This is a genomic window from Bacillus sp. FSL R5-0447 (assembly GCF_038606125.1).
In the GTDB taxonomy this organism is placed as follows: domain Bacteria; phylum Bacillota; class Bacilli; order Bacillales; family Bacillaceae; genus Bacillus; species Bacillus velezensis.
The window spans coordinates 1,625,039-1,682,709 of record NZ_CP152012.1; the positions used below are offsets into that span (position 1 = coordinate 1,625,039).

54 protein-coding genes and 1 riboswitch (2 of these 55 running past the window's edge) are annotated in these 57,671 nt (G+C 47.0%); of the genes, 51 read left to right on the top strand and 3 right to left on the bottom strand.

Annotation, left to right across the window (positions count from 1 at the left end; genetic code table 11):
* From NYE68_RS08310 to coaD, 7 genes are all read left to right on the top strand, one after another.
* Positions 1-643, top strand: the 3' portion of a protein-coding gene (locus tag NYE68_RS08310; protein ID WP_007409690.1) for a CAP domain-containing protein. 398 nt of this gene lie to the left of the window's left edge; only the last 643 of its 1,041 coding nucleotides appear in the window; its start codon lies off the left edge, out of view; it ends in the stop codon at positions 641-643.
* Positions 644-807: 164 nt separating this feature from the next.
* Complete coding sequence (locus tag NYE68_RS08315) at positions 808-1,218, top strand: YlbD family protein (protein WP_007409691.1); 411 nt, start codon at positions 808-810, stop codon at positions 1,216-1,218.
* A 15-nt stretch (positions 1,219-1,233) separates the two neighbouring features.
* The gene (locus NYE68_RS08320) at positions 1,234-1,473 is read left to right on the top strand and encodes a YlbE-like family protein (protein WP_003154475.1); all 240 of its coding nucleotides are present in this window, start codon (positions 1,234-1,236) and stop codon (positions 1,471-1,473) included.
* A gap of 70 nt (positions 1,474-1,543) precedes the next feature.
* Positions 1,544-1,993 carry a YlbF family regulator gene (locus tag NYE68_RS08325; RefSeq protein WP_003154472.1) on the top strand — a complete coding sequence of 150 codons (450 nt, stop codon included), beginning with the start codon at positions 1,544-1,546 and terminating at the stop codon, positions 1,991-1,993.
* Between the two features lie 58 nt (positions 1,994-2,051).
* Positions 2,052-2,324: a YlbG family protein gene (locus tag NYE68_RS08330; RefSeq protein ID WP_003154470.1), complete on the top strand. Its 273-nt coding sequence runs from the start codon at positions 2,052-2,054 to the stop codon at positions 2,322-2,324.
* A 298-nt stretch (positions 2,325-2,622) separates the two neighbouring features.
* Positions 2,623-3,177: a 16S rRNA (guanine(966)-N(2))-methyltransferase RsmD gene (gene rsmD / locus NYE68_RS08335; protein WP_007409693.1), complete on the top strand. Its 555-nt coding sequence runs from the start codon at positions 2,623-2,625 to the stop codon at positions 3,175-3,177.
* 4 nt (positions 3,178-3,181) lie between these two features.
* Positions 3,182-3,664, top strand: a complete 483-nt coding sequence (gene coaD, locus NYE68_RS08340; RefSeq protein ID WP_007409694.1) for a pantetheine-phosphate adenylyltransferase — start codon at positions 3,182-3,184, stop codon at positions 3,662-3,664.
* 18 nt (positions 3,665-3,682) lie between these two features.
* Here the strand turns inward: coaD and ylbJ are convergent, their stop codons facing one another.
* Positions 3,683-4,909 (bottom strand): sporulation integral membrane protein YlbJ, encoded by a 1,227-nt coding sequence (ylbJ, locus tag NYE68_RS08345; RefSeq protein WP_015417416.1) that lies wholly within the window; start codon positions 4,907-4,909, stop codon positions 3,683-3,685.
* A 179-nt stretch (positions 4,910-5,088) separates the two neighbouring features.
* Here ylbJ and NYE68_RS08350 point away from each other — a divergent pair, with 179 nt between their 5' ends.
* A complete protein-coding gene (locus tag NYE68_RS08350; RefSeq protein WP_007409696.1) occupies positions 5,089-5,868 on the top strand; it encodes a patatin family protein in 780 nt (259 codons plus the stop codon).
* A gap of 5 nt (positions 5,869-5,873) precedes the next feature.
* The gene (locus NYE68_RS08355) at positions 5,874-6,896 is read left to right on the top strand and encodes a SepM family pheromone-processing serine protease (RefSeq protein WP_007409697.1); all 1,023 of its coding nucleotides are present in this window, start codon (positions 5,874-5,876) and stop codon (positions 6,894-6,896) included.
* A gap of 18 nt (positions 6,897-6,914) precedes the next feature.
* On the opposite strand, the gene NYE68_RS08360 is transcribed toward NYE68_RS08355, so the two are convergent.
* A complete protein-coding gene (locus NYE68_RS08360) occupies positions 6,915-8,162 on the bottom strand; it encodes a nucleotidyltransferase (RefSeq protein ID WP_064107857.1) in 1,248 nt (415 codons plus the stop codon).
* Between the two features lie 208 nt (positions 8,163-8,370).
* Between NYE68_RS08360 and NYE68_RS08365 the strand changes: the two genes are divergently transcribed.
* The 3 genes from NYE68_RS08365 (at position 8,371) to gerR (ending at position 9,823) form a co-directional block, all read left to right on the top strand.
* Positions 8,371-8,889 (top strand): DUF177 domain-containing protein, encoded by a 519-nt coding sequence (locus tag NYE68_RS08365; RefSeq protein WP_007409699.1) that lies wholly within the window; start codon positions 8,371-8,373, stop codon positions 8,887-8,889.
* 21 nt (positions 8,890-8,910) lie between these two features.
* Positions 8,911-9,090 (top strand): 50S ribosomal protein L32, encoded by a 180-nt coding sequence (rpmF, locus tag NYE68_RS08370; protein WP_003154457.1) that lies wholly within the window; start codon positions 8,911-8,913, stop codon positions 9,088-9,090.
* A 157-nt stretch (positions 9,091-9,247) separates the two neighbouring features.
* Positions 9,248-9,823, top strand: coding sequence for a sporulation-specific transcriptional regulator GerR (gene gerR, locus NYE68_RS08375; protein ID WP_003154450.1), 576 nt, complete (start codon positions 9,248-9,250; stop codon positions 9,821-9,823).
* Positions 9,824-9,863: 40 nt separating this feature from the next.
* On the opposite strand, the gene NYE68_RS08380 is transcribed toward gerR, so the two are convergent.
* The gene (locus NYE68_RS08380; protein ID WP_007611262.1) at positions 9,864-10,346 is read right to left on the bottom strand and encodes an N-acetyltransferase; all 483 of its coding nucleotides are present in this window, start codon (positions 10,344-10,346) and stop codon (positions 9,864-9,866) included.
* A gap of 162 nt (positions 10,347-10,508) precedes the next feature.
* Here NYE68_RS08380 and NYE68_RS08385 point away from each other — a divergent pair, with 162 nt between their 5' ends.
* The 39 genes from NYE68_RS08385 to carB all read left to right on the top strand — a co-directional run.
* Positions 10,509-11,390, top strand: a complete 882-nt coding sequence (locus NYE68_RS08385; RefSeq protein ID WP_324635866.1) for a 2-dehydropantoate 2-reductase — start codon at positions 10,509-10,511, stop codon at positions 11,388-11,390.
* Positions 11,391-11,476: 86 nt separating this feature from the next.
* A complete protein-coding gene (gene bshC, locus NYE68_RS08390; RefSeq protein ID WP_324635865.1) occupies positions 11,477-13,096 on the top strand; it encodes a bacillithiol biosynthesis cysteine-adding enzyme BshC in 1,620 nt (539 codons plus the stop codon).
* Between the two features lie 125 nt (positions 13,097-13,221).
* Positions 13,222-13,653 carry a division/cell wall cluster transcriptional repressor MraZ gene (mraZ, locus tag NYE68_RS08395; RefSeq protein WP_007409703.1) on the top strand — a complete coding sequence of 144 codons (432 nt, stop codon included), beginning with the start codon at positions 13,222-13,224 and terminating at the stop codon, positions 13,651-13,653.
* Positions 13,654-13,722: 69 nt separating this feature from the next.
* Positions 13,723-14,658, top strand: a complete 936-nt coding sequence (gene rsmH / locus NYE68_RS08400; protein WP_007409704.1) for a 16S rRNA (cytosine(1402)-N(4))-methyltransferase RsmH — start codon at positions 13,723-13,725, stop codon at positions 14,656-14,658.
* A gap of 39 nt (positions 14,659-14,697) precedes the next feature.
* Positions 14,698-15,051 carry a cell division protein FtsL gene (ftsL, locus tag NYE68_RS08405; RefSeq protein WP_003154442.1) on the top strand — a complete coding sequence of 118 codons (354 nt, stop codon included), beginning with the start codon at positions 14,698-14,700 and terminating at the stop codon, positions 15,049-15,051.
* A 6-nt stretch (positions 15,052-15,057) separates the two neighbouring features.
* Positions 15,058-17,202 carry a penicillin-binding protein 2B gene (gene pbpB / locus NYE68_RS08410; RefSeq protein WP_039251564.1) on the top strand — a complete coding sequence of 715 codons (2,145 nt, stop codon included), beginning with the start codon at positions 15,058-15,060 and terminating at the stop codon, positions 17,200-17,202.
* 113 nt (positions 17,203-17,315) lie between these two features.
* Positions 17,316-19,235, top strand: a complete 1,920-nt coding sequence (locus NYE68_RS08415) for a stage V sporulation protein D (protein ID WP_003154438.1) — start codon at positions 17,316-17,318, stop codon at positions 19,233-19,235.
* A 195-nt stretch (positions 19,236-19,430) separates the two neighbouring features.
* Positions 19,431-20,903 (top strand): UDP-N-acetylmuramoyl-L-alanyl-D-glutamate--2,6-diaminopimelate ligase, encoded by a 1,473-nt coding sequence (locus tag NYE68_RS08420; RefSeq protein ID WP_324635864.1) that lies wholly within the window; start codon positions 19,431-19,433, stop codon positions 20,901-20,903.
* Between the two features lie 107 nt (positions 20,904-21,010).
* On the top strand, positions 21,011-21,985 hold the full coding sequence (gene mraY / locus NYE68_RS08425; RefSeq protein ID WP_007409707.1) for a phospho-N-acetylmuramoyl-pentapeptide-transferase: 975 nt from the start codon (positions 21,011-21,013) through the stop codon (positions 21,983-21,985).
* Positions 21,986-23,341 (top strand): UDP-N-acetylmuramoyl-L-alanine--D-glutamate ligase, encoded by a 1,356-nt coding sequence (murD, locus tag NYE68_RS08430; protein ID WP_015417422.1) that lies wholly within the window; start codon positions 21,986-21,988, stop codon positions 23,339-23,341. It begins immediately after the preceding gene.
* Between the two features lie 58 nt (positions 23,342-23,399).
* On the top strand, positions 23,400-24,500 hold the full coding sequence (gene spoVE / locus NYE68_RS08435) for a stage V sporulation protein E (protein WP_033574593.1): 1,101 nt from the start codon (positions 23,400-23,402) through the stop codon (positions 24,498-24,500).
* A gap of 116 nt (positions 24,501-24,616) precedes the next feature.
* Positions 24,617-25,708 carry an undecaprenyldiphospho-muramoylpentapeptide beta-N-acetylglucosaminyltransferase gene (gene murG, locus NYE68_RS08440; RefSeq protein WP_015417423.1) on the top strand — a complete coding sequence of 364 codons (1,092 nt, stop codon included), beginning with the start codon at positions 24,617-24,619 and terminating at the stop codon, positions 25,706-25,708.
* A gap of 25 nt (positions 25,709-25,733) precedes the next feature.
* Complete coding sequence (gene murB, locus NYE68_RS08445; RefSeq protein WP_007409709.1) at positions 25,734-26,645, top strand: UDP-N-acetylmuramate dehydrogenase; 912 nt, start codon at positions 25,734-25,736, stop codon at positions 26,643-26,645.
* 128 nt (positions 26,646-26,773) lie between these two features.
* Positions 26,774-27,562 carry a cell division protein FtsQ/DivIB gene (locus NYE68_RS08450; RefSeq protein ID WP_020955788.1) on the top strand — a complete coding sequence of 263 codons (789 nt, stop codon included), beginning with the start codon at positions 26,774-26,776 and terminating at the stop codon, positions 27,560-27,562.
* Between the two features lie 549 nt (positions 27,563-28,111).
* Positions 28,112-29,425 (top strand): cell division protein FtsA, encoded by a 1,314-nt coding sequence (gene ftsA / locus NYE68_RS08455; protein WP_003154425.1) that lies wholly within the window; start codon positions 28,112-28,114, stop codon positions 29,423-29,425.
* Positions 29,426-29,460: 35 nt separating this feature from the next.
* Positions 29,461-30,609 carry a cell division protein FtsZ gene (ftsZ, locus tag NYE68_RS08460; protein WP_003154424.1) on the top strand — a complete coding sequence of 383 codons (1,149 nt, stop codon included), beginning with the start codon at positions 29,461-29,463 and terminating at the stop codon, positions 30,607-30,609.
* Between the two features lie 270 nt (positions 30,610-30,879).
* Positions 30,880-35,175 (top strand): S8 family serine peptidase, encoded by a 4,296-nt coding sequence (locus tag NYE68_RS08465; RefSeq protein WP_324635863.1) that lies wholly within the window; start codon positions 30,880-30,882, stop codon positions 35,173-35,175.
* 215 nt (positions 35,176-35,390) lie between these two features.
* Positions 35,391-36,320 (top strand): sigma-E processing peptidase SpoIIGA, encoded by a 930-nt coding sequence (gene spoIIGA, locus NYE68_RS08470; protein WP_015417426.1) that lies wholly within the window; start codon positions 35,391-35,393, stop codon positions 36,318-36,320.
* Between the two features lie 57 nt (positions 36,321-36,377).
* Positions 36,378-37,097 (top strand): RNA polymerase sporulation sigma factor SigE, encoded by a 720-nt coding sequence (sigE, locus tag NYE68_RS08475; RefSeq protein WP_007409714.1) that lies wholly within the window; start codon positions 36,378-36,380, stop codon positions 37,095-37,097.
* Between the two features lie 140 nt (positions 37,098-37,237).
* Positions 37,238-38,020: an RNA polymerase sporulation sigma factor SigG gene (gene sigG, locus NYE68_RS08480; protein ID WP_003154420.1), complete on the top strand. Its 783-nt coding sequence runs from the start codon at positions 37,238-37,240 to the stop codon at positions 38,018-38,020.
* A 128-nt stretch (positions 38,021-38,148) separates the two neighbouring features.
* Positions 38,149-38,946: an ABC transporter ATP-binding protein gene (locus NYE68_RS08485; protein WP_033574591.1), complete on the top strand. Its 798-nt coding sequence runs from the start codon at positions 38,149-38,151 to the stop codon at positions 38,944-38,946.
* A gap of 4 nt (positions 38,947-38,950) precedes the next feature.
* Positions 38,951-39,055: riboswitch (TPP riboswitch) on the top strand.
* Positions 39,056-39,131: 76 nt separating this feature from the next.
* The gene (locus NYE68_RS08490) at positions 39,132-40,412 is read left to right on the top strand and encodes an acetylornithine deacetylase (RefSeq protein WP_077392203.1); all 1,281 of its coding nucleotides are present in this window, start codon (positions 39,132-39,134) and stop codon (positions 40,410-40,412) included.
* Positions 40,413-40,472: 60 nt separating this feature from the next.
* Positions 40,473-40,724, top strand: a complete 252-nt coding sequence (locus NYE68_RS08495) for a YlmC/YmxH family sporulation protein (RefSeq protein WP_003154415.1) — start codon at positions 40,473-40,475, stop codon at positions 40,722-40,724.
* 154 nt (positions 40,725-40,878) lie between these two features.
* Positions 40,879-41,715 carry a peptidoglycan editing factor PgeF gene (gene pgeF / locus NYE68_RS08500; protein ID WP_014304972.1) on the top strand — a complete coding sequence of 279 codons (837 nt, stop codon included), beginning with the start codon at positions 40,879-40,881 and terminating at the stop codon, positions 41,713-41,715.
* A 4-nt stretch (positions 41,716-41,719) separates the two neighbouring features.
* Positions 41,720-42,412, top strand: coding sequence for a YggS family pyridoxal phosphate-dependent enzyme (locus tag NYE68_RS08505; protein ID WP_007409718.1), 693 nt, complete (start codon positions 41,720-41,722; stop codon positions 42,410-42,412).
* Positions 42,409-42,867 (top strand): cell division protein SepF, encoded by a 459-nt coding sequence (gene sepF / locus NYE68_RS08510; protein ID WP_007409719.1) that lies wholly within the window; start codon positions 42,409-42,411, stop codon positions 42,865-42,867. Before NYE68_RS08505 ends, sepF begins: the two co-directional genes overlap by 4 nt.
* A 6-nt stretch (positions 42,868-42,873) precedes the next feature.
* Positions 42,874-43,152 (top strand): YggT family protein, encoded by a 279-nt coding sequence (locus NYE68_RS08515; RefSeq protein WP_003154408.1) that lies wholly within the window; start codon positions 42,874-42,876, stop codon positions 43,150-43,152.
* A gap of 61 nt (positions 43,153-43,213) precedes the next feature.
* Positions 43,214-43,984 carry an RNA-binding protein gene (locus NYE68_RS08520; protein ID WP_015388260.1) on the top strand — a complete coding sequence of 257 codons (771 nt, stop codon included), beginning with the start codon at positions 43,214-43,216 and terminating at the stop codon, positions 43,982-43,984.
* A 94-nt stretch (positions 43,985-44,078) separates the two neighbouring features.
* Positions 44,079-44,573 carry a septum site-determining protein DivIVA gene (gene divIVA, locus NYE68_RS08525; RefSeq protein ID WP_003154406.1) on the top strand — a complete coding sequence of 165 codons (495 nt, stop codon included), beginning with the start codon at positions 44,079-44,081 and terminating at the stop codon, positions 44,571-44,573.
* Positions 44,574-44,914: 341 nt separating this feature from the next.
* Positions 44,915-47,680: an isoleucine--tRNA ligase gene (gene ileS, locus NYE68_RS08530; protein ID WP_012117512.1), complete on the top strand. Its 2,766-nt coding sequence runs from the start codon at positions 44,915-44,917 to the stop codon at positions 47,678-47,680.
* A 150-nt stretch (positions 47,681-47,830) separates the two neighbouring features.
* Positions 47,831-48,202, top strand: a complete 372-nt coding sequence (locus tag NYE68_RS08535; RefSeq protein ID WP_007409725.1) for a TraR/DksA family transcriptional regulator — start codon at positions 47,831-47,833, stop codon at positions 48,200-48,202.
* Positions 48,203-48,303: 101 nt separating this feature from the next.
* A complete protein-coding gene (gene lspA / locus NYE68_RS08540) occupies positions 48,304-48,765 on the top strand; it encodes a signal peptidase II (protein WP_003154398.1) in 462 nt (153 codons plus the stop codon).
* 1 nt (position 48,766) lies between these two features.
* Complete coding sequence (locus NYE68_RS08545; protein WP_007611300.1) at positions 48,767-49,681, top strand: RluA family pseudouridine synthase; 915 nt, start codon at positions 48,767-48,769, stop codon at positions 49,679-49,681.
* A gap of 188 nt (positions 49,682-49,869) precedes the next feature.
* On the top strand, positions 49,870-50,415 hold the full coding sequence (gene pyrR / locus NYE68_RS08550) for a bifunctional pyrimidine operon transcriptional regulator/uracil phosphoribosyltransferase (RefSeq protein ID WP_003154392.1): 546 nt from the start codon (positions 49,870-49,872) through the stop codon (positions 50,413-50,415).
* Between the two features lie 154 nt (positions 50,416-50,569).
* Entirely contained in the window at positions 50,570-51,880 is a 1,311-nt protein-coding gene (gene pyrP / locus NYE68_RS08555; RefSeq protein ID WP_007409727.1) for a uracil permease PyrP, read from the top strand.
* Between the two features lie 142 nt (positions 51,881-52,022).
* A complete protein-coding gene (locus NYE68_RS08560; protein WP_015417435.1) occupies positions 52,023-52,937 on the top strand; it encodes an aspartate carbamoyltransferase catalytic subunit in 915 nt (304 codons plus the stop codon).
* Positions 52,921-54,207: a dihydroorotase gene (locus NYE68_RS08565; protein WP_324635862.1), complete on the top strand. Its 1,287-nt coding sequence runs from the start codon at positions 52,921-52,923 to the stop codon at positions 54,205-54,207. Before NYE68_RS08560 ends, NYE68_RS08565 begins: the two co-directional genes overlap by 17 nt.
* Positions 54,204-55,298 (top strand): carbamoyl phosphate synthase small subunit, encoded by a 1,095-nt coding sequence (locus tag NYE68_RS08570; protein WP_007409730.1) that lies wholly within the window; start codon positions 54,204-54,206, stop codon positions 55,296-55,298. Before NYE68_RS08565 ends, NYE68_RS08570 begins: the two co-directional genes overlap by 4 nt.
* A protein-coding gene (gene carB, locus NYE68_RS08575; protein WP_324635861.1) for a carbamoyl-phosphate synthase (glutamine-hydrolyzing) large subunit crosses the window boundary here: on the top strand, positions 55,283-57,671 show its 5' portion. The gene runs 827 nt beyond the window's last position; 2,389 of the gene's 3,216 nt are visible here — the first part of the coding sequence; the start codon lies at positions 55,283-55,285; the stop codon falls past the right edge of the window. Before NYE68_RS08570 ends, carB begins: the two co-directional genes overlap by 16 nt.

Genomic DNA, 57,671 nt, shown 5'->3' on the forward strand with positions numbered 1-57,671 from the left:
GACGCAGGTTTCTCCTTTTGTCAATGTGACTGACAAGGGAAACACGTATCGGTTTGAGTTTTCCGAAGAAGATATCAATACCCGTCCCACCGTCAAGATAGGCGGAATGTATGTTCAGCTGTACATGGACAAATTTGACGGGAATCTGTCAAGCATCAGGGCATTTGATGCGGAAACACTTGTGAAACAAAGGCCGTATGAAGTCATGTACAGAGGAAAGCTGACAGAACCCGAGCCTGTTTCTGATAAAAAATGGAACGACATTGAACGAGCGAGTGAACAGCAGATTCTCGATATTACAAATGTCATCCGCGTGAAACACGGACTTGCAAGGCTGAAATGGGACGAAGGCGCCGCAAAAGTGGCATTCGGTCACAGCAAGGACATGAAGGATAACAAGTATTTCTCTCACGTCTCAAAGAAATACGGGACTCTGAAGGACCGCTTGGAAAAAGGCGATGTGAAATACCGGGAGGCCGGTGAAAATATTGCCTACAACTATGTGGACGGTCCTGCAGCCGTGGAGGGCTGGCTGAACAGCGAAGGCCACAGAAAGGCGCTGTTAAGCCCGGATTATACGCACCTCGGTGTCGGCGTTGATCAGAAGTATTATACGCAAAACTTCATCAAGCCTTGGCAGTAAAAAACCGCAGAGGGGCGCGTCCCCCGCGGTTTTTTTATGTTTTTTCGCGAGCGGTGCTCCTGCTGAAAAAAATATACCTGCTTTTTTTCGCAATTTAGGCGAACATTAAGGCGCATGAACCGATACATTATAGCAGGCAAAACTTTTCGGAGGGGGTGAGAATTGTGGCGAATCAGCAATCACGGCAATCAATCGATGATTTTAAACAATTCGTAAAAAAGCATCCCAAACTGATCCAAAATGTTCGCAAGGAACAAAGAAGCTGGCAGGAAGTCTATGAAAACTGGGTTCTTCTGGGCGAGGATGATCCGATATGGGACCCTTTTAAAGACGAGGCCGTTCAGCCTTCTTCCGACGCGGAAACCAAACAGGAACCAGCTGAAAAAAACGATTTCGTTTCAAAAATGGTCACTGCCGTCAAAAAGATGGATATCAACCAAATGAATGAGCAGATCAATAAAATGAGCCAATCCATTTCATCATTGCAAAGCCTTTTAAGCCAATTTTCGGGGAGCAGCACGAAGCAGCCCCGGCAAGGCTCCGGACAACATCCTTTTTCGTTCAGGAAGGATTAAAGAAGGGGATCGTGTATGCGAAAAGAGGTTCAGGAATTCATATCCGCAGATGAGGAACGGAAACGGTTTATACGGCAGCGCCCCGTCTGGTACCGCAGACTTGCGAGAAAACCGGACGATCTCAATTCCTTTCAGCTTGACATGATGAATTTTTATGAAAAGACGATACCTCATCGGGTAAGCCAATTCTCAAACGGGATTCAAATGGCGCAGATGATGATGCAGATGGTTCACGCCATGCGTTCACAGGATTAAAAAGCGTTTAAACGCCGCATTTTCCAATTGGGTGGTTTCATGGTAAACTAGCAACTGGAGGTGCGTATTTATGTATGCAACAATTGAGTCCGTCAAGCTTCAAAGTGAAGCGGAGCAGCTTGCCGGCATGATTCTGCAGTCTGAGACGGCTGAAAATTACCGCGATTGTTACAAGCGTCTCCGTGAAGATGAAGAGGCAGGGCGGATCATTCGTTCTTTTATGAGCGTTAAAGAGCAGTATGAGGATGTGCAGCGCTTTGGCAAATACCATCCTGATTATAGAGAGATTTCCCGCAAAATGAGAGAAATGAAGCGGGAACTGGATTTAAACGATAAGGTGGCCGAATTTAAAAAAGCGGAGACTGAGCTTCAGTCGCTGCTTGACGAGATCAGCATTGAACTCGGAACGGCCGTCTCGGAGCATGTAAAAGTGCCGACGGGGAATCCTTATTTTGACGGCCTGTCATCCTGCGGCGGCGGGTGCGGTTCCGGCGGCGGCTGCGGATGCAAAGTTTCCTGACGAGACGGCCGTCTCGTCTTTTACATAAAATGAACAGAAAGTCAGGCGGGTGATCATGATGGAAAATAAGCGCCAAGGCATAATCGTATATCTGCATTCCTTAAAACACAGCAAAATGCTGAGAAAATTCGGCAACGTTCATTATGTTTCCAAGCGGCTGAAATACGTTGTGCTGTATTGCGATATGGACCTAATCGAAAAAACAATGGAAAAGATTTCTTCTTATTCTTATGTGAAGAAGGTAGAGCCTTCTTATAAACCTTTTTTAAAGCTGGAATTTGAATCAAAGCTTGATAAGGCGAAAGAGTACGATTATAAAGTCGGTATATAAAAAAATCCCCGCAGATACCTGCGGGGTCCTTCTATTCCTTAACAAGTTAAGGAGAAGGAAAAGGGAGAGGAGAAACCGGAGGAAGAACTTATGGGGAAACGTAAGTCTTCTCCGCGGTTGGCAACAACATCATTCATTGATGCTGTTACACGTAGTCTTGACAGGAATGTGAATATGTATACACGATTTCACGTTCATTGTTTGAAAGAATGCTTTATGATAAGATAGGGATTGTTTTGATACATAACGGCTCAGCCGATGAGTAACATCAAAGTTTTCAGAAAAAGTGGTGTGAATAATGAGAGTAATTTCCGGTTCAAGAAAAGGACGAGCCTTAAAGGCTGTGCCGGGCACATCAACAAGGCCGACGACGGATAAAGTAAAAGAGTCTATTTTTAATATGATCGGTCCGTATTTTGACGGAGGAACGGGGCTGGATTTATTTGCGGGGAGCGGCGGTCTCGGGATTGAAGCGCTGTCGCGCGGATTTGACCGCTGTATCTTTGTGGATCGTGATTTCAAAGCCATCCAAACGGTAAAAGCGAATATCAAAGCGCTTGATCTGCTGTCTTCAGCGGAAGTATACCGCAATGATGCAGAGCGGGCCCTCTATGCCGCGGCGAAACGGGAAAAAGGTTTTGACGGAATTTTCTTAGATCCTCCGTATAAGGAACAAAAGCTGAAAGCGCTTATCGAAATGATTGATGAGCAGAACATGCTGAATGAAGACGGTTTTGTCGTAGCCGAGCATGATAAAGCCGTTGCGCTTCCTGAAGCCGTCGGCGCGCTTTCTGTAACAAGAAGGGAAATTTACGGGCTTACAGGAGTGACGATATACCGAAATAGGGGGTAATGATGTGGCAAGTATAGCTGTATGTCCCGGAAGTTTTGATCCCGTCACCTACGGACATCTGGACATTATCAGACGGGGGGCAAACGTGTTTGAGCAGGTGTACGTATGCGTGCTCAATAATTCTTCTAAGCAGCCGCTGTTTACAGTTGAGGAACGATGTGAGCTGTTAAGAGAAGTGACAAAAGACATACCGAATGTTACGGTCGAGACGTCACAGGGACTGTTAATCGACTATGCGAAAAAAAAGCGGGCGAAGGCGATTATCAGGGGGCTCAGAGCCGTTTCTGACTTCGAATATGAGATGCAGGGGACTTCCGTCAACCGCGTGCTCGACGAATCAATAGAAACTTTTTTTATGATGACGAACAATCAGTACTCTTTTTTAAGTTCAAGCATCGTAAAAGAAGTCGCAAAATATAACGGGCCTGTTTCAGAGTTTGTTCCTCCGGAAGTTGAACAGGCGCTGATGCAGAAATTTAAAGGATGAGAAGCGCTGATTGGCGTCTCATCCTTTTTTTGTCCGTGCTGACAGCCTGTAACAATAAATCAATGCGTATACGGCGAGAGCTGTCAGCGTGATGGCGGGACCGGTTTCAACAAGTGTATTCCATCCGCTGACGGCAGCAGATACCGCTTCCTGATCGCGGAAAGGGAGGAATACGGACTGGTAAGGTTCGTCCAATGCAAGGTAAAGCGGCTTCCACAGTAAGAGAATAAAGAGTGCGGCATAAATGCCCTGAAGGATACGCGCCGCGAAAAACGGTTTAAAGCGGATATCTGTTTCCGATAAAATGCCGGCTACCTGGGCCTGTACGGAAAGGCCGCTGAACCCGAGAATAAAACTCACAATCATGGCTTTCGGCAGCAAGGCGGCATCAGCTTCACTGGCCAGCTTGCTCCCAAGTGTAATTTCAAACATTCCGCTGATAAGAGGGATGTCCAGATTTGCCGGAAGATGAAAAAGCGAAAGCAGCGCGTTTGTAAATACAGAAAGCACATCCATGACTTGTACGATTGATAATAACCGGCTGAAAACCGAAAACAATATAATAAAACCGCCCACCATCAGCAAGGTTTGTACAGAAGAGGTGACGGCGTCGCCCAAAATTTTTCCGAGCGGCCGCTTTTCCGAAAGCCGCGCCTTGTGGAGGGCCAGAAATGCTTCCTTCAGAGAAGGGAGAGCGATCGTCTTTTTACCGGTATACGCCGCTTCTTCTTTCCGTCCGTATGAACGCATCGTTAGGCCGACGGCGATGTTTCCGAGATAGTGAGCCGATGCCAGCAGAATGCCGAGAGACGCGTTATGAAAAAAGCCGACTGCCACAGCCGCAAATATAAATAACGGATTGGATGAATTGGTAAAAGAGACGAGGCGTTCAGCCTCTACTCTGGAGATTTGTTTATCCTGGCGCAGCCGTGCAGTCAGCTTCGCGCCGGCCGGATTGCCTGAAGCCATGCCCATAGCCAGTACAAATCCGCCGACCCCCGGCACTCTGAAAATGGGACGCATAAAGGGTTCGAGTAAAAGGCCGACAAATTTGACAATGCCGAATCCGATTAAAAGCTCAGATAGAATAAAAAACGGAAGCAATGAAGGAAAAACGACCTCCCACCACATGGAAAGACCGGTTTTGGAGGCTTCGAATGAGGCCTGAGGGTGTGAAATAACCGTCGCCGTCAAAAAAATGAAAAACAATGAAATCAAAAATGTATGAAACTTAGACAAATTCATTCTTACCTCCCCGATGCTAAAATTGCACACTGACATTTATATCATGATAAAATATAGAACAGACCTTAAAGGCGGCCGGGCAAGTACCTATTTGTCATCCTGTACTAATATACGAGCATAGGGGTTCAATTTAGACCATAGAATTCATGTATAGGATGTCTATTAGGGGGTTCGTCGCGTTGGCCAAACCTACAATCGGGTTAGCGTTAGGTTCGGGAGGGGCAAGAGGCATCGCTCATCTCGGAGTGTTATCCAGTTTACATAAGCATCAGATTCCAATTGATATGATTGCCGGCAGCAGCATGGGAGCGTTAGTCGGGAGCTTTTATGCGGCCGGGCATGACGTGGCCACGATGAAAAAAGTCGCTAAAGCATTTAAGCGGCGGCTGTACGCGGATTATACGATGCCGAAGCTCGGATTTTTAAAAGGAGACCGCATCAGGCAGCTCGTTCATGCCTATACGTACGGCAAGCCGATAGAAGAACTGCGGATCCCGCTCGGCATCGTGGCCTGCGACCTTCAGACCGGCGAAAAACTCGTTTTTACGAAAGGTTCAGTGTCCGAAGCCGTCCGCGCGAGCATCAGCATACCGGGCGTTTTCGTCCCGCAAAAAATGAACGGACGTATGTTAGTCGACGGCGCGGTGGTCGACAGAATCCCGGTTTCCGCCGTAAAAGATATGGGTGCTGATATCGTCATCGCCTCTGACGTATCCCGGGTGAAAAAAACGGAAAAGGCGGCACATATTTTTGATGTAATCATGCAAAGTATGGATATACTGCAAAATGAATTGGTCCGTCACCAGACCATTGCCGCAGACGTCATGATCCGCCCTTCTCTTGAATCATTCAGCTCAAGTTCTTTTGCCAACATTGATCATATGATCACAGCGGGCGAAGAAGCCGCAGACCGGATGATCGGCCGGATTAAACAAGAAATAGAGAACTGGGAGGGCTAACTCATATGAAAGCAAAACATTTTCGCTGGGTGTTTATCATCCTGATCTTATTAATCGCTGTTACATTTATTAAGCTTCCGTATTACATCACACAGCCGGGAGAAGCATCAGAGCTGAGACCGCTGATTAAGGTGGACGGAGGCTATCCTGAAAAAGGAAGCCTTTCCTTGATGACTGTCAAAGTAGGCCCCGCCAATCCGTATACATATCTTTGGGCGAAAGTGCATCCTTACGAAGAAATCGTCCCTGATGAAAGCATAAAAGAAGAGGGCGAATCGGACTCGGATTATATGAAGCGCCAGCTGCAAATGATGAAAAGCTCCCAAGAAAACGCGGTCATTGCCGCTTATCAAAAAGCCGGGAAACAGGTAAAATACTCATTTAACGGCATTTATGCCAGTTCAGTCGTCTCTGACATGCCGGCAAAAGGAAAAATAGAGGTCGGTGATAAAATTATCAGCGCGGACGGGAAAACATACGAATCCGCTGAAAAGCTGATTGATTATATCAGCAGCAAAAAAGCGGGGGAAAAAGTAACGTTTCACATTGAACGGGACACGAAAGAAAAGACCGTTGACATTGTGCTGAAATCATTCCCGGACGACCCGAAAAGAGCGGGAATCGGTGTCGCATTATATACGGACCGGAACGTGAAAGTGAAGCCGGATCTTCATTTCAGCATTGAAAACATCGGCGGGCCTTCTGCGGGTCTCATGATGTCTTTAGAAATTTACAACCAGCTGACAAAACCTGACGAAACAAAAGGCTATAATATAGCCGGAACGGGGACAATCGACGTGGACGGCAAAGTCGGACCGATCGGCGGAATCGATCAGAAAGTCGTCGCCGCAGACAAAGCGGGAAAAGATATTTTCTTTGCGCCGAATCAAAACGGAGCTGAAAATTCTGATTACAAAAATGCGGTAAAAACGGCGAAAGCGATCAAGTCCGATATGAAGATTGTCCCTGTCGACACCATGCAGGACGCACTTGACTATTTGGATCAGCTGAAAGTAAAAAGCACCTGATACAGACAGGTGCTTTTTTTACGCATTCAAAAAACGCTTTTCGTCTTCATCATAGCGGATCGGCGCTTGTGAAAATTCCTGTTTCTCAAACAATGTGCGTTCAGGTTCGTTTATCGGCAGGCTGTAAACCCGTCCCGCCAGTATGTCCAGATCCAGAGCGGGATGAGAGAAAGAAGAGAGCTTGCTGACGAGAGGTGCGGTAAGCTCTTTTTTCTTTGCCGACAGGTACGCCTGTCCTTTTTTCGTCATTCCGAGAAGACGGATATAAGGAGCGCTTGAAGGCTGCAAGAGCCGATGCATGTCTTCTTTTTTCGTCCGTGTCAGAATGTGCGTGTTCATCCGTTGCAGCCTCGTCCACGTGTATCGTTTTGTTTTCAATCGTTCCATCATTTCGCGATAGGATCGGGCTTGTCTGATGGTGCGCAGAATTCTGTGCTCAAGGCCTTCTTCCACTTCATAGATTCGGCTCAATTCTTCAGCGGAAAGAGTGCTGAGGCTGTATTTTACATATGAAAAATAGTCTTCCGTGCTGTGCCATATGCCGTATGAATTTCTGTATGCCTCCAGCTCACGCGCAGACGCTTCCGGGAGAAAGCTCCTTGCGGCCGCCGTTCCTTTTTCTATCAGCGCTTTCCGGATGCTTGTTGCGCTGGCTATCCGGCTGTTATCTCCGGGAAGCTCGGCGTCATGATACTGGGAAGCGATTCTGGCTGTCGTATAAGGCTTCATAGCGGAACAGGAGGCGTGTATCGCTCTAACGTAGTGAAAACCGAGAATATTGTTCGGCTTGGACAAATCGAGCATGTCCCGCCCTTTGAATATGTGTGAAAAAGCTTTTGAGGCGGCGGCCGGATAGCTGAGACCCTTTTTCAGCTCCTCTTTCAGAATCAGGCTGCAGTCATCTTCCTTTCGGCTGAACGCTTCAGACGCTTCAAGAAAGGATTCGATCCGCCCGTTTTCGCTGCCGAAAAACAAGCTGCTGCATCCTAAATGATGAAGAAGCGAAACGCTGCCGCGCGCGAATAATTCCGCTTTTTGTACGGCATATATATAAGGGAGCTCAATGACGATATCCACGCCGTTTTCCAGCGCCATTTTTGTCCGGGCCCACTTTGAGACGGCGGCCGGTTCCCCGCGCTGCAAAAAAGGGCCGCTCATCACTGCCGCCGCGACGCTGCTGTCCGTTTTGATTTTTGCTTGTTCCGCATGATAGCGGTGTCCGTTATGAAAGGGATTATATTCAACAACCAGGCCGACTGCTTTCATATTTGTCCCGCCTTTCTTGCTATGTTTTGCTTCGTGTGGTACATTTGCAAATGAAGTGCATATTTTAGTCCGTTTCGTTTAGTGTATGCATAGCCTATCCGGCTGTCAACGATTGCATGACGGCGGCATTATGCTGTAAAGAAAAAATATTGACAAAAACATTCTGAAAAGCTATAATCATGTTTGTTGCTTTCCTGAGGTGATACAAATGAAATGGACGATTTATCAGCTTCATCAAATGGCGAAAAAGAGCTTTGAATTTGATGAAACAGTTGAGTTAAATGAGCTGACAAAATTGAATTCTGACATCCGCCGCATTTCTCCCGTCCGGGTGAAGGGCCGCGCGGAGATTGAATCCAAGCAAGTTTCGTTTGACTTTACGATTTCAGGCGAAATGGTTTTGCCGTGCTCAAGAACTTTAGTTGATGTGCCGTATCCATTTACAATCGCGACAAAAGAACTGTTTAGATTTCATAAGTCGGATGATATAGAAGATGAGGACGTTCATTTTGCTGAAGACGATACCGTCGACTTAACTCCGATCATAAAAGAAGAGATTCTTTTAGAAATTCCTATGCAAGTCTTTTGTGAAACTGAACAAAAAGAAGGAGCCGCTCCCCAAGTGGGGAAGGATTGGCAAGTGATTTCTGAGGAAGACAAGAAAAATCAAATCGACCCCAGACTTGCGGATCTGAAAAAGCTCTTAACACAAGATGATGAATCTTAACTCTTTAAGGAGGTGGGAATAATGGCTGTACCTTTTAGAAGAACTTCTAAAATGAAAAAAAGATTGCGCCGTACACATTTCAAACTAAATGTACCTGGTATGACAGAATGCCCGTCATGCGGAGAGATGAAATTGTCTCACCGTGTATGTAAAGCATGCGGATCATACAACGGCAAAGACATAAATGTTAAAAGCAATTAATGTATGAAGAAAAGCGCGGGAATCTCGGTTCCTGCGCTTTTCTTTTTTTTGCCCCTCCGGCCTGCTTCCACCGAAAAAATTGTAAGCCCCAGTAGTCTATCTAATCTATCAGCGGCATATGTATGAGGTAAATGAGCAAATATGGAGGGAGATACGATTGACGATAACGAGACAAGACGCGTGGACGCAAGATGAAGATTTGCTGCTGGCCGAAGTGGTGCTCAGGCATATTCGGGAAGGCGGGACCCAGCTTTCCGCTTTTGAAGAAGTCGGCAGAGCGCTGACGAGAACGGCTGCCGCCTGCGGGTTCAGATGGAATTCTTATGTCAGAAAACAATATCAGTCAGGGATAGAACTGGCGAAAAAACAGCGGAAGGAATTAAGAAAGCAGATCGGGGTGCATTCCGCCAATCTGCCGGGAACCGTTAAACAGCCTCCGATCCGCAGGGCGGAAGGAGAAAAAGAGCTGTCCATTGATGATGTCATTTTGTTTTTGCAGCAATTTAAAGAGTCGCCAGCCGCAGCGGATGTGCGTCATGAAAAAGAAAAACTCACAGAACAGCTGACCGCGCTGCAAAAAGAAGTCGAGGATCTGCGTGAGGAAAATGAAAGCTTGAGAAACAAGCTGGAGATGACGGAAGAAGATTATAAAGCGTTAATTGACATTATGGACAGAGCGAGAAGGATGGTCAATTCAAAAGAAGACGACAGAAAATCGGCGCAGAGCCTGTAAAATGAACCGGCCTGGGGGCGGCGGCCCGGCCGGTTTTTTATTATGCCGTTTCTCCGGATGTCATTTCACCGTCCATATCGGGATGCCAGATATAAGGATTTTCTCCTTTATCACGCGCCATATCATATTTAACGGGCTCAAAATTCATCTTATCCCAGAAATCTGCTGATTTCATGCGTGAATTTGTCCTGATCGGCATTCTGAAGGATTTTGCAAAATCAACAAGCGCTTTTCCGTATCCGTTGTTTTGATAGCCCGGAAGAACCTCAAGCTTCCAAAGTTCCAAAAAGTCCTGACGCTGATCAAAATACGGATTCGCGCCTCCGTTTACCTGATATAAACTCATTCTCGCCACTAGTTTATCTCCGAAGTAAATCCCGTAAAAAGGCGAGGTGCTGTCATTTTCAATGATATTATCCTGAAGATCTTCAAGCATCGACAGCTCCTGCATCCCGTATTCCTTAAACCTTTTAAATTCTTCGAGTGTCTTAAAGTTGATGAGCAGTCGCTCTATTTTCAACACAAACTCCCCCTTTGTTGTGTTCTACCATTATTGTAAACGCTTTAATTGAAAATTCCAACTATAATATGCTTGCCAGTCTTTTTGCTCAAAACGAAATTGAAGTAATTTGCGGCGGCTTCTGCTATGATAATATGGAAAAATGCAGATATAGGGTGTGACAGTGTGAAAATCGGAATTATCGGCGGCGGAGCGGTAGGCCTTTTATGTGCTTACTACTTATCGTCCCGCCATCAGGTAACGGTCATTACGCGGCGGACGGAGCAGGCTGATGCGATTAACTCAGGCGGTATACGGCTTTTGAAAGACGGAATAGAATGTACGGCGGCATGCAGAGCGCAAACCGGCCTCACTTCCGGATTCGACCTCTTAATCGCAGCCGTTAAACAGCACCAGCTAAGGGCTGTGTTGCGGGATCTTGAGACGATAAAAGGGACGAATGTGCTGTTTTTGCAAAACGGCATGGGACACATACACGACATTAAAGATTGGCATACGGATCATTCGCTTTATGCCGGCACAGTTGAGCACGGAGCAAAAAAGATATCAGATCATGCCGTTGAACATACGGGAGCGGGAGCCGTAAGATGGAGTGTATTCAGCGCATCCCGGCCGGAAACGCTCAAAAGCATCTTTTCCGGCATGCACCGGGATTTTCCTGTATATGATGAAAACGACTGGTATCGGCTGTTAACGGGAAAACTGATCATAAATGTATGCATCAACCCGTTAACTGCATTGCTGCGCGTGAAAAACGGAGAGCTGTTAAGAAATGACGCTTACAAAAAATATATGAGAAACGTGTTTGAAGAAGCGGAGACAATACTTGGCCTCGCCGATAGAGAAAAAGCTTGGAACAAAGTTTGCGAAGTTTGCAGACTGACGGAAAAAAATCATTCTTCCATGCTCGTCGATATCATGGCAGGCAGGCGGACAGAGGCCGATGCGATTATCGGCTACCTTGTAAAAGAAGCGGAAAGCCGCGGATTGCCGGCCGTTCATCTCCCGTTTTTACACCGCAGCATAAAAGCGTTAGAAAGAAACTGAAACAAAGTCTTTTGAGGTTTTCCGGTAACATGCTATACTCATTTCGGAAACCTAACTATTTATTGGAGAAAGGAAGTTCCAGACAGATGCAGCTAACTGAACTTTCCATCAAAAGTCAAAATAAGTTTGTGCAGCACTATATAGATGGAGAAAACATGTCTTCATTTTTTGATTATGATATTCATTCAGAGGACGTATGGCAAAAGCGGCTTCATGACCTGTCTTCGCGGCCGTTTGCCAGAGAAGAATTAGCGGATTATTTATCCTCCTATCACGAAAAATTTCACTCCGCCGCCATGCAGGCCTCCATCGAAAAACTGAGAGATCCAAAAAGCGCAGCGGTAGTAGGCGGCCAGCAGGCCGGTCTTTTAACGGGGCCTCTTTACACCATACATAAAATTATCTCCATTATCGTACTTGCCAGACAGCAGGAAGAGGCGTTGCAGATTCCTGTCGTTCCGATTTTCTGGGTGGCGGGTGAAGATCACGATCTGGAAGAAATCAATTTTGTGCATACGTCAACAGAGAATAAAGGTCCGGTGAAACAGAAACTGCCGCAGTCGTACTGGAAAAAAACATCGGCGGCTAAAACCGAGCTTGATCAGGAAAAATGCGCGGCTTGGATTGATGAAGTGTTCGCTGCTTTTGAGGAGACGGATCACACAAACACACTCCTTCAAAACGTGAAGCGATGTTTACGCTCATCAGAGACATTCACAGACTTTTTTGAACTGTTGATCGCCGACTTGTTTCAAGAAGAAGGCCTTATTCTGATGAATTCGGGAGATCCGGGGATTAAAAAGCTGGAAACGGGTATGTTTCAGCAGATTTTAAAACACAATCATGAGTTTGCCAAAGCCGTGTCAGACCAGCAGCGTCTTATGCGGGAAGCCGGTTATCACCCGATTATTGAATCGGACAAAGATCAGGCCAATCTGTTTTACGAACATGAGGGAGAGCGTTTCTTAATTGAAAAAGAAAACGGCGTTTTTGTCATTAAGGAGCTTGACCTGAAGTGGACGAACGACGAGCTTCATACCCATATGGAAGAAAAACCGGAATGTTTCAGCAATAACGTTGTGACAAGGCCGCTTATGCAGGAGTTTCTCATCCCGACTCTGGCGTTTATCGCGGGACCGGGGGAGATCAATTATTGGGGTGAGCTGAAGCAGGCTTTCTCATTAATGGGCTTTCGCATGACCCCGGTAGTGCCGAGACTGAACATTACGTTTCTTGAGCGCCATATTGAAAAGAAGCTTTCAGAACGGAATATCCCGCTTCAGGAAGCGATCGAACACGGCACCGGACACCTGAAAGACACTTATTTTGAAGAGCAGATTCCGGAAGAGTTTTCTTCTGTAATGGAACAGGCGAAGTCGCAGATTGAAGCTGTCCATAAACGCGCAAGGGACGAAGCGCTGAAGGTCGATTCAAGCCTTGAGCCGCTCTTACAGAAGAATGCCGCCTTCATTCAAGATCAGCTCTTGTTTTTAGAACGGACGGTAACGAAAAGAATTGAAGAAAAAGAAGGCTTTGTGCTGCGTGACTATGAAAGAATCCAAAACAGCATCAGACCGCTCGGCGCTCCGCAGGAACGGATTTGGAATGTGATGTATTATCTGAACCGCTACGGTCCAAAATTCTTCACAACCTTCAAACATCTGCCATTTTCTTTTCAAAACCAACATCAGATTGTCAAACTTTGAAATAAAGTTTTAAAGAACCCTGAATAGTTCAGGGTTTTTTTTTATGTGTAAACAGTGTAAAATGAGGTTGTGGAGAGAAGTGGCGGATAGTGGTGAGTTTAGGGGAGGAAGTGGGGGTCCTTATCATGTTTATGGGTGAATACCGGCATACTGTTGATGCAAAGGGCCGCATGATCGTACCCGCAAAATTCAGAGAAGGCCTCGGTGAGCAGTTTGTGCTGACCAGAGGACTGGACCAATGCCTTTTCGGCTATCCGATGAATGAATGGAAGCTGATTGAAGAAAAGCTGAAGGCTCTGCCGCTTACCAAAAAAGACGCCCGCGCATTTACCCGATTCTTTTTTTCCGGTGCGACCGAATGCGAACTGGACAAGCAGGGAAGGGTTAATATTGCGTCATCTCTTCTGAATTACGCAAAACTGGAAAAAGAATGTGTTGTCATCGGGGTTTCCAATCGAATTGAATTGTGGAGTAAGGTAATATGGGAACAATACACAGAAGAGCAAGAAGATTCATTCGCTGAAATTGCTGAAAACATGATTGGATTTGATATATAATGGATCTTCGTGCATCACAACAACAACTGACAATTCAATTCATTCCTGATAAAGGTGGGACCGACACAAATGTTTCAGCATAAGACAGTACTTCTTCGTGAAACCGTCGACGGTTTAAATATCAAACCGGACGGAACCTATGTGGACTGCACCCTTGGCGGCGCCGGGCACAGTACATATTTATTGCAGCAATTATCGGAAAAAGGACGCTTGATCGCCTTTGACCAAGATGACACAGCACTTGAAAACGCAAAGAAAACATTGTCCGAATACAAAGGACAGCTTATTCTGGTGAAAAGCAACTTTCGTTATTTAAAAGAGTGTTTACATGAACACGGCATTACGAGTGTCGACGGAATTCTATTTGATTTAGGAGTATCCTCTCCGCAGCTTGATACACCGGAACGGGGATTCAGCTATCATCATGACGCACCGCTGGACATGAGGATGGACCAGTCGGCCGCCCTTACGGCGAAAGAAGTCGTAAATGAATGGCGGTATGAGGACCTTGTGAGGATTTTCTTTAAATACGGAGAAGAAAAATTCAGCAAGCAGATCGCCCGAAAAATTGAAGAGGCAAGAGAAAAATCGCCTATTCAAACAACCGGCCAACTGGTCGATCTAATAAAGGACGCGATACCGGCTCCGGCAAGAAGAAGCGGAGGTCATCCGGCCAAACGTGTATTCCAAGCCATTCGAATCGCCGTAAACGACGAGCTTCAAGTATTTGAAGAGGCCCTCTTGCAAGCGATAGAGGTGCTGAAGCCGGGCGGAAGGGTGTCTGTGATCACTTTTCACTCGCTGGAAGACAGAATGTGCAAGACGACATTCAAGGAAAAATCATCACTTCCCGAACTGCCTCCGGGTCTTCCCGTGATACCGGAAGAATTTGAACCGGAATTAAAGCTGATTACGAGAAAGCCCATTACGGCATCAAAAGAGGAGCTTGAAGAAAATAACCGCGCCCGGTCAGCGAAGCTCCGCATTGCGGAGAAACGAAAATAACGGGCAGCAAATGACAACATTAAAGGAGGTCATCAGCCTATGAGCAACTTAGCTTACCAGCAGGAAAAACAACAACGGCCAGTGATAAGTCCCGAAAAAAAGGTGATTGTCAAAAAGAGGGCTTCCATTACACTCGGGGAAAAGGTGCTGCTCGTCCTGTTTGCCATTGCCGTTCTCTCCACATCAATGTTTATCGTATCAAAGGCATACGCGGCGTACCAATCCAATATTGAGGTGCAAAAACTGGAGGAGAAAGTATCTGAGAAGAATAAGCAGATCGGTGATCTCGAAAAGACGGCTGCTGACTTAAGCCAGCCGCAGCGCCTGATGGATATCGCCAAAAAGCACGGTTTGAATCTGAAAGATAAAAAAGTGAAAAACATACAGGAATGATAACCCATGCCGAAAAAAAATAAGTTTATGAACAGAGGAGCAGCGATACTCAGTATTTGTTTCGCTCTCTTTTTCTTTGTCATTCTCGGGAGAATGGCGTACATTCAATTAACCGGTAAAGCAAACGGTGTAGAACTTGCAACAAAAGCGACCGAGCAGCACGAAAAAAAGCGGACGATAGAAGCGAGCCGCGGCTCTATTCTTGACCGGAACGGCAAAGTGCTTGCAGAGGACACGGCGACATATAAACTCATTGCCGTGCTTGATAAAAAGATGACGACCGACAAGAAGCATCCTCAGCATGTCAAAGACAAAGAGAAAACGGCGGAAAAACTGGCGACCGTTATCAATCTTGATAAAAGCAAGATTCTGGACATCTTAAACAGGGATGGCGCGAAGCAGGTGGAATTCGGTTCAGCCGGCCGCGATATCTCTTATGCGAAAAAACAAAAGATCGAAAAAATGAATCTTCCGGGTATCTCTTTCTTAAGAGATACGAAGCGCTACTATCCGAACGGCATATTTTTGTCAAATGTTCTCGGCTATGCCGATGTGAATGAAAAAACAAACGAGATACAAGGCTCTTTAGGGCTTGAAAAAATACTGAACAACTATCTGACGGAACGCGACGGATCCGTCACTTACGAAAGTGATAAATCCGGCTGGAAACTTCCGAACAGCAAAGAAAAAATCACCGCACCTAAAAACGGTGACAATGTATATTTAACCATTGATCAGAAAATTCAAACCTTTTTAGAAGACAGCATGACGAAAGTAGCGGAAAAATATAAACCGAAAAAAATTATGGCGGCTGTCGTAGAACCGAAAACAGGCAAAGTGCTTGCGATGGGGCAGCGTCCGAGTTTTGACCCGAATATCAGAAACGTCACCAATTATTACAACGACTTAGTGTCGTACGCGTATGAACCGGGATCAACGATGAAGATCTTTACGCTTGCCGCGGCGATTCAGGAAAATGTGTTTGCCGCAAACGAGAAATATAAATCAGGAACATATAAAGTGGGAGGCGGACCTGTTAAAGATTGGAACGATGGCGCCGGTTGGGGTATGACAAGCTTCCATGACGGCCTCATGAGGTCATCGAATGTTGCTTTCGCCAAACTGGCCAACGAAAAACTGGGGTTTGACCGGTTTAATGAGTACCTGCACAAATTCGGGCTCTATCAAAAAACAGGGATTGATCTGCCCGGTGAAGTATCAAGTAAAATTAACTACAAATATGATTTTGACAAAGCGTCTACTGCTTACGGCCAAGCATCGGCGATAACGCCGATCCAGCAGCTTCAGGCCGTCACGGCGATTGCCAATAACGGCAAAATGATGAAACCTTACGTCATTGATCATATTGTCGACCCCGATACGAAAAAAGTCGTCAAGCAGACAAAACCCGAGCAGGCAGGCACGCCGATTTCAGCAGATACGGCTAAAAAAGTCCGGAATCTGCTCGGAGAAGTCGTGACGTCAGACATCGGAACGGGAAAACCTTATAAAATTGAAGGATTTGACGTCGCGGGTAAAACGGGAACCGCACAAATTGCCGGGACGGGCGGATATTTAAGAGGAACGAGCAACTATGTGTTTTCATTCATGGGCATGGCGCCGAAAAATGATCCTAAGCTCGTCATCTATGTAGCCGTGCAGCAGCCGCAATTAAAAGCGGGGCAAAGCAGCTCTGATCCTGTCGCGGAAATCTTTAACCCGACGATGAAAAACAGCCTTCACTACATGAATATCGAACCGACGGAAAAAACAGATTCCGGTCAGGAAGAAACGAAAAGCCAAAAGATGCCTGACCTGACAGATAAGACGGTCAAGAGCGCTGAGAAGGAAGCGAAAAATGAACATCTCACACCGATTGTCATCGGCAGCGATGTTGCCGTAAAAGAGCAGTATCCGACAGCCGGAGAAGATGTGATCACCAATCAGAAAATCTTCTTAAAAACAGACGGAAAGATGACGATGCCGGATATGTCCGGATGGTCGAGACGGGAAGTGCTTCAATTCAGCAAAGTATCAGGCATTCACATCGATGTGAGCGGTGAAGGTTACGCTTCAAGCCAAAGTGTGAAAAAAGGCAAAGAACTGAAAGAAAATACCGTGATCAAGGTGAAATTTAAAAATCCTGATTAACGGGACAGAGAAGTCCGCGGATGCCCGCGGGCTTCTTTTTTATGCGCCGCCGTTCTATGTGTCCAAGCTGAGGCATAAATTGAAACAAGCCTAAATAAGGAGTGGACGGTCCCTTGCGCGTTTCAAATGTAACGGTTCGAAAACGTTTATTACTGGTTTTGCTTTTTGGCGTAATCATTTTTTTGATCATTGACAGCAGATTAGGCTATGTCCAATTTGTGATGGGAGAAAAGCTGACTTCATTGGCTAAGGATTCCTGGAGCCGGAATTTGCCGTTTGAGCCTGAGCGGGGAGAGATTCTTGACCGAAACGGCGTGAAGCTGGCTACTAATAAAAGCGCGCCGACCGTCTTTGTCGTACCGCGCCAGATCCAAAATCCCATCAAAACGGGCAAGCTTCTCGCGTCAGTTTTAAATATGTCGGAAGAGAAGGTCTACAAACACATTACTAAGAAAACCTCCATAGAAAAAATCTCACCCGAGGGGCGGAAAATTTCCAATAAAAAAGCGAAAGAAATCAAAGCGCTCGACTTAAAAGGGGTTTATGTGGCTGAAGACAGCATCCGCCATTATCCGTACGGAAGCTTTTTGTCCCATGTTCTCGGTTTTGCCGGTATTGATAACCAAGGCCTTCTCGGATTGGAGGCTTATTATGATGATGACTTAAAAGGTGTCAAGGGATCCGTAAAATTTTATACGGATGCCAAGGGGAAGAAAATGCCTGATGAAGCGGATGATTACACCCCTCCGAAAGACGGACTTGATATGAAACTGACGATTGACGCCAAGGTTCAGACGATTATAGAAAGAGAGCTCGACAATGCAGCGGCGAAATATAACCCGGACGGAATGATTGCGGTCGCAATGAATCCGAAAAACGGGGAAGTGCTCGGCATGTCAAGCCGTCCTGATTTTGATCCGGCTGACTATCAATCGGTGGATCCGTCCGTTTATAACCGGAACCTGCCGGTATGGAGCACATATGAACCGGGTTCGACCTTTAAGATTATTACGCTTGCGGCGGCTCTTCAAGAGCAAAAAGTAAACTTGCAAAGAGACCACTTTTATGACAAAGGGTTTGCCGAGGTCGACGGCGCCCGCCTCCGATGCTGGAAAAAGGGCGGCCACGGTTCGCAATCTTATCTTGAAGTCGTTCAAAATTCCTGCAACCCCGGGTTTGTACAGCTGGGGGAACGGCTCGGAAAACAAAAGCTGTTTCAATATATTAAGGACTTCGGCTTTGGAAAGAAAACAGGCATTGATCTGCAAGGGGAAGGAACGGGGATCTTATTTCCGCTTGACAGAGTCGGCCCGGTTGAACAGGCGACAACCGCTTTCGGACAAGGGGTTTCCGTCACGCCGATTCAGCAGGTGGCAGCCGTTTCCGCAGCAATAAACGGCGGAACGCTTTATACTCCGTTTATCGCCAAAGAGTGGGTTGATCCCGTTACGAAAAAAACCGTTAAGAAACAATCGCCGATTGCGAAAAGGCAAGTTATTTCCCAGGAAACGTCAAAGCAGATCAGATATGCTTTAGAAAGCGTCGTCGCTCAGGGAACGGGGCGGAATGCCTTCGTGGAAGGATATCGCGTCGGCGGAAAAACAGGTACCGCACAAAAGGTCAAAGACGGCAAATATCTCGAAAATAACCATATCGTCTCTTTTATCGGTTTTGCGCCGGCTGATGACCCGAGCCTTGTCGTGTATGTCGCGGTTGATAATCCGAAAGGCACGATTCAATTCGGGGGAACCGTCGCCGCGCCGATTGTCGGAAATATGATGAGAGACAGTCTGCCTGAGCTCGGCGTGAAACCGCGAAAAAATCAAATCGAGAAAAAATATCAATGGAACGACACAAAAACAATAGAGGTTCCGAATGTTGTAGGGATGTCTGTCTCTGATCTTGAGTCGCTGCTTGTCAATTTGAATATTGACTCCTCAGGAAAAGGAAGCAAAATTGTGAAACAATCACCTGCAGCCGGAACGAAAGTAAAAGAAGGCTCAAAGATCCGTGTTTACTTGAGTGAAGAATGAGTCTTTTTGAGGCAGCCGATTGTTTTCGGCTGCCTCTTATCATAAAGAGAAAAAAAGAAGATAACTTTTAAGATTAACTGGATGTATCCTTTTATTTACGCTAAAATATGAACTGTATGTTTAAAAGCCATTCTGACTTTTATAAACGGTTATCATGATAAAAGAATGAATAGAATTTCTGAGAGGTTTGATACAATGAAACTTACAAAGCTGCTTACATATTTAATGGCCGAACCTGTTCAAAATGACTTTCATGACCCTGACATAACTTCAATTGAGATGGACTCCAGGGAAGTGAGAAAAGGGAGTCTTTTTGTGTGTATAAAAGGGTATACGGTAGACGGACATGATTTTGCCCAAAAAGCCGCAGAAAACGGCGCAGCGGCCATCGTTGCCGAGAAAGAGCTTGACGTCGATGTTCCTGTCATTATTGTCCGCCGGTCACAGCGGGCGCTCAGCGTTCTTTCTGACGCGTTTTACGGGCAGCCGACAAAGCAGCTTCAGCTTATCGGCATCACCGGCACAAACGGCAAAACATCAACGACGCACATGGTTGATGAAATTTTCAAAAAAGCGGGAAGACAGACCGGTTTAATCGGAACGATGTACATTAAAATCGGGGATGAGACATTCCCGGTCAAAAATACAACGCCCGAAAGCGTCACACTGCAAAAAACGTTCAAGAAAATGAATAATGAGCATGTTGACACAGCTATTATGGAAGTGTCGTCTCACGCTCTGTCACTCGGCAGGGTTCACGGCTGCGATTATGATATCGCCGTATTCACGAACCTGACGCAGGACCATTTAGATTATCACAAGACGATGGAAGACTACAGACAGGCTAAAAGCCTCCTGTTTTCCCAGCTGGGCGGCTCCTTTAATCACGAAAAGCCGAAGCGGGCCGTTTTAAACGCAGATGACAAGGCCAGTGCTTATTTTGAAAAAGTGACGGCGGCGCACATCCTTACATACGGAATCGAGAATGATGCCGATGTCATGGCGAAACAAATCGAGATCTCTGCGCAAGGCACAAGCTTTGAACTCGTTACGCCAAAAGGAACAAAGCAGATCACGGTTTCACTAGTCGGCCGCTTCAACGTGTATAACGTACTGGCTGCAGCGGCGACAGCGATCGCAGCGGGTCTGCCGTTTGATACGATCACAAGCGCTCTTGAAGAGCTGCAAGGTGTCAGAGGCCGGTTTGAACTGGTGAATCACAATCAGCCGTTTCCTGTGGTCGTCGATTACGCGCACACGCCTGACAGTCTGGAAAACGTCCTGAATACATGCAAAGATATGACAGAGGGCAAGCTTTTCGTCGTCGTCGGCTGCGGCGGAGACCGGGACAAAACGAAACGCCCGAAAATGGCGGAAATTGCGGTGCGGATTGCCGACGAACCGATTTTCACTTCAGATAACCCGAGAAGCGAGGACCCGCTGGCCATATTAAGAGATATGGAAAGAGGGGTAGAAGGCACTTACTATCACAGTATCGCAAATCGCGAGCAGGCTATCTTTTTTGCCATTGCCAACGCGAAAAAGGGAGATGTGGTTCTGATTGCCGGGAAAGGGCATGAAACCTATCAGCAGATCGGCAATGAAACATTCGACTTTGATGACGCCGAAGTAGCGGGAAGAGCTATTGTTGAGCTGAATAAAAAGTAAAACAGGAAAGAGTGTTAGAATGAGGGAAATGAAAAGAATTACGGGGACACAATGTGAATATGATAAATACGTATGTCGTTTGAACGAAACGGGAGGAGAAAAGAGCAATGCTTGAGCAAGTGATTTTATTTACAATAATAATGGGATTTTTAATCAGTGTTCTGATATCTCCGATTCTTATCCCGTTTTTAAGACGTTTAAAATTCGGCCAAAGTATCAGGGAAGAGGGGCCGAAATCACATATGAAAAAATCAGGGACGCCGACGATGGGCGGGGTCATGATTATTGTATCCATCGCCATTACGGCGATTGTCATGACGCAGAAATTTTCGCATCTGAGCGCGGAAATGTTTCTTCTGCTGTTTGTCACGATCGGATACGGCCTGCTCGGCTTTCTGGATGACTATATTAAAGTAGTAATGAAACGGAATCTCGGATTGACGTCGAAGCAGAAATTGATCGGCCAGATCATTATTGCCATTGTATTTTACGGAGTATATCATTATTGCCATTTTTCAACCGGCATCAGGGTGCCGGGCACACATCTGTCAATCGATCTCGGCTGGGGATACTTTATCCTCGTTCTCTTTATGCTTGTCGGAGGTTCAAATGCCGTCAACCTGACAGACGGTCTGGACGGTCTCTTGTCCGGTACCGCGGCTATCGCATTCGGCGCTTTCGCCATCCTTGCGTGGAACCAGTCACAATATGACGTTGCGATTTTCTCGGTTGCCGTTGTCGGCGCCGTTCTCGGTTTTCTTGTATTCAACGCCCATCCCGCCAAGGTATTTATGGGGGATACCGGTTCGCTTGCGCTCGGAGGAGCGATCGTGACCGTTGCCATTCTGACGAAGCTTGAAATTCTGCTCGTCATTATCGGCGGAGTATTTGTTATTGAGACCTTATCTGTTATCTTACAAGTCATCAGCTTTAAAACGACAGGAAAACGAATCTTTAAGATGAGTCCGCTTCACCACCATTACGAATTGGTCGGATGGTCTGAATGGAGAGTTGTCGTCACATTCTGGACTGCGGGACTGCTGCTTGCCGTTTTAGGAATTTACATCGAGGTGTGGTTATAAGTGGAAAACGAACTTTTTTTGCAAAAACAAAACTTTCTGGTCCTCGGACTGGCGAAAAGCGGATATGCGGCTGCGTCGATTCTTCATGAAAAAGGCATTAACGTCGTCGTGAATGATCAAAAAGCCTTTGAAGAAAACGAACCTGCCCAAAGGCTTGCGGAAAGAGGAATTGAAGTCATCTGCGGTGAGCATCCGACGTCACTTTTTGATCAGCATCACATTACCATTCTGATCAAAAATCCCGGAATCCCGTATGAAAATATCATGGTGGAGGAAGCGCAAAGAAGAGGCATCCCGGTCTGGACGGAAATCGAGCTTGCGTATTATATCACCAATGCAAAATTCATCGGCATTACAGGTTCAAACGGGAAAACAACAACGACGACCCTGATTTATGAAATGCTGAAAGCTGACTCGATAAAGGCGCTGATCGCAGGGAATATCGGCACTGTCGCCAGTGAAGTGGCTTATCATGCTGATGGTGATGAATGGATCGTCACAGAGCTTTCTTCGTTCCAGCTTATGGGGACTCATGCGTTCAGACCTGAAATCGGCCTGATTTTAAATGTGTTCGACGCTCATTTGGATTACCATCACAGCCGTGAAAACTATGAAAAAGCCAAGCAGAACGTGTATCTTCATCAGCTTGAGAGTGATACGGCCATCGTGAATCAAAGCGATGAAACAGTCGTGCGGCTTGCCGAAAGCGGAAAAGCCGGCACCGTTCCGTTTTCAGTTCACCAGGAACTGTCAAGCGGCGCATTCATTAAAGACGGTATGCTGATGTTCGGCGATGAAGCGATTCTGCCTGTTGATGACATCGTACTGCCGGGCGCGCACAATTTAGAAAATATTTTAGCCGCTGTAGCCGCGGCAAAAACGGCGGGCGCGTCTAATAAAGCGATTCAGAAGGTGCTGACAAGCTTTACCGGTGTCAAACACCGTCTGCAGTATGTAACTGCGATCCAGAATCGTAGATTTTATAATGACAGCAAAGCGACGAATATTTTGGCCACAAGCAAAGCGCTCTCCGCGTTCAAAGCACCGGTTATTCTGCTTGCAGGCGGACTGGACCGCGGCAACGGTTTTGACGACCTGAAACCGTATATGGACAATGTCAAAGCGGTCCTGACGTTCGGACAGACAGCGCCGAAGATAGAAAAACTGGGCAATGAGCTGGGAATACAACATGTCAAACGTGTCGATAATGTTGAACAAGCAGTATCTGCGGCGTTTGCGCTCTCAAATGAAGGAGACGTCATCCTCTTGTCACCCGCGTGTGCAAGCTGGGATCAGTTCAAAACATTTGAAGAACGCGGTGACATGTTTATAGATGCCGTGCATATGCTTAAGTAAGGGCTTGTCTCTGTTCATCGGCAGCCCTAAATGACTTATGCTTGGGGTGTCGATTGCTTTGACTACTAAAAAAACAGCGCCTGATTTGTTATTAGTTATCATTACGTTATTGCTTTTAACAATAGGATTAATTATGGTCTACAGTGCAAGTGCGGTATGGGCGGATTATAAATTTGACGACTCGTTTTTCTTCGCGAAAAGGCAGCTGCTGTTTGCGGGGATCGGCGTCATTGCCATGTTTTTCATAATGAATGTGGATTATTGGACATGGCGCACATGGTCGAAGCTGCTTCTGATCATTTGTTTTTTTCTGCTTGTACTTGTGCTGATTCCGGGAGTCGGAATGGTGCGGAACGGTTCAAGAAGCTGGATCGGAGTGGGAGCGTTCAGCATTCAGCCTTCGGAGTTTATGAAACTCGCGATGATTGCGTTTCTGGCTAAATTTCTTTCTGAAAAACAGAAGAATATTACGTCATTCAGACGCGGATTCGTTCCCGCGCTCGGAATCGTGTTTTCTGCATTTATTATTATTATGTGCCAGCCAGACCTGGGAACGGGGACGGTAATGGTGGGCACGTGCATCGTGATGATTTTTGTTTCCGGTGCGCGAATCGCTCATTTTGTGTTCCTCGGACTCATCGGTTTAAGCGGATTTGCGGCACTAGTTCTGTCCGCTCCTTATCGGATTAAACGGATTACCTCTTACTTAAACCCATGGGAGGATCCGCTTGGAAGCGGATTTCAGATCATTCAGTCGCTCTATGCCGTAGGTCCGGGCGGTCTGTTCGGGATGGGGCTCGGCCAAAGCCGGCAAAAGTTTTTTTACCTGCCGGAGCCGCAAACCGATTTCATTTTTGCTATTTTATCTGAGGAACTCGGCTTTATCGGCGGTTCGCTCATATTGCTGCTGTTCAGTATTTTATTATGGCGGGGCGTCAGGATTGCTCTCGGCGCGCCGGATTTATACGGAAGCTTTGTCGCCATCGGTATTATTTCTATGATAGCTATTCAAGTCATGATTAATATCGGCGTTGTGACGGGGCTGATCCCGGTAACAGGAATTACGCTGCCGTTTTTAAGCTACGGAGGCTCATCACTGACGCTGATGCTCGCAGCGGTCGGCGTGCTTTTAAATGTCAGCCGGTACTCGAGGTATTGATCTGTATCTTGCCTCATCACTCATGATTTATTCGTTATCTATAAAAAAACAGACAACATCAATAACCCTGTCCTAAAAAACAGGGTTATCGCTATGTGATTAAGGGGGACATACGAATGCGTATTGCAGTAAGCGGAGGCGGAACCGGAGGACATATTTATCCGGCCCTGGCCTTTATTAAAGAAGTTCAGCGCCGGCATCCGGATGTGGAATTTTTGTATATCGGAACAGAGAACGGTCTTGAGAAAAAAATTGTTGAACGGGAAAATATCCCGTTTCGCGCCATTGAAATTACAGGTTTCAAACGAAAACTTTCTTTTGAAAATGTAAAAACCGTCATGCGTTTCTTAAAAGGCGTGAAGAAAAGCAAATCATATTTAAAAGAGTTTAAACCGGATGCCGTTATCGGTACAGGCGGCTATGTATGCGGTCCGGTCGTATACGCGGCGGCAAAAATGGGAATTCCGACGATCATTCATGAGCAAAACAGCCTGCCCGGCATCACAAATAAGTTTCTCTCGAAATATGTTAATAAGGTGGCAATTTGCTTTGAAGAGGCAAAATCGCATTTTCCTGCTGAAAAAGTTGTGTTTACGGGAAACCCGAGAGCCTCTGAAGTCGTCTCAATTAAGACAGGCCGCTCGTTAACTGAGTTCGGGCTGAAAGACAATCAAAAAACGGTGCTCATTTTCGGCGGAAGCAGAGGCGCGGCTCCCATTAACCGTGCCGTTATAGATATGCAGGAAGAATTGAAAACGAGACCTTACCAAGTGCTTTATATTACCGGGGAAGTGCATTACGAGAAGGTAACGGCTGAGCTGAAAGGCGGAAAAGCCGCTGATAATATGGTGACAAAACCGTTTTTGCACCAAATGCCGGAGTACTTACAATCAATTGATGTCATTGTGGCCAGAGCCGGAGCGACGACGATTGCGGAAATCACCGCTCTCGGCATTCCGAGCGTGCTTATTCCGAGCCCGTATGTGACAGCCAATCACCAGGAAGTCAATGCGAAGGCGCTCAGCCAGCATGACGCTGCAATCGTACTGAAGGAAACCGAGCTCACCGGAGAAAAACTGATCGCTGCGCTGGACAAAATCGTCATGAATGAAGAAACCTTAAAAGACATGAGTGAGCGGACAAAATCACTCGGTGTTCCGGATGCGGCAGCCAGACTGTACAGTATCATGGAAGACATAAAAAAATAGAGCAAATGGAATGCGGAGGTTTATGATGGAGAACGTAATTCAGGAATTAAGAGACCGCGAAGTCGGCAAAGTGCTGGAACAAGAACCGCTCGCGAACCATACAACGATGAAAATCGGCGGTCCGGCGGACATTTTGATCATCCCCAACCGTGTGGAAGCGGTCAAAGATATTATGGATATTGTGAAGAAACATGATCTGCCATGGACGGTTATCGGACGGGGTTCAAATCTGCTCGTGCTTGATGAAGGCATAAGAGGAGTTGTCATCAAGCTGGGAGCGGGTCTGGATCATTTGGAGATTGACGGTGATCAGGTGACAGTCGGAGGCGGCTATTCGGTCGTCCGGCTTGCGACTTCCATGAGTAAAAAAGGAATGTCCGGTCTCGAATTTGCAGCGGGCATTCCCGGATCAATCGGCGGAGCCGTCTATATGAATGCCGGGGCGCACGGATCTGATATGAGTGAGATTCTTGTGAAAGCCCGTATCTTATTTGAAGACGGCACAATCGAATGGCTCACGAACGAAGAGATGGATTTCAGCTACAGAACGTCTGTTTTGCAGAAAAAACGCCCCGGCGTCTGTCTCGAGGCAGTTCTTCAGCTTGAGCAAAAGGAACGGGAAGCCATTACGGCGCAAATGCAGCAGAACAAAGATTACAGAAAAAATACGCAGCCGTATTCGAGCCCATGCGCCGGAAGCATATTCAGAAATCCGCTGCCGGATCATGCCGGAAACCTCGTTGAAAAAGCGGGATTAAAAGGACATCAGATCGGCGGAGCAAAAGTGTCCGAAATGCACGGGAATTTTATCGTCAATGCCGGCGGAGCGACTGCCAAGGACGTTCTTGATCTGATTGAATATGTGAAAAAGACAATCCGTGAGCAGTATGATGTTGACATGCATACAGAAGTTGAAATCATCGGAGGGAATCGTTAAAAGGTTCTCTGATTACATGAGCTCATGTGATATACTTTTAACAAATGTCAAACGGCATCACAGCATGCCGTTTGTTTTTCAATCAGACGAATGTCAAGCTGTTTCATTCTTAGTGAGGTGGACAGGCAGTGAACCCAAATCATGAAAGAGAAAAAATCGTAAATATTGAAGAGCGGATTCCGAAAATCAAAGAGCAGCGGAAGCAAAAAGCAAACCGCCGGCTGATTTCATTCATTGTGCTCTTTTTTATGATGGTGCTGATCATCGTGTACTTGCAGATGCCGATCAGCAAAGTGTCTTCTGTCACCGTTTCCGGAAACGAAAACGTGTCTGTAAAAGAGATCAACGCGCTTTCTGATATACATAACGGACAAACCGAGTTCTGGAGTCTGAACAAGAAAAAAACAGAAGAAAAGATTGAGCAGAATAAGCTGGTGAAAAAGGCGGAACTTTCAAAAGTATTTCCTAACAAAGTCAGCATTCACATTGAAGAATATAAGACGATCGCGTATCTGCAGCGACATGATGTGTATTATGAAGTGCTCGAAAACGGCACTGTGCTGCCGAACGAAGTCACGCCGGATGACGCGGGCCCGATTTTGGTTGACTGGACAAACGCGAAAAAGCGGGTCAAAATGGCGGAGCAGCTTGATAAGCTTTCCGGTTCGCTTAAGCAGTCGATTTCTGAAATCTATTATACACCGGTAAAAATGGATCAGGACCGGATCAAGCTGTATATGAACGACGGGTATGTAGTTACCGCTTCTATTAAAACGTTTGCCGGCCGGATGAAGACCTATCCTTCTATCGTTTCCCAGCTGGACGGCGGGAAAAAGGGGATTATCCACTTAGAAGTCGCTACGTATTTTGAAGAATTCAACAAAGGTAAATCCGGCAAGAAAAAAGAAAATGATTAATAGTTCTAAAGAACTAATTTAAAGGTGATTCAAAAGAATCTATTACAATCAGCAGGGCAGCCGATATAACCGATAGCGGAATCATTATGACTATGTTTGTTTTTGCCCGGGATATGGCTGCCGGACAAGCGGAAAATTCTCAATGCAATGGGCGTGTCTTCTGCAATGAGCATTGCATTTGGAATTTTCCTCCTGTTTCTTCTTTTTTCGGATGTTTCTGGCAATATCTATAGCTTTTCTGGAGGTTCATCTTAGTGTAGACTAATGGAAAGCGGATATATTTGCATCTGGATTGCACAGTATGGCACCGTGACAGGAAATCTTACGGTAAGGTGGGCCGTCTCTAAAAAAAATAAAAAAAATACGATATAAAAGAGGATATACATAGAATATAACGAATAGTTTCATTAAACATAAATTGTGAGAAATCAGATAAGAATTTGTTGATGCTGTTGTTTTTGTTACACACTTGTAAAGCCACATTCATTGTATTGTTGTTCCGCAAATAATAGAATAGAATTTGATCGAAATGTGAGGAGGTGCCATAGAATGAACAACAATGAACTTTACGTCAGTCTTGACATCGGTACGTCCAATACAAAAGTGATCGTCGGAGAAATGACAGATGATTCCCTTAACATTATCGGAGTGGGAAATGTACCGTCTGAAGGGTTGAAAAAAGGCTCAATCGTTGATATAGATGAAACCGTTCATTCTATAAGAAAAGCGTTTGACCAAGCTGAAAGAATGGTAGGTTTTCCGCTGAAAAAAGCCATTGTCGGCGTTAATGGAAATTATATTCATATTCAAGATACGAACGGCGTTGTCGCTGTTTCCAGTGAAAACAAAGAAATTCACGTTGAAGACGTCCGCAGGGTAATGGAAGCGGCACAGGTCGTGTCAGTTCCGCATGAGCAGCTGATCGTAGACGTCGTTCCGAAACAGTTTATCGTTGACGGAAGAGACGAAATTACCGATCCGAAAAAAATGCTCGGCGTGCGCCTGGAAGTAGAAGGCACGCTGATTACCGGCTCCAAAACGATCTTACATAACTTACTTCGCTGTGTGGAGAGAGCGGGCGTTGAAATTACTGATATTTGCCTGCAGCCGCTTGCGGCCGGTTCGGCGGCTTTATCAAAAGACGAAAAAAACCTCGGAGTCGCCATGATTGATATCGGCGGCGGCTCGACGACGGTGGCGGTATTTGAACAGGGGCACCTGAAGGAGACAGCCGTCATTCCGCTCGGAGGCGAAAACATCACGAAAGATGTATCGATCGGATTGCGCACTTCCACCGAAGAGGCTGAAAGAGTAAAAAAACAATTCGGACATGCATTCTACGATGAGGCTTCAGAAGATGAAGTATTTGAAGTCACCGTCATAGGAACAAATCAAAAGCAATCTTTTACACAGCAGGAAATTGCCAATATTATTGAAGCAAGAGTGGAAGAGATTCTTGAGATTGCCGCAGCCGAAATTGAGCATATGGGAATTACAGATCTGCCCGGCGGCTTTGTGCTGACCGGGGGACAGGCCGCAATGCCCGGAGTGCTTTCATTGGCACAGGAAGTGCTGAGGCACAATGTAAGGGTCGCAAGCCCGAATTATATCGGTGTAAGAGACCCTCAGTATATGACGGGTGTCGGCTTGATACAATTTGCCTGCCGAAATGCCAGAATTCAGGGAAGAAAAATAGGCTTTCATATGCCGGAAGAAGCCGTGCAGGAAATCGCGGTCTCTCACGAAGAAGAACATCATCAGCGGCCAGAGGCGCAGCAGCGTCCAAAAGCAAAACAAAAAACACAAGCCGAACACAACAAACCGAGCAAAATGAAAAAACTATTAAGCATGTTTTGGGAATAGATTGATAGTCATTCGGCAGATTAGGAGGATTTAGCATGTTGGATTTCGAAACAAACATAGACGGCTTAGCATCAATTAAAGTAATCGGAGTAGGAGGCGGCGGTAATAACGCGGTCAACCGAATGATTGAAAATGAAGTGCAGGGTGTAGAGTACATTGCGGTAAACACGGACGCGCAAGCTCTTAACCTGTCAAAAGCGGAAGTGAAAATGCAGATCGGGGAAAAGCTGACCCGCGGTCTCGGAGCGGGAGCGAATCCGGAAGTCGGCAAAAAAGCCGCTGAAGAAAGTAAGGAACAAATCGAAGAAGCGCTAAAAGGTGCTGACATGGTGTTCGTTACAGCCGGAATGGGAGGCGGTACCGGAACGGGAGCCGCACCGGTTATCGCGCAAATCGCAAAGGACTTAGGCGCTTTGACTGTCGGTGTCGTAACAAGACCGTTTACATTTGAAGGAAGAAAACGTCAGCTGCAGGCTGCAGGCGGTATCACGGCAATGAAAGAAGCCGTTGACACACTGATCGTTATTCCGAATGACCGCATTCTTGAAATCGTCGATAAAAACACACCGATGCTTGAAGCATTCCGTGAAGCTGATAACGTGCTTCGCCAAGGGGTGCAAGGTATCTCTGACCTCATCGCGACGCCTGGTTTAATCAACTTGGACTTTGCCGATGTCAAAACCATCATGTCCAACAAAGGTTCAGCATTGATGGGTATCGGGATCGCTACGGGCGAAAGCCGTGCTGCTGAAGCCGCCAAAAAGGCGATCTCCAGTCCGTTACTGGAAGCGGCAATCGACGGAGCGCAAGGTGTTTTGATGAACATTACGGGAGGTACAAACCTGAGCCTCTACGAAGTGCAGGAAGCAGCCGATATCGTCGCTTCTGCATCCGACCCTGATGTCAACATGATTTTCGGTTCAGTTATCAATGAAAATCTGAAAGATGAAATCGTCGTCACCGTTATTGCGACCGGTTTTATCGAACAGGAAAAAGATGACTCAAAACCGCAGCGTCCGACTTTAAACCAAGGATTGAAGTCTCAAAGCCAAAACGCTGCGAAACGTGAGCCGAAACGAGAAGAAACACAGCATCAAAACACGGTGAACCGCCATACATCACAGCCGGCGGATGATGCCCTCGACATTCCTACATTTTTAAGAAACCGCAACAAACGCGGCTGATGTAAAAAAGGACAAGACCACATGGTTTTGTCCTTTTTCTTTTGTGCACTGTCTTCCTTCCTATCCCCATGATCTATACAGTGAAAAAAGAAACTTTATACCTATGACGAATTGATTGTTTTGTAATTTCATACGGCTTTCTACAGAATGTGACAATATCTGGATGGAAGATTGTCTACATTTAACGTACAGCATCGAAATGACAAACGATTCCAATTATGAAGGAGGGATACACATTTTATAGGCGTTACCAAATAAGGGGGGATACGATTGAAGAAAAAAACAAGAAACAGATGGACAGGCTCCGTTTTAAGCGCGATTGTCGTCAGTTCCCTGTTGTTTCCGGGTGCAGCCGGAGCGAACAGCACACCGGCGGCAGTTTCTTTCACCAAAGATCTTTCTTCCTCTAAGAGCATTCAGCATAAGATTTCCGATTCAGTCAAGAAGCGTTTTGAAAAAAATGATAAAGTCACGTTTCTTATCAAATTTAAAGAGAAAGCCAATACGAAAAAAGCGGTCAAAGAAGCAGAAAAAAACGCCAAGTCTCAATCGCTTTCCGCAGCAAAAACCGAATATCAAAAGCGGTCAGCCGTCGTTTCTTCTTTAAAACTGGCGGCTCATGATGCGCAGCAGAATCTGAAAACATATTTGGAAAAACAAAAAAAGAAAGGCAAGGCTGATCACATCCATTCCTATTATATTGTCAACGGAATGGCAGTCACTGCTTCGAAAGAGGTAATGGAAAAAGCCGCCTCATTTCCTGAAGTAGAAAAAGTTCTTCCGAATGAAAAACGTCAGCTTACTCAACGACAATCAAAAGCTCCTTTTCAAATGAAGAAAAAACAAAAAGAGATCAAAGCAAAGGAAGGCATCGAATGGAATATCAGCCAAATTGATGCGCCGCAGGCCTGGGCTTCAGGATACGACGGAACCGGCACGGTTGTCGCCTCCATTGATACGGGAGTTCAGTGGGATCATCCGGCGCTTAAAGAAAAATACCGGGGTTACGATCCTGAAAATCCCGCAGCGCCGAATCATGAAATGAACTGGTATGATGCCGTGTCCCATAAAGACGCTCCCTACGATGATCTTGAACACGGCACTCATGTAACAGGGACCATGACGGGTTCAGAACCTGACGGCTCAAATCAAATCGGTGTGGCTCCGGGGGCGAAATGGATCGCAGTAAAAGCATTTTCAGATGACGGAGGAACTGATGCCGATATTTTGGATGCTGGTGAATGGGTGCTCGCGCCTAAAGATAAAAACGGCACGCCCCATCCCGAGATGGCGCCGGATGTTGTTAATAATTCCTGGGCAGGCGGTTCGGGAATGGACGAGTGGTACCGCGATATGGTGAATGCGTGGAGAGCGGCAGGGATTTTTCCGGAATTCTCTGCGGGAAATGAAGACTTATTTACACCGGGAGGACCGGGGTCAATCGCAAATCCGGCCAATTATCCTGAAGCATTTGCGACAGGTGCGACTGACATCGACAAGAAACTCGCTGATTTCTCGCTTCAAGGCCCCTCACCGTATCATGAAACAAAACCGGACATTTCGGCTCCGGGAGTGAATATCCGTTCTTCGATTCCTGGAGGAACATACGAAGGCGGCTGGGACGGAACTTCAATGGCCGGGCCGCATGTGGCGGCGACGGCGGCTTTGTTAAGGCAGGCGAACGCCTCTATTACGGTCGATGAAATGGAAGACGTTTTGACGCGCACCGCCGAAAAGCTGACAGATTCCGTTTTTCCGGAATCACCGAATAACGGTTACGGCCACGGTCTCGTTAACGCTTTTGATGCCGTTTCTGCCGTAACGGACGGAATCGGAGGCGTAGAAGGCAAGGTCTCTTCTGCGGGCGAAGATCACAATCCGCCCAGCTTTCACCATGAACCGGTCTCAGCGGCTTACAAAGGGGCAAACCTTCCGTTAACGGTTACAGCAGAAGACGATGTAAGCGTAACTGAAGTCATCCTTTCCTATCAGTTTGATGAAGGAGAGTGGAAAACGACAGCCGCCGTTCAAAAAAGCGGTGATGAAAAAAAGGGAACATACCAGGCGGAGATTCCGGATGTAACGGGAAGCAAGGTAAGTTATAAATGGACCATAAAAGATTTCGGAGGTCATTCTGTAGAATCTGATACGTACCGGGCTGACGTGAAACCGAGCATTACGGCGGGATACAAAGAGGATTTTGAATCACAGCCGGCGGGCTGGTCCAGTTACGGGACACATGACCAATGGGAATGGGGTATCCCGGGTTCAGGGCCCGGCACCGCATTTTCCGGAGATAAAGTGTATGCGACGAATCTGTCCGGCCCTTATGCCGATTCAGCCAACATGAATTTGGTGATGCCTCCGATTCAAGTTCCGGAAACAGGACGGCTGTTTTTGCAATTTAAAAGCTGGCACAAGCTCGAAGAATTTTTTGATTACGGGTATGTGTTCGTTCTTCCGGAAGGAAAATCAAATTGGGAGCAGGCGGCCGTTTACAATGGTGACTCCGCAGGATGGAACGATGCAGAGGCGGATTTATCTGCGTATAAAGGCCAAAACATAAAGCTCATGTTTAATATGCAGTCTGACGAAGTACTCAATGAAGACGGATGGTATATCGATGATGTCCGGCTTTCAAGCAGCCCTCTCGGCAAGGCGGCTAAAAAAAGTAAACACAATAGACAAACACCTCCCGGCCACCTGAAGAAAAAAGCCGTCAGTCCGAAACAGGCCAAACCGGCAGTGAAATCACCCGGAAAAAGAGTGAAACGTGAAACAAACCTCCTCCCTCTCAGAGCGCAAATCAGTGTCGCCGAGACGGGGAAATCCGTATATTCCGACCCTGCAAGCGGAAGCTACAGCCTGTCACATAAGGCGGGAAGCTATACGCTGAAAGCCGAGGCTTACGGATTTAAGTCCGCTTCGAAACAAGTTTCTATTCAATCGGACAAAACCGCACAGGCAGACTTTACACTGGAGCAAATGCCGTCCGGCACGCTAAAAGGAACCATCACCAATCAGTCAACAGGCGAACCGGTAAAAGGGGCTGCGCTTTATGTGGCTGAGGATGCCGCAATTGAACCGGCGGTGACAAACGATAAAGGGGAATATTCGCTTAAGGCGTACGAAGGCTCCTACACAATCAAAGTAGCGGCAAAAGGCTTTTACAATAGCGAATTTTCCGTTGACATCAAAGGAGATGCTGAAAAAAACGTCAAGCTTAAGCCGTATATCGGTTATGAAGGGGAAATTGCCTATGATAACGGAACGGAAGAAGCCGCGCTGTCATATTTTAAAGCCGGCAGCAAATCTGCCGTTAAGATGACGCTCAAAGACGGAAAAGAACACGGGATGCTGACGGGAGGCCTTTTTAAATTTTGGGGCGCCGACTGGCCTGATCCGGGCGGTACCGAATTTCAAGCAGAAGTATATGATGCATCCGGCCCTGATGGAGCTCCAGGCAGCAAAATTGCCGGCCCGTTCCAAGCTGAAGCGCTTCGAAACGGCGAATGGACCAAAGTGGATCTCAGCTCAAAAGGAATCGCGGTCGGAAAGGATTTTTATCTTGTGTTCCGCCAGACGAAACCCGATCCTTATACACCTGCCCTGTCATCTGATGACGGCAGTCCGTACTCGAACAGAAACTGGCAATACCTCGACGGCCGCTGGTCTAAAACCGATAAATCAGACGGAAACTTTATGATCAGGGCTTTGGTCGACTACGAAGCTTCTGTGCCTGACATAACGTCGCCTGAAGACCGGTCATTTACAAACAAGAAGTCAATCACGGTGAAAGGAACGGCTTCACCAAAAACCGCTGTCCGTCTTACCAATAACGGTAAAACCGCCGCAGAAACGAAAGCAGATGCAGACGGCAATTTCCAGGCCGGCGTCATACTCACTAAAGATGCCAATCGACTGACGGCAGCATCTGTGACAGACAGCGGGTCAACCGATGAGTCACGCCCTGTCACAGTCATACTGGATGAGGATAAGCCGGATGTGACGATTGACAGTCCGGCAAACGGTGATAAAACAAATAAAGAAGCAGTGACCGTAAAAGGAAAAGTGCACGACGCCCATTTAAAATGGGTAAAGGTGAACGGAAAAAAAGCTGAAGTAAATAACGGTTCTTATCAAGCGAGAACTCTTCTGGAAAACGGCAGCAATGAGATCAAGGTCACGGCCTCAGATGAAGCGGGTAACAAAACAACGAAAAAGACGGTAATCGATGTCAATTACAATGCTCCCGTCATTTCCGGATTGGTTCCCGGAGCGGATAAGGAATTAAAAGCCGGAGAATCAGTGAAAATCGCTTTTTCAAGCGGAAAGAAATTAGACGCTTCCTTCGTTATCCGTCTGCCTCTGACAAACGCCCGGGCAGGGAGCCAAAACGCAACAGAGCTTCCGCTGAGAGAAATTTCTCCGGGACGATATGAGGGTTACTGGACGGCGACTTCTTCCATCAAAGCAAGCGGAGCAAAAATTGACGTTATCGCTAGAGATGACTACGGAAATGAAACGAGACAGACGGCTAAAGGAAAACTTTATATCAATGAGTAAGACAGAGCGCTGCCAGATCACGGCAGCGCTTTTTTAGTTGAAGCGGACAATAGGAAAGCAACCCTTTCGGCCCTCGACAAATAAAACGGTTATCCCTTAAAAATTGTACTTTACCCTCAACATTAATTGACAGACTTTCCCACAGAGCTTGCTTTATACTTATGAAACAAGAGAGAGAAACAGATAAGTAAGACAAAAGAGGAAAGGGGTCAGATGTGAAAATCTATCTGGATGTCATTTGGCTGTTGAACTTTTGTTTTGATTCTCTTTTGCTTTTATTGACCGCCTTTATTTTAAAACGCCAGGTAAAAAAAAGAAGAGTGGCCGCCGGCGGTTTCATCGGGTCAGCCATTGTGCTTCTGATGTTTACGCCTGTTTCTCCCTTTGTGGAGCATCCGGCGGGAAAAATGGCGTTTTCAGTAGTCATCGTGCTTGCGGCTTTTGGCTTTAAACGGTTCCGATACTTTTTTCAAAATTTGTTCGCCTTTTATTTCGCGACTTTTCTCGTCGGCGGGGGAATGATCGGCGTACATTCCCTGCTGCAGACAGAATCAATTGTGCAGCAAGGCGTAATGGTCACAAGCCAGACCGGGTTCGGCGACCCGATCAGCTGGATGTTTGTAGTTATCGGATTTCCGGCCATATGGTTTTTTTCGAAAAAGAGAATTGAAGACATCGAGACGAAGTCCATTCAGTACGATGAACTTGTCATGGTGCAGGCGGAATTCAGCGGACAGACAATCCGCGCGAAAGGATTGGTGGATTCCGGGAATCAGCTGTATGATCCGCTGACGAAAACGCCGGTCATGATCCTTCACATTGACAAATTCGCTCCGATTCTCAGCGAAAAGGAAACGGACCTCATCAAATCCGCCAGTCCGCTTGAAGTGATAGAGCAGCTTGATGATTCGTTCCGCCATGCGGATAAGCTGAGGCTGATTCCATACAGGGGCGTCGGCCAGGACAATCAATTTTTACTCTGTTTAAAGCCGGATTACGTCACGATTTTAACAAAAGACGAAATGATCGCTTGTGAAAAATGCCTGATCGGCATCAGCACAAAACCATTATCCGCGGACGGTGAATTTGACGGAATCGTTCATCCGAAGATGCTGACAGGGAAGGCTGTAAAACATGTTTCCTGACGAAAAGTCTGTTATTCATCATACTCAAAACGCGTTGTATTTAGAAGGGGGAGGAAGATGAAAAAACTTAAGCTGCGTCTGACATATTTGTGGTATAAATGGCTGATGAAACTCGGACTGAAAAGCGATGAAGTGTATTACATAGGAGGAAGCGAGGCGCTGCCGCCGCCTTTGTCTAAAGAAGAGGAGCAGGTGCTCTTATTAAAGCTGCCGAGCGGGGATCAGGCGGCGCGGGCCATTCTGATTGAGAGAAACTTACGTCTTGTCGTTTACATTGCCCGCAAATTCGAAAATACCGGCATCAATATCGAGGACTTAATCAGCATCGGCACCATCGGTTTGATCAAAGCGGTAAACACTTTTAATCCGGAAAAGAAAATCAAACTCGCCACCTACGCGTCGCGATGTATCGAAAACGAAATTTTAATGTACTTGCGCCGAAACAATAAAATCCGTTCAGAGGTGTCCTTTGATGAACCGCTGAATATTGATTGGGACGGAAACGAGCTGCTGCTTTCGGATGTGCTCGGCACAGATGATGATATTATTACAAAAGACATTGAAGCCAATGTGGATAAAAAACTTTTGAAAAAAGCGCTTGAGCAATTAAACGAAAGAGAAAAGCAGATTATGGAACTGCGTTTCGGGCTTGTCGGAGAAGAAGAAAAAACACAAAAAGATGTAGCCGACATGATGGGGATTTCACAATCTTATATCTCCCGGCTCGAAAAGCGGATTATCAAAAGACTGAGAAAAGAGTTTAACAAAATGGTGTAAAATTTTTTCCATCTGACAGCCCTTACTGCTGCAAGGATTGCCGCAGCCGGATGTTTATTTCTGTAAAATGGCGGTGCATATTTTTCCCACCCGAGGAGATACTTAACGTTGTACAGCAGCTCCTAGTGGGAGGGAAAAACGTGTCAAGAAATAAAGTCGAAATTTGCGGGGTGGATACCTCCAAATTACCGGTGCTCAAGAATGAAGAGATGAGAAAGCTGTTTAGGCAATTACAGGATGAGGGCGATGATTCAGCGAGGGAAAAGCTTGTAAACGGCAATCTGCGCCTTGTCTTAAGCGTCATTCAGAGGTTTAACAACAGAGGAGAGTATGTTGATGACTTATTTCAGGTCGGCTGCATCGGACTAATGAAATCCATTGATAATTTTGACCTAAGCCATAATGTTAAGTTTTCAACATACGCTGTACCGATGATCATCGGAGAAATCCGCAGATATTTGCGGGATAATAATCCGATCCGCGTCTCGAGGTCGCTTCGCGATATCGCATATAAAGCGCTTCAAGTAAGAGAGCGGTTAATCAGTGAGACAAGCAGGGAGCCGACAGCAGAGGAAATCGCTAAAGTTCTTGAAGTGCCCCATGAAGAAATTGTGTTTGCCCTTGACGCCATCCAGGATCCGGTTTCACTGTTTGAGCCGATTTATAATGACGGCGGCGATCCGATTTACGTGATGGACCAGATCAGCGATGAGCGCAATAAGGATACACAATGGATTGAGGAGCTGGCTCTGAAAGAAGGCATGAGAAGACTGAACGAACGGGAAAAAATGATTTTGCGAAAGCGCTTTTTCCAAGGGAAAACCCAAATGGAAGTCGCTGAAGAAATCGGCATATCCCAAGCTCAGGTCTCAAGGCTTGAAAAGGCAGCCATTAAACAAATGAATAAGAATATCCATCAATAACGGAAAAAGCCTTTAAACCTTGTTTAAAGGCTTTTTTCATGCGATGGTTTACGTTTGCAAAAAAGTGATGTATTCTAATGTGTAAAAGTTTTTAGAAAATTTAAATAAAGTAAACGGGGGAAACTGCAATGATTTTACAGCTGGACAGTGTGTCATTAAAAAGAAACGGGAAATGGATTTTGAAAGATATCAACTGGCGCGTCGAGAAAAACGAGAATTGGGTGCTGTACGGATTAAACGGAGCCGGAAAAACGGCTTTGCTGAATATGTTATGCTCTTATTACTTCCCCACTTCAGGAGAGATGCAGGTGCTCGGCCATCAATTCGGCAAAACAGAGCTCGGTGACAGGCTCAGAAGGAAAATCGGCCTTGTTTCGGCAGGTCTTCAGCACAAATTATATGCCGCGGACTCCGCTTTTGAAATCGCCCTCAGCGGCGCGTACGCCTCAATCGGGCTGTACGAAACTCCAAGTGAGCAGGTAAGGGAAAAAGCGATCGGTCTTCTGAAGGATTTGGGCGCCATCGGTTACGCCGACAGACGGTATGAAACATTATCACAAGGGGAAAGACAAAGAGCGCTGATTGCGCGGGCGCTTATGGCTGATCCGGAACTGCTGATTTTGGACGAACCCGTGACGGGTCTTGATTTTATGGCAAGGGAGCAGCTGCTGGACACGATTACGTCGATCGCCGAAAAAGAAAATGCGCCGTCCATCCTTTATGTCACCCATCACGCTGAAGAAATTCTGCCGGTATTTGATCAGGCGCTGCTTTTAAAACAGGGCGAGGTGTTCGCCTCCGGGAAAATCAGGGACATGCTTTCTGACGAGCGGCTTACAGCGTTTTTCGATACGCCTGTCAATGTCTTATGGAACAATGGCCGCCCGTTTTTAACACGTGCAAAAGAGGCATCATCCGTAAAATAACATAAATTCACCCTGGGGGTGCTGCCATGCGGCTGAGAGAGACGTTGTCTCAACCCTTAAAGGACCTGATCCGGATCATGCCGGCGGAGGGAAGCGGTGAAAAAAGCGGAGGAAGATCCGTTTTTCACCCGTTTCATTTCATGAATGAAACGGTTTTTTTGATACAGCCAAAGGGGAGATTTCCAATGCATCAGATTGATATGCTGTTACACCAGGCGGAAAAACGGCGGAATGACTTCATACATATTGCTGAAAGGTTGATAGCCTTTCCGACTCCGGCCCCGCCAGCAAGAAATACGGCAGAAGCCCAAAAGTGGGTGGCCGGCTTTTTAAAAGAAACGGGCTTCTCGGTCGATATGTGGGATGTGTATCCGGAAGATCCGAATGTAGTCGGTGTTTTAAAAGGGACAGATTCAAGCAGGCATCAAAGCCTGATTTTAAACGGACACATTGATGTGGCAGAAGCCGGGGGCGAAGACTGGCACTCTGACCCGTTTCAGCCGATCGTAAAAGACGGCATGCTGATCGGAAGGGGCGCCGCTGATATGAAAGGGGGTTTGGCGTGTGTTCTTTTCTCTCTGAAGCTGATCCATGATGCCGGCATTGAGCTTCCGGGCGACCTCATTGTACAGTCTGTAATCGGAGAAGAAGTCGGTGAGGCGGGGACGCTGGAATGCTGCAACCGCGGCTATCACGCGGATTTTGCGGTTGTTGCGGATACGAGCAGCCTGCATATTCAAGGGCAGGGCGGTGTCATCACCGGCTGGATAGAATTGAAAAGCAAACAAACATTTCATGACGGCATGAGGCGCAATATGATTCATGCGGGCGGAGGCACATTCGGAGCGAGCGCCATCGAAAAAATGGCAAAAATCATCACTGCCTTGGGAGAGCTGGAGCGCCACTGGGCGGTAACGAAAAGCTATCCCGGCTTTGCGCCCGGCACCAATACGATCAACCCCGCCGTCATTGAAGGCGGAAGACACGCAGCGTTTGTCGCCGATGAATGCCGGTTATGGATCACCGTCCACTTTTATCCGAACGAAACGCACGAACAAGCAGCTGCAGAAATCGAAGACTATATTAATCGTGTCGCTGACAGTGATCTGTGGCTCAAAGAAAACAGGCCGGTGTTCAAATGGGGAGGATCTTCGATGATTGAAGACAGAGGAGAGGTGTTCCCGGCGCTGGAAATCGACCCGGATCATCCGGCAGTTTCTGTCTTGGCTGCATCACACTCAGCCGTCAGAAAACAGGAGCCCGTCATTGATGTTTCCCAAACCGTAACTGACGGAGGGTGGCTTTATCATGCCGGGATTCCGAGCGTCATATACGGTCCCGGCGATTTAAAAAACGCCCACTCCGTAAACGAGGAAGTGTCCGTTGATGAGCTTATGGACTATACGAAAATTATGCTGAGATTTATCCTCGGCTGGTGCAGCCGCAAAAAAGATTGCCCGAGGTGACAAGGTTCAGCCAGGCCGTTCATATAATAGGAAAAAGAACGGGCAAAGGGCGTGATACGGATGATCAGCATATCTGAATTTCAAATAAAAGATGTGGTAAACGTGTCGAACGGAAAAAAACTCGGAAGCATCGGTGATATTGATATTAACGTGACAACGGGAAAAATTCAGGCGATTATTTTAGGCGGCAGCGGAAAAGTTCTCGGTTTTTTCGGAAAAGAAGAGGAAATGATCATTCCTTGGCGAAATATAGTTAAAATTGGGGAAGATGTCATCTTAGTGCGTGTAAACGAACCAAAGGGGGGAGCGTAATCCTCCCTTTACTTGTAAAAAGCCGGAAATCTCAATGTTTCCGGCACATTTATTTATCTCATTTTTCAATCAGCCGCTAAACGTATGCTTAAAATTGTGTTAAAATGAGTGGGAAATTACGCTTTTTTAATGTTTGTCGAAAGGTTGGATCTCCATGAATACATATCACCCGTTTAGTCTTACCACCCCCTCGGCACTCATGATAGAAGACTGGAACTGTGTGAATCAGCTTAACACGAAGGTCATCGCCGGATTCACGACGAAAAACGGCGGGGTCAGCAATCCTCCGTATGAGTCATTAAATACCGGATTGCACGTCCGGGACGAAGCTCATGATGTTGTGACAAACCGTGAAGTCATAGCGTCCTTATGCGGTACTGATCTGGATTCCTGGGTGTTCGCCGACCAGACACATGAAAACCGCGTCCGGCGCGTGACAGCCGGGGATAAAGGAAAAGGGGCGAGAGACTATTCTTCCGCATTCCGCGGGACGGACGGGCTCTACACGAAAGATGCGAATCTTTTTTTGGCCCTTTGTTTTGCGGACTGTGTGCCCTTGTATTTTTATGACCCGGTGAAATCCATTATCGGCGCTGCCCATGCCGGATGGAAGGGGACGGTCAAACAAATCGGACGCATCATGACGGAACGCTGGGTAAACGAAGAAGGCTCCCGTTTAACAGATATTCAGGCTGTCATCGGTCCGTCCATCAGCGCGGGAAGCTATACAGTCGACGACCGCGTCATCAATGAAGTGCGGGCGCTGCCTTTTACGGCTGAATCCGCCATATGCGAAACGGAAAAAGGCCAGTATCAGCTTGATTTAAAAGAGGTCAACCGTCTTCTTCTGATACATTGCGGTATTCCGGAAGAAAACATTTCAGTCAGCGGTTTATGCACCGAACGAGAGCGTGAACTATTCTTTTCACACCGCCGCGACAAAGGAAAAACGGGACGCATGATGTCCTTTATCGGAATGAAGGAGGCGTAAGATCTTGCGTGTTGCTGATCAATTACGACATATAAACGAAAGAATAAACGAAGCATGTAACAGATCGGGCCGAAGCCCCGAAGATGTTACCGTCATCGCGGTTACAAAATACGTATCAGCCGAAAGGGCTCAAGAGGCCGTTGATGCCGGTATTACAAGTCTGGGAGAAAACCGGGATGCCGAGCTTATCCATAAGCAGGAAGTCATCAAAGGCAGCCCGGAGTGGCACTTTATCGGCAGTCTTCAGTCCAGAAAGGTGAAGGCCGTCGTTGACCGTGTATCTTATATACATTCCTTAGACAGACTGTCATTGGCAAAAGAGATTGAAAAACGGGCGCAGCATGCGGTTCGCTGTTTTGTGCAGGTGAATACTTCGCTTGAGCCGTCTAAGCACGGTTTGAAAACAGAGGAGGTCATCCCCTTTATCAGAGAGCTTTCTGAGTTTAGAAACATTTCTGTAGAGGGCCTGATGACGATGGCTCCCCTGACAGACGATACAGAAACGATCAGAGCCTGCTTCCGGCAATTGCGTGATCTGAGGGATCAGGTGCAAAAACTGCATCAGACAAACGCACCGTGCCGGGAACTGTCAATGGGCATGTCAAATGATTATGAAATCGCTGTTGAAGAGGGCGCAACTTTTATCAGAATCGGCTCTTCATTAGTCGGAAATGAACCGGGGGGTGTAAACAAATGAGCATGAAAAATAAACTGAAAAACTTTTTCTCAATGGATGAGGAGGAGTACGAGTATGAATACATTGAAACGGAGCAGGATCATCCGGAAGAGCATGAACAGCAGAAAGATAAACAGCCTGCTTACGCTCAGAAGCCGCAGGGCAAGCAGAACGTAGTAAGCTTGCAAAGTGTTCAGAAATCCTCTAAAGTGGTGTTGAGTGAACCGCGTGTATATGCGGAAGCGCAGGAAATCGCCGATCATTTAAAGAACAGGCGGGCGGTTGTCGTCAATCTGCAGCGCATCCAGCATGATCAGGCGAAAAGAATCGTCGACTTTTTAAGCGGTACCGTCTACGCCATCGGCGGCGACATTCAGAGAATCGGTTCAGATATTTTTCTGTGCACGCCTGATAATGTCGACGTTTCCGGCACGATTTCGGAGCTTATAAATGAAGACGAACATCAGAGGTGGTAAAGCAGGATGATTCTTTATCAAATTTTTTCCGTTCTGAGTTATTTAATTTACATCTACTCGTTTGCCCTGATCATCTATATCTTTATGTCATGGGTGCCGAGTACGAGAGAAACGGCGGTCGGACGGTTTCTCGCAGCGATTTGCGAACCGTATTTAGAGCCGTTCAGAAGGATCATTCCGCCCATTGCCATGCTGGATATATCCCCGATTGTAGCGATTATCGTGCTTCGGTTTGCCACGACGGGACTTTGGGGCCTATACCGCATGATCGCAATGTATACTTGAATGCGACAGTTTGATACGGGCTTGGCACCAGCCAAGCCTCTTTACATAGAAAGGAAAGAACATGAGCGATATTTACCAGCACTTCAGACAAGACGAGCGGCCTTTTATTGATCAGGTGCTTGAATGGAAACAGATTGTCCTGGACCAGTATCGGATGAAGCTGACTGATTTCTTAGATCCCAGAGAACAGGTCATTGTAAAAGCCGTTATCGGCGACGCCTGCGGTCTTGCGTTTTTCGGAGGATATGACAGAGCTGAGCGCAAACGCGCGATTTTATACCCTGAATATATGGAACCTGAACAGGATGATTTTGAGCTTCGGGCTTTTGACGTTCAATACGCTGAAAAATTCGTCAGCATTGACCACCGCTCTCTTCTCGGATCATTAATGGGGATCGGCTTAAAGCGGCAGAAATACGGCGATCTGATTTTCTCAGAGGAAGCCGTGCAGCTGATCGTCTCCGGTGAAATCGCCGATTTTGTCAGCACTCAGCTGACCAAGGCGGGCAAAGCGCCGGTAAAGCTTGAGAAAATCGAGCTTTCCGCTCTTCACATTCCCGCTTCAGATGTCGAAATAAGGGATGACACGGTTTCTTCATTGCGTCTCGACGCCGTCTGCGCTTCAATGAGCAGGCAATCCCGCCAGAAAGCGCAGGCGCTTGTGAAAAACGGGCTCGTTAAGGTGAATTGGAAAGCCATTGAAGATCCGTCTTATCAGGTTGCTGAAGGGGACATGCTCTCGATTCGCGGCTTCGGACGATGCAGTTTGGCAAAAGTTGACGGAAAAACGAAAAAAGACAAATGGAAAGTTACATTTGAACGGCAAAAATGAGTCGTTTTTTCAGTTTTTTTCTCCATCTGTGCCGTATTTGTTTTATAATGTGAACTAGATAACCGTACTGAAATGTAAAAATGGAGGTGGCAATATGCCATTAACGCCGAATGATATCCATAACAAAACGTTTACAAAAGGTTTTCGCGGATATGATGAAGATGAAGTAAATGAATTTTTAATGCAGGTCAGAAAAGATTATGAAATCGCACTCCGTAAAAAAACGGAGCTTGAGGCGAAAGTGAACGAGCTGGACGAAAAAATCGGCCACTTTGCCAATATCGAAGAAACGCTGAATAAATCAATTCTCGTAGCTCAGGAAGCCGCAGAAGACGTAAAGCGCAACTCGCAGAAAGAAGCGAAGCTGATCGTCCGTGAAGCAGAAAAAAATGCTGATCGCATCATCAATGAGTCGCTTTCCAAATCAAGAAAAATCGCAATGGAAATTGAAGAGCTGAAAAAACAGTCTAAAGTCTTCAGAACACGTTTCCAAATGCTGATTGAAGCGCAGCTCGACCTGCTGAAGAACGATGATTGGGATCATCTGCTGGAATACGAAGTCGACGCGGTATTTGAGGAAAAAGAATAATTTTCTGATTTTCTTGACATTCTCCGGCCCGTTCGAATATAATACGTTCATAAATTCAGATGAAAAGACGATTGAAAGGGACCGGCATGACTCAAAACAGGCTATAAAGCGACCCGGGGAAGGTGAAAGCCCGGGATGGCCGGAATCATGCAGATCAGCCCTTTAGTTTCCTTTCTGAACCGAGAGTAGGATAGGACGTTCCATCACGTTACGATGTTCGAGAGGAAAAGACGGATGATCCGTTTTTTCTAAAAGGGTGGTACCGCGAGATAAGCTTTCTCGTCCCTTATGGGATGAGAGGGCTTTTTTTATTTTCTGAAAAATGTTGTGGAGGAATGAAAATGGATTACAAAGATACGCTGTTAATGCCGAAAACAGATTTTCCGATGCGCGGAAATCTGCCGAATCGTGAGCCGGACATGCAAAAAGACTGGGAGGAGCAGGACATTTACCGTCTTGTTCAAGAACGGACGAAAGACCGCCCGAAATTCGTGCTGCATGACGGACCTCCTTATGCAAACGGAGACATCCACATGGGCCATGCCCTGAACAAAATCCTGAAAGACTTCATCGTCCGCTATAAATCAATGAGCGGCTACAACGCACCGTACGTGCCGGGCTGGGATACGCACGGACTGCCGATTGAAACGGCGCTGACGAAAAACAAAAAAGTAAACCGGAAAGAAATGTCAGTAGCAGAATTCCGCAAACTATGTGAAGAGTACGCTTGGAAGCAAATCGAGGGACAGCGTGAGCAATTCAAACGTCTTGGTGTCCGCGGTGACTGGGAAAACCCATACGTGACATTAAAACCGGAATACGAAGCGCAGCAAATCCGCGTATTTGGTGAAATGGCAAAACGAGGCTACATTTACAAAGGCCTTAAACCGGTTAACTGGTCACCTTCAAGTGAGTCTGCTCTGGCTGAAGCCGAGATCGAATATCAAGACAAACGTTCAGCATCTATTTACGTCGCTTTTGGTGTAAAAGACGGAAAAGGCGTTCTTGAAAACGGCGAGCGCATCATCATTTGGACAACAACGCCTTGGACAATTCCGGCGAACCTCGGAATCTCAGTGCACCCTGATCTTGAGTACAGCGTGATTGCAGTAGGTGAAGACCGCTTTGTCGTAGCAAGTGCCTTAGTCGAAAGTGTTGCATCAGCATGCGGATTTGATCAGTATGAAGTGACAAGAACGGTCAAAGGAAAAGACCTTGAGAACATTATCGCTGAACACCCGCTATATGGCAGAGACTCTCTCGTTATGCTTGGTGAACACGTAACAACCGATGCCGGAACAGGCTGTGTTCATACAGCGCCAGGACATGGGGAAGATGACTTTATCATTGGCCAAAAATACGGTTTAGATGTGCTTTGCCCGGTCGATGAAAAAGGTGTAATGACAAGCGAAGCTCCTGGGTTTGAAGGCATGTTCTATGATGATGCAAACAAAGCGATCACACAGCAGCTCGATGAAAAAGGCGCACTTGTGAAGCTTGAATTCATTACTCACTCTTATCCGCATGATTGGAGAACAAAAAAACCAACCATTTTCAGAGCGACAGCGCAATGGTTTGCGTCTATTAAAGATTTCAGATCAGACCTGCTGGATGCCATTAAAGAAACCAAATGGGTTCCTGAATGGGGTGAGCAGCGTTTGCACAACATGGTTCGGGACCGCGGAGACTGGTGTATTTCCAGACAGCGTGCGTGGGGTGTGCCGATTCCGGTATTTTACGCTGAAAACGGAGAACCGATTATTACAGATGAAACCATTGAACATGTTTCTGAATTGTTCAGACAGCACGGATCAAACATTTGGTTTGAAAAAGAAGCAAAGGATCTTCTTCCGGAAGGCTTTACGCATCCTGGCAGCCCGAACGGCACATTTACAAAAGAACAGGATATCATGGATGTTTGGTTTGATTCAGGCTCTTCACATCAAGCAGTGCTTGAAGAACGTGATGACCTCGTTCGCCCGGCTGATTTATACCTAGAGGGATCTGACCAATATCGCGGCTGGTTTAACTCTTCTCTTTCTACAGCAGTAGCCGTAACAGGAAAAGCGCCGTATAAAGGTGTGCTCAGCCATGGGTTCGCACTGGATGGAGAAGGACGCAAGATGAGTAAATCAATCGGTAACGTTGTTGTTCCGGCTAAAGTCATGAAACAGCTTGGTGCCGACATCTTAAGATTATGGGTATCGTCAGTGGATTATCAGGCGGACGTTCGCGTGTCTGACGCCATTCTGAAGCAGGTCGCGGAAGTATACCGGAAAGTCCGCAACACGTTCCGCTTCCTTCACGGCAACCTGTTCGATTTCAATCCAAGCGTCAATGCCGTGGATGTAAAAGACCTCCGCGAAGTGGATCAATATATGCTGATCAAGCTGAATAAGCTGATCGATAAGGTGAAAAAAGCGTACGATGAATATGAATTTGCGGTTGTTTATCACAGCATTCACAATTTCTGTACGATTGAGCTCAGCTCCTTCTATCTTGATTTTGCAAAAGATGTTGTGTACATCGAGCATGCGGATCATCCGGACCGCCGCAGCATGCAGACGGTCTTCTATGAAACGCTGCTGGCGTTAGTGAAGCTGACGGCGCCGATTCTCCCGCACACGGCGGATGAAATGTGGTCTCACTTATCATTTGTTGAAGAAGCGAGCGTGCAGCTGACAGATATGCCGGAAACCATTGCTGTTCCGGACAGTCAAGCGACAGAAGAAAAGTTCGACCGCTTCATGGAGCTTCGAAACGACGTACTGAAAGCTTTGGAAACAGCCCGTAACGAAAAAATTATCGGAAGATCATTGGAAGCGAGCCTGACTTTGTATCCGAACAAAGAAAACCGCGACCTCTTGTCATCCATTAAAGAAAACATCGCGCAGCTGTTTATCGTCTCAGAACTGACAGTAAAAGACGAAAGTGAAGCGCCGGAAAACGCGCAAAGCTTCACAACAGGAAAAATGACCGTAGAAAAAGCGGAAGGCCAGATGTGTGAACGTTCCCGCGTAATTTCTAAAGATGTCGGAGCCAATCCGAAATATCCGACATTATCACTGCGCAATGCGGAAATCGTTGAAAAATATTATCAAAAATAATAAATGAGAAAGCGCCCGGTGACAGCCGGGCGCTTTTTTTACATGCCACTAATGTCATCGATTAGAACGACAGGAAAAATCTTATGGGCTTCAAATGGCGCTCTGGGGGCAACAATAAAGCCATAACATCAAGAGCAGGAGTTGTGATGAATGAATGATCAACTGACCGCAATCCACACGGAGCTTCTCATGATGAAAGAAGAACTTCAATCAAGATTATTCGAATATTCTTGCTTTCAAATGTCAGCATCTGTTGAACCTTCAATGAACGACCAAGAAGCAACTCTGATCTATCATATAAAAGAAGAACTTCAGGACGTTCTTCTTGCCCTGTCTAAGTTTGAAAACAATACGTACGGTTATTGTGAAAAAACAGGCGACCCCATTCCGATTGAAAAACTTGCGGTGCTGCCGACGGCCAGAACCGCTGATGATTTTTATTATCCCGCTCAATTTGAAAAGAAAACCCTTCCATATTGGGAACCCGGAGATTATGCATATGATCAGGCGCTGTATGAATGACAGCGTCTGTTTGCATGCGCTTATGATCTGCCTTTACTCTGGCATCTTTTACTGATAAAATTCATAAAGGATAAAAGTAACTGTATACTGGAGGAACGTGTGTGCTTTATTATCTAATCGCTCTTTTTATTATTATTGCCGACCAATTGACCAAATGGCTTGTTGTCAGCCATATGGAATTGGGACAAAGCATACCTGTCATCGATCAGGTGCTTTATATCACATCTCATCGCAACACGGGAGCGGCGTGGGGTATTTTAGCCGGCCAAATGTGGTTTTTCTATGTCATTACCATCGCCGTGATTATCGGAATCGTTTATTACATACAGCGTTATGCAAAAGGGCAGATGTTACTCGGAATTTCTCTCGGCTTAATGCTGGGCGGTGCGGCCGGAAACTTTATAGACCGGGCGGCGCGCCAGGAAGTGGTGGATTTTATTCATGTCATCATCGTGGATTATCACTATCCGATTTTTAATATCGCGGACTCCTCACTGTGCGTCGGTGTAATACTTTTATTTATTCATATGCTGTTTGACAGCGGGAAAAAGAAGGAGCAATAACATGAATCAATTTGAGATAACCGTTCAGCCTGAACAAAAGAGCGAACGGATTGATAAATTTTTGGCTTCAACGGGAGAAAACTGGTCACGCACTCAAGTGCAGCAATGGGTAAAAGAGGGACTGGTATCCGTTAACGGCAAATCCGTAAAAGCGAATTATAAAATGCAGCCCGGCGATCAGGTAAACGTCACCATTCCTGAACCGGAAGAATTGGACGTGCTTGCAGAACCGATGGATTTGGACATTTACTATGAGGATCAGGACGTCTTGGTTGTGAACAAACCGCGGGGCATGGTTGTACACCCGGCGCCCGGCCATGTGACAGGGACGCTTGTAAACGGACTGATGGCTCACTGCAACGACCTTTCCGGCATTAACGGCGTCATGCGTCCGGGAATCGTCCACCGGATTGATAAAGATACTTCCGGTCTGTTAATGGTCGCTAAAAACGATATGGCGCATGAATCACTCGTTAATCAGCTCGTCAATAAAACCGTGACCAGAAAGTACACAGCGGTTGTCCACGGGGTGATTTCACATGATGACGGAACGATTGACGCTCCGATCGGGAGAGATAAAAAAGACCGTCAAAGCATGACCGTAACAAGAGAAAGCAGCAAAAACGCCGTCACGCACTTCCACGTGCTTGAGCGTTTTCAAGATTTCACGCTCGTAGAGTGCCGGCTTGAGACCGGAAGAACGCATCAGATCCGTGTTCATATGAAATATATCGGGTTTCCTTTGGCGGGCGACCCGAAGTACGGACCGAGAAAAACCATTGATTTCAATGGTCAGGCGCTTCATGCCGGAATATTAGGTTTTGATCATCCGCGGACGGGCGAATACATTGAGTTTGAAGCGCCCCTTCCTGAAGATATGAAAAAACTCATTGAAGATTTAAGAAATAGCCATTGACAGCGACTTTCTTTTCTGAAATAATAAAAACAAGCTGAATAGATTCTTTAACACAGTCCAGAGAGGCTGAGAAGGATAACGGATAGGACAGAAGAGATACGCATGTGTCTTCGTCCTGGAAAGGAACCCCTCTATGCTCTGGCAGGAGGGGTTTTTTCTTCTTATATACGAATGGAGAGGTGTCACGAGTGAATCAAAAAGCTGTTATTCTCGACGAACAGGCGATCAGGCGGGCGCTGACAAGGATAGCCCATGAAATGATCGAACGGAATAAAGGAATGAATGACTGCATTCTTGTAGGGATTAAAACAAGAGGCATTTATTTAGCGAAGCGGCTGGCCGAGCGGATCGAACAGATTGAAGGGAATCCGGTCACCGTCGGGGAAATCGATATCACCCTTTACCGTGACGACCTCACGAAAAAAACGAGCAATGAAGAGCCGCTTGTGAAAGGCGCGGACATTCCGGCCGATATTACAGACCAAAAAGTCATTGTGGTTGATGATGTGCTTTATACCGGTCGGACGGTGAGAGCGGCGATGGATGCCCTCGTTGATGTCGGACGGCCGTCATCGATACAGCTTGCCGTGCTTGTCGACAGAGGGCACCGGGAGCTGCCGATCAGAGCGGACTATATCGGGAAAAACATTCCGACCTCAAAAGCTGAAAAAGTGATGGTTCAGCTGAGCGAAGTTGATCAGACTGATATGGTCGCCATTTACGAAAATGAATAATCACCCTTTTTAAATGCATTCCAGAGAGTTTGCGAAGAGGATTTTAAAACACAAAGCCGGGCGGATCGACGCGGCCAGGTTTTGTATGCCTCTTTGCGCAAAAAGCAAAGAGGTTTTTTTATACCATTTGAAAGTCAACCGGGAGGAAAACGCCATGAGTAAGAAAAAAGTAAACCTGGGAGTCAGGGACGTCCCCAATCCATTGTCTTGGCTGTCATTCAGCCTGCAGCATTTATTCGCCATGTTCGGTTCAACCATACTCGTGCCGAAACTGGTCGGAATGAGCCCGGCAGTGGCGCTTGTCACGAGCGGAATCGGGACACTCGCCTATCTCTTGGTGACAAAAGGCCAGATTCCCGCTTATCTCGGCTCATCATTCGCCTTTATATCACCGATTATCTTGGTGAAGGCGACGGGAGGGCCGGGGGCTGCCATGGTCGGCGCTTTCCTGGCGGGAATTGTGTACGGCCTGATCGCACTGCTCATCAGGCAGCTTGGAACGGGGTGGCTGATGAAGCTATTGCCCCCGGTGGTCGTCGGGCCGGTCATCATCGTCATCGGCCTCGGACTGGCAAGCACAGCCGTCAATATGGCAATGTATGCCGATCCGAATGCAAAGGAACTCGTCTACAGCTTGAAACATTTCAGTGTAGCCGGCGTCACTTTGGCCATCACCATTATCTGCGCCATCTTTTTACGGGGATTTTTAAGCCTGATTCCGGTATTGATCGGCATTATAGGCGGCTATCTGTTTGCGCTGACACAGGGCATCGTCAATTTCCAGCCGGTCATTGATGCAAAATGGTTCGCCGTTCCTGAATTTATCATCCCTTTTAAAGACTATACGCCGTCAGTGACATTGGGCATTGCGGCTGCGATGGTGCCGGTCGCTTTCGTGACGATGTCAGAACATATCGGCCATCAAATGGTGCTGAGTAAAGTTGTCGGACAGGATTTCATTAAAAAGCCGGGACTGCACCGCTCCATAATGGGGGACAGCGTAGCGACGATCATCGCTTCGTTAATCGGCGGCCCGCCCACGACAACATATGGCGAAAACATCGGTGTACTGGCAATTACGAGAGTTTTCAGCGTCTTTGTCATCGGCGGCGCGGGAGTGATTGCGCTGTGCTTCGGATTTATCGGAAAAGTTTCGGCGCTGATCAGCTCTGTTCCGTCCGCGGTTATGGGAGGCGTTTCCTTCCTGCTCTTCGGAATTATCGCCTCCAGCGGCTTAAGAATGCTGATTGACAACAACATTGATTATGAAAACAAGAGAAATTTGATTATCACATCCGTCATCCTCGTGATCGGCGTCGGAGGGGCTTTTATTCAAGTATCAAAAGGCGGATTCCAAATATCCGGCATGGCGCTTGCGGCAATCGTCGGAGTCATCCTGAACCTTATCCTGCCGCATGCAAATGAAGAAGACGCGATTGCATCAGAAAAACAAAATCATATGTAAAACCTTTTAAAGAAAGTCCAGAGAGGCTTGGAAGGGTTATAACGGGAAGAAGCTGTACGCTGCTTCTCTCTTTAACCGCACCCCGAGTCTATAGACCGGGGTGTTTTTTTACGGCCTTCAAGCGGAAACGGAGGAGAAAAACATGAATCATTTAACGGCGATGTCTGAACTGAGCGCGGCTGAAATTACAGAACTGCTGCGTGAGGCAAAAGCGATAAAAGAGGGAACAGTCCGCCCCGAACTCGCGGGAAAATTTGTTGCGAATCTGTTTTTTGAACCGAGCACGAGAACGCGGTTCAGCTTTGAAGTGGCGGAAAAGAAACTCGGGATGAACGTGCTCAGCTTAGACGGCACGAGCACAAGCGTTCAAAAAGGCGAGTCCTTATACGATACGGTCAAAACACTGGAATCAATCGGAGCGGACGCCTGCGTCATCAGGCACAGCACGGATGAATATTACAAAGATCTGACCGGCAGAGTCAATATTCCGATCTTAAACGCCGGCGACGGCTGCGGCCAGCACCCGACTCAGTCATTACTCGATTTAATGACGATTCAAGAGGAATTTGAGACCTTTCAGGGCCTGACGGTTTCCATTCATGGCGATATCAAACACAGCAGGGTGGCAAGGTCAAATGCCGAGGTGCTGACAAGGCTCGGCGCACGCGTGCTGTTTTCAGGGCCGCCGCAATGGCAGGATGAGAAAAACGCCTTCGGCACCTGTGTACAGACGGATGAAGCCATACAAGCTTCAGATGTCGTCATGCTGCTCCGCATCCAAAATGAAAGGCATCAGACAGAAGCCGACCAAAAAGGCTACCTGGAAGCATACGGGCTGACCGCAAAGCGGGCGGAGAGCATGAAGCGGCATGCCATCATCATGCATCCCGCACCGGTGAACAGAGGAGTCGAAATTGACACAACATTAGTGGAATGCGGAAAATCAAGAATCTTTAAACAAATGGAAAATGGCGTGTATATCAGAATGGCAGTCTTAAAAAGAGCACTGCAAACCAATGTAAAAAGGGGAGAAGCGGCTTATGTCTTATCTCATTAAAAACGGCTGGATGTTAAATGAACAGGGAGAAAAAGTGGCACAGGATATCCGGGTAACGGGTGAATTCATTTCGGAAACCGGGCTTCTGACAGCGAAAGACGGAGAAACGGTGATCGACGCTGACGGACTGTTCGTTTCACCGGGACTCGTAGACCTTCATGTCCACTTCAGAGAACCGGGCGGCGAGAAAAAAGAAACCATTGAGACGGGCTCTAAAGCCGCGGCGCGGGGCGGCTTTACCACAGTCGCAGCCATGCCGAATACAAGACCGGTGCCGGATACGAAAGAGCAGATGGAATGGCTGCAAAACCGGATCAAAGAAACCTCATCTGTCAGGGTTCTTCCTTACGCATCCATTACGATCAGACAAACCGGCGAAGAAATGACAGATTTTGAGGCGCTTCATGACGCGGGCGCATTCGCCTTCACCGATGACGGCGTCGGCGTTCAGACGGCCGGAATGATGTATGAAGCCATGAAACGGGCGGCTTCAATGAATAAAGCGATTGTCGCTCATTGTGAGGATAACTCACTTATTTACGGAGGGAGCGTGCATGAAGGATCTTTTTCAAAAGCGAACGGCCTGAACGGCATACCTTCCATTTGTGAAGCGGTACATATCGCCCGTGACGTGCTGCTGGCGGAAGCGGCGGGCTGCCATTACCACGTGTGTCATATCAGCACGAAAGAATCCGTCAGAGCCGTAAGAGACGCAAAAAAAGCGGGAATCCGCGTGACGGCGGAAGTGTCGCCTCACCATCTGCTGCTTTGTGACGAAGATATCCCGGGACTTGATACCAATTTTAAAATGAATCCGCCGCTTCGCAGCAAAGAGGACAGAGAGGCGCTGATTGAAGGGCTTTTAGACGGTACGATTGATTTCATCGCCACTGACCATGCGCCGCATACAGAAGAAGAGAAAAACACGGATATGAAGCTTGCGCCTTTCGGTATCGTCGGTTTAGAAACAGCCTTTCCGCTTCTGTACACACATTTTGTGAAAAACGGGGCGTGGACGCTGAAGCAGCTGGTTGATTTCATGACGTCAAAACCTTGCGAGGCATTTGATCTTCCGTACGGAACGCTTGCACCGGGGGCGCCGGCTGACATCACCCTGATTGATCTGGAAAAAGAAGCAGCCATTGACAAAGATACATTTTTATCTAAAGGAAAAAATACGCCATTCAACAAGATGAAGTGCTTCGGCTGGCCTGTTGCAACGATGGCTGCCGGTAAGCTTGCATACGAAGAAGGGAGACTCGTCAAATGAAAAGAAGACTAGTGCTGGAAAATGGAGCGGTATTTGAGGGTGAAGCATTCGGGAGCCTGGAGCATACCGCGGGTGAAGTCGTATTCAACACGGGAATGACCGGTTATCAGGAAATTTTATCAGACCCTTCTTACTGCGGGCAGATCGTGACGCTGACGTATCCTCTGATCGGCAACTACGGAATTAACAGAGATGACTTTGAATCCATCACTCCTTTTGTAAAAGGGCTGATCGTAAAAGAACTGTGCGAGCTGCCTTCCAACTGGCGTTCGGCTTACACGCTTGACGAGTATTTGAAAATGAAAAATATCCCCGGCTTACAAGGGATTGACACGAGAAAGCTCACAAGAATGATCCGCACGGCCGGCGCATTAAAAGGAACGTTTGCTTCAAGTGAGGAGAATGTCGGAGAGGTTCTTGCAAGGCTGAAAGAAACGGAACTGCCGAGAAATCAAGTCGCTCAAGTATCTGCGAAAACGGCATATCCGAGTCCGGGCCGCGGCAAACGCATCGTACTCGTCGATTTCGGTATGAAGCACGGCATTTTAAGAGAGTTAAACAAAAGAAAATGCGATGTCATCGTTGTGCCGTACAATGTAACGGCGGAAGAAGTGCTTCAGCTCAAGCCGGACGGCATCATGCTTTCTAACGGACCCGGAGATCCGAAAGATGTGCCGGAAGCCATTGAAATGATAAAAGGCATACTCGGGAAGGTGCCGTTATTCGGAATCTGCCTCGGCCACCAATTATTTGCACTGGCATCCGGAGCGGAAACGGAAAAAATGAAATTCGGACACAGGGGTTCCAATCATCCGGTTAAAGAGCTTGCGACAGGGAAAGTCGCTTTAACCGCCCAAAACCACGGATATACAGTTTCTTCAATAGATGAGACAGAGCTTGAAGTGACGCACATTGCGATCAATGATCAAACGATCGAAGGACTCAAGCATAAAACATTGCCGGCATTTACGGTTCAGTACCACCCTGAAGCTTCACCGGGGCCGGAAGACGCCAATCATTTATTTGACAGATTCATTGACTTGATCGAAACAACTGAGAAAGAAGGGGAAGCGGTATGCCAAAACGCGTAGATATTAAAAAGATTTTAGTGATCGGATCAGGCCCGATTATTATCGGACAGGCGGCGGAATTTGATTATGCGGGCACACAGGCGTGTCTCGCTTTGAAGGAAGAAGGCTATGAAGTCATTCTCGTCAACTCGAATCCGGCAACGATTATGACGGATACTGAAATGGCTGATCGGGTATACATAGAGCCGCTGACGCCGGAGTTTCTCACGCGTATTATCAGAAAAGAACGGCCGGACGCCATCCTGCCGACTCTGGGAGGACAGACCGGACTGAATCTTGCCGTCGAGCTGTCTGAACTCGGGGTTCTTGAGGAATGCGGGGTGGAAGTGCTCGGCACAAAGCTGTCCGCCATCCAGCAGGCGGAAGACCGCGACTTATTCCGTACGCTGATGAATGAGCTGAATGAACCGGTGCCGGAAAGTGAGATCATCCGCACTTTACAGGAAGCCGAGGAATTTGTCGGCCGGATCGGGTTTCCGGTTATCGTGCGCCCCGCTTACACATTAGGCGGAACGGGCGGCGGCATCTGCTCGAATGAAACAGAACTGAAAGAGATCGTCGAAAACGGATTAAAACTCAGCCCCGTCCATCAGTGCCTTCTTGAAAAAAGCATTGCCGGTTACAAAGAGATCGAATATGAAGTCATGAGAGACAGCAGAGATCACGCGATCGTCGTCTGCAACATGGAAAATATCGATCCGGTCGGCATCCATACGGGCGACAGCATCGTCGTTGCCCCGAGCCAGACTTTGAGCGACCGGGAATACCAGCTTTTGCGCAATGTTTCATTAAAGCTGATCCGCGCGCTCGGCATTGAAGGCGGCTGTAATGTTCAGCTCGCGCTCGATCCCGACAGCTTCCAATATTACATTATCGAAGTGAATCCGCGGGTGAGCCGCTCATCTGCCCTTGCCTCAAAAGCGACGGGTTACCCGATCGCAAAGCTTGCGGCGAAAATCGCAGTCGGGCTTTCTCTTGATGAAATGATGAATCCCGTAACGGGAAAAACATATGCGGCTTTTGAGCCCGCGCTTGACTATGTCGTTTCTAAAATCCCGCGCTGGCCGTTCGACAAATTTGAGTCGGCAAACCGCAGGCTCGGGACGCAAATGAAAGCCACCGGAGAGGTCATGGCCATCGGACGCACCCTTGAAGAATCGCTGTTAAAGGCGGTCCGCTCACTGGAAGCCGATGTCTATCACCTGGAACTGAAGGATGCGGAAGAGATTTCTGACGGGCTTTTGGAAAAACGGATCAGAAAGGCCGGAGATGAACGGCTGTTTTATCTTGCTGAAGCGTTCAGAAGAGGCTACACAGTCGAGCAGCTTCATGAGTTTTCTGCAATTGACGTATTCTTTTTGCACAAGCTCTGTAAGCTGGTCGCTTTTGAAACAGAGCTGAAAGCGGAAAAAGGCAGCCTTACCGTCCTGCAGACAGCGAAGGAACTCGGTTTCTCCGACAAATATATCAGCCGGGAATGGAACATGCCGGAACAAGAGCTGTATCAAATGCGAAAAGAAGCAGACATCAAGCCTGTATATAAAATGGTGGATACATGCGCGGCGGAATTTGAATCAGAAACCCCGTACTTTTACAGCACATATGAGGAAGAAAATGAGTCTGAGATTACTTCAAGAAAAAGCGTCGTCGTCCTCGGTTCCGGGCCGATCCGTATCGGACAGGGCGTCGAATTTGACTATGCGACCGTTCATTCTGTCTGGGCGATCAAGCAGGCAGGCTATGAAGCGATTATTATCAACAACAATCCTGAGACGGTGTCCACTGATTTCAGCATATCAGACAAACTGTATTTTGAACCGCTGACGGTAGAAGATGTCATGCACATCATCGATTTGGAGCAGCCGGAAGGCGTTGTCGTCCAATTCGGCGGCCAGACGGCGATCAATCTTGCGGAAGAATTGAGCGCCCGCGGCGTCAAAATCCTCGGCACATCACTTGAAGATTTAGACCGTGCGGAAGACCGGGATAAGTTTGAGCAGGCGCTTGAGGCGCTGAATGTGCCGCAGCCGCTCGGAAAAACCGCTGTGTCGGTGAACGAAGCGGTCAAAATTGCCGCATCCATCGGCTATCCGGTACTTGTCCGCCCTTCGTATGTGCTCGGCGGCCGGGCGATGGAAATCGTCTATCACGAAGAAGAGCTGCTTCACTATATGAAAAATGCGGTCAAAATCAACCCGCAGCATCCGGTGTTAATCGACCGTTATCTGACGGGGAAAGAAATCGAAGTCGATGCCGTATCTGACGGCGAAACAGTCGTTATTCCGGGAATTATGGAGCATATCGAGCGGGCCGGCGTCCATTCAGGGGATTCAATCGCCGTCTATCCGCCTCAGTCTTTAAGCGAAGACATTA

Coding starts and splice junctions, on each gene's coding strand:
- NYE68_RS08320 (WP_003154475.1), top strand. CDS start 1,234: ATGCGAAAAGAGGTTCAGGAATTCATATCCGCAGATGAGGAACGGAAA.
- NYE68_RS08325 (WP_003154472.1), top strand. CDS start 1,544: ATGTATGCAACAATTGAGTCCGTCAAGCTTCAAAGTGAAGCGGAGCAG.
- NYE68_RS08330 (WP_003154470.1), top strand. CDS start 2,052: ATGGAAAATAAGCGCCAAGGCATAATCGTATATCTGCATTCCTTAAAA.
- rsmD (WP_007409693.1), top strand. CDS start 2,623: ATGAGAGTAATTTCCGGTTCAAGAAAAGGACGAGCCTTAAAGGCTGTG.
- ylbJ (WP_015417416.1), bottom strand. CDS start 4,909: ATGAATTTGTCTAAGTTTCATACATTTTTGATTTCATTGTTTTTCATT.
- NYE68_RS08355 (WP_007409697.1), top strand. CDS start 5,874: ATGAAAGCAAAACATTTTCGCTGGGTGTTTATCATCCTGATCTTATTA.
- NYE68_RS08360 (WP_064107857.1), bottom strand. CDS start 8,162: ATGAAAGCAGTCGGCCTGGTTGTTGAATATAATCCCTTTCATAACGGA.
- NYE68_RS08365 (WP_007409699.1), top strand. CDS start 8,371: ATGAAATGGACGATTTATCAGCTTCATCAAATGGCGAAAAAGAGCTTT.
- rpmF (WP_003154457.1), top strand. CDS start 8,911: ATGGCTGTACCTTTTAGAAGAACTTCTAAAATGAAAAAAAGATTGCGC.
- bshC (WP_324635865.1), top strand. CDS start 11,477: ATGCAGCTAACTGAACTTTCCATCAAAAGTCAAAATAAGTTTGTGCAG.
- mraZ (WP_007409703.1), top strand. CDS start 13,222: ATGTTTATGGGTGAATACCGGCATACTGTTGATGCAAAGGGCCGCATG.
- rsmH (WP_007409704.1), top strand. CDS start 13,723: ATGTTTCAGCATAAGACAGTACTTCTTCGTGAAACCGTCGACGGTTTA.
- ftsL (WP_003154442.1), top strand. CDS start 14,698: ATGAGCAACTTAGCTTACCAGCAGGAAAAACAACAACGGCCAGTGATA.
- pbpB (WP_039251564.1), top strand. CDS start 15,058: ATGCCGAAAAAAAATAAGTTTATGAACAGAGGAGCAGCGATACTCAGT.
- NYE68_RS08420 (WP_324635864.1), top strand. CDS start 19,431: ATGAAACTTACAAAGCTGCTTACATATTTAATGGCCGAACCTGTTCAA.
- mraY (WP_007409707.1), top strand. CDS start 21,011: ATGCTTGAGCAAGTGATTTTATTTACAATAATAATGGGATTTTTAATC.
- murG (WP_015417423.1), top strand. CDS start 24,617: ATGCGTATTGCAGTAAGCGGAGGCGGAACCGGAGGACATATTTATCCG.
- murB (WP_007409709.1), top strand. CDS start 25,734: ATGGAGAACGTAATTCAGGAATTAAGAGACCGCGAAGTCGGCAAAGTG.
- ftsA (WP_003154425.1), top strand. CDS start 28,112: ATGAACAACAATGAACTTTACGTCAGTCTTGACATCGGTACGTCCAAT.
- ftsZ (WP_003154424.1), top strand. CDS start 29,461: ATGTTGGATTTCGAAACAAACATAGACGGCTTAGCATCAATTAAAGTA.
- sigE (WP_007409714.1), top strand. CDS start 36,378: ATGAAAAAACTTAAGCTGCGTCTGACATATTTGTGGTATAAATGGCTG.
- NYE68_RS08485 (WP_033574591.1), top strand. CDS start 38,149: ATGATTTTACAGCTGGACAGTGTGTCATTAAAAAGAAACGGGAAATGG.
- NYE68_RS08490 (WP_077392203.1), top strand. CDS start 39,132: ATGCATCAGATTGATATGCTGTTACACCAGGCGGAAAAACGGCGGAAT.
- NYE68_RS08495 (WP_003154415.1), top strand. CDS start 40,473: ATGATCAGCATATCTGAATTTCAAATAAAAGATGTGGTAAACGTGTCG.
- pgeF (WP_014304972.1), top strand. CDS start 40,879: ATGAATACATATCACCCGTTTAGTCTTACCACCCCCTCGGCACTCATG.
- sepF (WP_007409719.1), top strand. CDS start 42,409: ATGAGCATGAAAAATAAACTGAAAAACTTTTTCTCAATGGATGAGGAG.
- NYE68_RS08515 (WP_003154408.1), top strand. CDS start 42,874: ATGATTCTTTATCAAATTTTTTCCGTTCTGAGTTATTTAATTTACATC.
- NYE68_RS08520 (WP_015388260.1), top strand. CDS start 43,214: ATGAGCGATATTTACCAGCACTTCAGACAAGACGAGCGGCCTTTTATT.
- divIVA (WP_003154406.1), top strand. CDS start 44,079: ATGCCATTAACGCCGAATGATATCCATAACAAAACGTTTACAAAAGGT.
- ileS (WP_012117512.1), top strand. CDS start 44,915: ATGGATTACAAAGATACGCTGTTAATGCCGAAAACAGATTTTCCGATG.
- NYE68_RS08535 (WP_007409725.1), top strand. CDS start 47,831: ATGAATGATCAACTGACCGCAATCCACACGGAGCTTCTCATGATGAAA.
- NYE68_RS08545 (WP_007611300.1), top strand. CDS start 48,767: ATGAATCAATTTGAGATAACCGTTCAGCCTGAACAAAAGAGCGAACGG.
- pyrP (WP_007409727.1), top strand. CDS start 50,570: ATGAGTAAGAAAAAAGTAAACCTGGGAGTCAGGGACGTCCCCAATCCA.
- NYE68_RS08560 (WP_015417435.1), top strand. CDS start 52,023: ATGAATCATTTAACGGCGATGTCTGAACTGAGCGCGGCTGAAATTACA.
- NYE68_RS08565 (WP_324635862.1), top strand. CDS start 52,921: ATGTCTTATCTCATTAAAAACGGCTGGATGTTAAATGAACAGGGAGAA.
- NYE68_RS08570 (WP_007409730.1), top strand. CDS start 54,204: ATGAAAAGAAGACTAGTGCTGGAAAATGGAGCGGTATTTGAGGGTGAA.